General features: G+C 71.8%; 52 protein-coding genes and 1 pseudogene (1 of these 53 cut by a window edge). 27 read left to right on the top strand and 26 right to left on the bottom strand.

Annotation, left to right across the window (positions count from 1 at the left end; translation table 11 throughout):
• Positions 1-67, bottom strand: the 5' portion of a protein-coding gene (locus P3T35_RS31695) for an FAD-dependent monooxygenase (RefSeq protein WP_101384689.1). Its footprint begins 1,145 nt before the window's first position; the window shows 67 of its 1,212 coding nt (coding positions 1-67); it begins with the start codon at positions 65-67; its stop codon lies beyond the left edge, outside the window.
• A 312-nt stretch (positions 68-379) separates the two neighbouring features.
• Here P3T35_RS31695 and P3T35_RS31690 point away from each other — a divergent pair, with 312 nt between their 5' ends.
• Positions 380-1,738 carry a cytochrome P450 gene (locus P3T35_RS31690; protein ID WP_101384688.1) on the top strand — a complete coding sequence of 453 codons (1,359 nt, stop codon included), beginning with the start codon at positions 380-382 and terminating at the stop codon, positions 1,736-1,738.
• Positions 1,739-1,787: 49 nt separating this feature from the next.
• Here the strand turns inward: P3T35_RS31690 and P3T35_RS31685 are convergent, their stop codons facing one another.
• The 3 genes from P3T35_RS31685 to P3T35_RS31675 form a co-directional block, all read right to left on the bottom strand.
• Positions 1,788-3,482 carry an APC family permease gene (locus P3T35_RS31685; protein ID WP_101384687.1) on the bottom strand — a complete coding sequence of 565 codons (1,695 nt, stop codon included), beginning with the start codon at positions 3,480-3,482 and terminating at the stop codon, positions 1,788-1,790.
• A gap of 535 nt (positions 3,483-4,017) precedes the next feature.
• Positions 4,018-4,983 carry a molybdopterin-dependent oxidoreductase gene (locus P3T35_RS31680; protein ID WP_101384686.1) on the bottom strand — a complete coding sequence of 322 codons (966 nt, stop codon included), beginning with the start codon at positions 4,981-4,983 and terminating at the stop codon, positions 4,018-4,020.
• A gap of 364 nt (positions 4,984-5,347) precedes the next feature.
• Entirely contained in the window at positions 5,348-6,265 is a 918-nt protein-coding gene (locus P3T35_RS31675) for an alpha/beta hydrolase (RefSeq protein ID WP_101384685.1), read from the bottom strand.
• A 188-nt stretch (positions 6,266-6,453) separates the two neighbouring features.
• Between P3T35_RS31675 and P3T35_RS31670 the strand changes: the two genes are divergently transcribed.
• From P3T35_RS31670 to P3T35_RS31650, 5 genes are all read left to right on the top strand, one after another.
• Entirely contained in the window at positions 6,454-7,650 is a 1,197-nt protein-coding gene (locus tag P3T35_RS31670; protein WP_101384684.1) for an MFS transporter, read from the top strand.
• Between the two features lie 135 nt (positions 7,651-7,785).
• Positions 7,786-8,415 (top strand): DsbA family protein, encoded by a 630-nt coding sequence (locus P3T35_RS31665; protein ID WP_101384683.1) that lies wholly within the window; start codon positions 7,786-7,788, stop codon positions 8,413-8,415.
• 199 nt (positions 8,416-8,614) lie between these two features.
• Positions 8,615-9,880 (top strand): geranylgeranyl reductase family protein, encoded by a 1,266-nt coding sequence (locus tag P3T35_RS31660; RefSeq protein WP_101384682.1) that lies wholly within the window; start codon positions 8,615-8,617, stop codon positions 9,878-9,880.
• 301 nt (positions 9,881-10,181) lie between these two features.
• Entirely contained in the window at positions 10,182-10,334 is a 153-nt protein-coding gene (locus tag P3T35_RS31655; RefSeq protein ID WP_180356837.1) for a hypothetical protein, read from the top strand.
• A gap of 323 nt (positions 10,335-10,657) precedes the next feature.
• The gene (locus P3T35_RS31650) at positions 10,658-11,461 is read left to right on the top strand and encodes a methyltransferase domain-containing protein (protein WP_101384681.1); all 804 of its coding nucleotides are present in this window, start codon (positions 10,658-10,660) and stop codon (positions 11,459-11,461) included.
• A 31-nt stretch (positions 11,462-11,492) separates the two neighbouring features.
• Here the strand turns inward: P3T35_RS31650 and P3T35_RS31645 are convergent, their stop codons facing one another.
• From P3T35_RS31645 to P3T35_RS31635, 3 genes are all read right to left on the bottom strand, one after another.
• Positions 11,493-11,663, bottom strand: a complete 171-nt coding sequence (locus P3T35_RS31645; protein ID WP_180356836.1) for a hypothetical protein — start codon at positions 11,661-11,663, stop codon at positions 11,493-11,495.
• A gap of 246 nt (positions 11,664-11,909) precedes the next feature.
• Entirely contained in the window at positions 11,910-12,398 is a 489-nt protein-coding gene (locus P3T35_RS31640; RefSeq protein WP_101384680.1) for an Lrp/AsnC family transcriptional regulator, read from the bottom strand.
• Between the two features lie 77 nt (positions 12,399-12,475).
• Positions 12,476-12,706 (bottom strand): hypothetical protein, encoded by a 231-nt coding sequence (locus P3T35_RS31635; protein WP_228717897.1) that lies wholly within the window; start codon positions 12,704-12,706, stop codon positions 12,476-12,478.
• 112 nt (positions 12,707-12,818) lie between these two features.
• Here P3T35_RS31635 and P3T35_RS31630 point away from each other — a divergent pair, with 112 nt between their 5' ends.
• Complete coding sequence (locus P3T35_RS31630; RefSeq protein ID WP_101384679.1) at positions 12,819-13,580, top strand: pirin-like bicupin family protein; 762 nt, start codon at positions 12,819-12,821, stop codon at positions 13,578-13,580.
• An 87-nt stretch (positions 13,581-13,667) separates the two neighbouring features.
• On the opposite strand, the gene P3T35_RS31625 is transcribed toward P3T35_RS31630, so the two are convergent.
• A complete protein-coding gene (locus P3T35_RS31625; protein WP_143677041.1) occupies positions 13,668-13,862 on the bottom strand; it encodes a hypothetical protein in 195 nt (64 codons plus the stop codon).
• Between the two features lie 340 nt (positions 13,863-14,202).
• Complete coding sequence (locus P3T35_RS31620) at positions 14,203-14,853, bottom strand: pyridoxamine 5'-phosphate oxidase family protein (protein ID WP_180356835.1); 651 nt, start codon at positions 14,851-14,853, stop codon at positions 14,203-14,205.
• A gap of 231 nt (positions 14,854-15,084) precedes the next feature.
• Here P3T35_RS31620 and P3T35_RS31615 point away from each other — a divergent pair, with 231 nt between their 5' ends.
• On the top strand, positions 15,085-16,803 hold the full coding sequence (locus P3T35_RS31615) for a GAF domain-containing protein (protein ID WP_101384676.1): 1,719 nt from the start codon (positions 15,085-15,087) through the stop codon (positions 16,801-16,803).
• Here the strand turns inward: P3T35_RS31615 and P3T35_RS31610 are convergent.
• The 3 genes from P3T35_RS31610 to P3T35_RS31600 form a co-directional block, all read right to left on the bottom strand.
• On the bottom strand, positions 16,792-17,784 hold the full coding sequence (locus tag P3T35_RS31610; RefSeq protein ID WP_101384675.1) for a hypothetical protein: 993 nt from the start codon (positions 17,782-17,784) through the stop codon (positions 16,792-16,794). The genes P3T35_RS31615 and P3T35_RS31610 overlap by 12 nt on opposite strands.
• Positions 17,785-17,809: 25 nt before the next feature.
• Positions 17,810-18,079, bottom strand: a complete 270-nt coding sequence (locus P3T35_RS31605) for a hypothetical protein (RefSeq protein WP_101384674.1) — start codon at positions 18,077-18,079, stop codon at positions 17,810-17,812.
• Between the two features lie 116 nt (positions 18,080-18,195).
• The gene (locus P3T35_RS31600) at positions 18,196-18,891 is read right to left on the bottom strand and encodes a response regulator transcription factor (RefSeq protein ID WP_101384673.1); all 696 of its coding nucleotides are present in this window, start codon (positions 18,889-18,891) and stop codon (positions 18,196-18,198) included.
• 94 nt (positions 18,892-18,985) lie between these two features.
• On the opposite strand from P3T35_RS31600, the gene P3T35_RS31595 reads away from it, so the two are divergent.
• The gene (locus P3T35_RS31595; protein WP_280708731.1) at positions 18,986-19,750 is read left to right on the top strand and encodes an aquaporin; all 765 of its coding nucleotides are present in this window, start codon (positions 18,986-18,988) and stop codon (positions 19,748-19,750) included.
• 787 nt (positions 19,751-20,537) lie between these two features.
• Here the strand turns inward: P3T35_RS31595 and P3T35_RS31590 are convergent.
• The gene (locus tag P3T35_RS31590) at positions 20,538-21,074 is read right to left on the bottom strand and encodes a flavodoxin (RefSeq protein WP_101384671.1); all 537 of its coding nucleotides are present in this window, start codon (positions 21,072-21,074) and stop codon (positions 20,538-20,540) included.
• Between the two features lie 284 nt (positions 21,075-21,358).
• On the opposite strand from P3T35_RS31590, the gene P3T35_RS31585 reads away from it, so the two are divergent.
• Complete coding sequence (locus P3T35_RS31585; protein ID WP_101384670.1) at positions 21,359-22,033, top strand: pyridoxamine 5'-phosphate oxidase family protein; 675 nt, start codon at positions 21,359-21,361, stop codon at positions 22,031-22,033.
• A 567-nt stretch (positions 22,034-22,600) separates the two neighbouring features.
• Here P3T35_RS31585 and P3T35_RS31580 read toward each other — a convergent pair.
• The gene (locus P3T35_RS31580) at positions 22,601-23,020 is read right to left on the bottom strand and encodes an Hsp20/alpha crystallin family protein (protein WP_101384669.1); all 420 of its coding nucleotides are present in this window, start codon (positions 23,018-23,020) and stop codon (positions 22,601-22,603) included.
• Between the two features lie 136 nt (positions 23,021-23,156).
• Here P3T35_RS31580 and P3T35_RS31575 point away from each other — a divergent pair, with 136 nt between their 5' ends.
• The 6 genes from P3T35_RS31575 to P3T35_RS31550 all read left to right on the top strand — a co-directional run bounded on the left by P3T35_RS31575 (position 23,157) and on the right by P3T35_RS31550 (position 30,164).
• On the top strand, positions 23,157-24,119 hold the full coding sequence (locus P3T35_RS31575; protein WP_101384668.1) for an ATP-binding cassette domain-containing protein: 963 nt from the start codon (positions 23,157-23,159) through the stop codon (positions 24,117-24,119).
• Positions 24,116-24,931, top strand: a complete 816-nt coding sequence (locus tag P3T35_RS31570; RefSeq protein WP_101384667.1) for an ABC transporter permease — start codon at positions 24,116-24,118, stop codon at positions 24,929-24,931. The genes P3T35_RS31575 and P3T35_RS31570 overlap by 4 nt, the downstream gene beginning before the upstream one ends.
• Before the next feature lie 233 nt (positions 24,932-25,164).
• Positions 25,165-26,796 (top strand): sulfatase-like hydrolase/transferase, encoded by a 1,632-nt coding sequence (locus P3T35_RS31565; RefSeq protein WP_180356833.1) that lies wholly within the window; start codon positions 25,165-25,167, stop codon positions 26,794-26,796.
• Between the two features lie 95 nt (positions 26,797-26,891).
• A complete protein-coding gene (locus P3T35_RS31560) occupies positions 26,892-27,818 on the top strand; it encodes a cation:proton antiporter (protein WP_101384665.1) in 927 nt (308 codons plus the stop codon).
• 182 nt (positions 27,819-28,000) lie between these two features.
• Positions 28,001-28,849 (top strand): universal stress protein, encoded by an 849-nt coding sequence (locus P3T35_RS31555; RefSeq protein WP_101384664.1) that lies wholly within the window; start codon positions 28,001-28,003, stop codon positions 28,847-28,849.
• 76 nt (positions 28,850-28,925) lie between these two features.
• Positions 28,926-30,164 carry an APC family permease gene (locus P3T35_RS31550; RefSeq protein WP_280708723.1) on the top strand — a complete coding sequence of 413 codons (1,239 nt, stop codon included), beginning with the start codon at positions 28,926-28,928 and terminating at the stop codon, positions 30,162-30,164.
• 206 nt (positions 30,165-30,370) lie between these two features.
• Here the strand turns inward: P3T35_RS31550 and P3T35_RS31545 are convergent, their stop codons facing one another.
• A complete protein-coding gene (locus tag P3T35_RS31545; RefSeq protein ID WP_101384663.1) occupies positions 30,371-31,060 on the bottom strand; it encodes a CBS domain-containing protein in 690 nt (229 codons plus the stop codon).
• A gap of 5 nt (positions 31,061-31,065) precedes the next feature.
• Positions 31,066-33,801, bottom strand: coding sequence for a GNAT family N-acetyltransferase (locus P3T35_RS31540; protein ID WP_101384662.1), 2,736 nt, complete (start codon positions 33,799-33,801; stop codon positions 31,066-31,068).
• A 192-nt stretch (positions 33,802-33,993) separates the two neighbouring features.
• Between P3T35_RS31540 and P3T35_RS31535 the strand changes: the two genes are divergently transcribed.
• Together P3T35_RS31535 and P3T35_RS31530 are read left to right on the top strand one after the other, a co-directional pair.
• Positions 33,994-34,683: a pyridoxamine 5'-phosphate oxidase family protein gene (locus P3T35_RS31535; protein WP_180356832.1), complete on the top strand. Its 690-nt coding sequence runs from the start codon at positions 33,994-33,996 to the stop codon at positions 34,681-34,683.
• A gap of 157 nt (positions 34,684-34,840) precedes the next feature.
• Positions 34,841-35,299, top strand: a complete 459-nt coding sequence (locus tag P3T35_RS31530) for a hypothetical protein (RefSeq protein WP_280708718.1) — start codon at positions 34,841-34,843, stop codon at positions 35,297-35,299.
• Between the two features lie 50 nt (positions 35,300-35,349).
• On the opposite strand, the gene P3T35_RS31525 is transcribed toward P3T35_RS31530, so the two are convergent.
• Together P3T35_RS31525 and P3T35_RS31520 are read right to left on the bottom strand one after the other, a co-directional pair.
• On the bottom strand, positions 35,350-35,859 hold the full coding sequence (locus P3T35_RS31525; RefSeq protein ID WP_101384660.1) for a flavodoxin domain-containing protein: 510 nt from the start codon (positions 35,857-35,859) through the stop codon (positions 35,350-35,352).
• 218 nt (positions 35,860-36,077) lie between these two features.
• Entirely contained in the window at positions 36,078-39,665 is a 3,588-nt protein-coding gene (locus P3T35_RS31520; RefSeq protein ID WP_101384659.1) for a hydantoinase B/oxoprolinase family protein, read from the bottom strand.
• Between the two features lie 159 nt (positions 39,666-39,824).
• Between P3T35_RS31520 and P3T35_RS31515 the strand changes: the two genes are divergently transcribed.
• Positions 39,825-41,000 (top strand): NAD(P) transhydrogenase subunit alpha, encoded by a 1,176-nt coding sequence (locus P3T35_RS31515; protein ID WP_280708715.1) that lies wholly within the window; start codon positions 39,825-39,827, stop codon positions 40,998-41,000.
• Between the two features lie 69 nt (positions 41,001-41,069).
• Here P3T35_RS31515 and P3T35_RS31510 read toward each other — a convergent pair whose 3' ends face one another.
• Positions 41,070-41,765 carry a hypothetical protein gene (locus P3T35_RS31510; RefSeq protein ID WP_101384657.1) on the bottom strand — a complete coding sequence of 232 codons (696 nt, stop codon included), beginning with the start codon at positions 41,763-41,765 and terminating at the stop codon, positions 41,070-41,072.
• Between the two features lie 244 nt (positions 41,766-42,009).
• Between P3T35_RS31510 and P3T35_RS31505 the strand changes: the two genes are divergently transcribed.
• From P3T35_RS31505 to P3T35_RS31495, 3 genes are read left to right on the top strand one after another with little or no spacing between them, the layout of a single operon-like run.
• Positions 42,010-42,183, top strand: a complete 174-nt coding sequence (locus tag P3T35_RS31505; RefSeq protein WP_180356831.1) for a hypothetical protein — start codon at positions 42,010-42,012, stop codon at positions 42,181-42,183.
• Complete coding sequence (locus tag P3T35_RS31500; RefSeq protein WP_101384656.1) at positions 42,180-42,791, top strand: cytochrome b N-terminal domain-containing protein; 612 nt, start codon at positions 42,180-42,182, stop codon at positions 42,789-42,791. Before P3T35_RS31505 ends, P3T35_RS31500 begins: the two co-directional genes overlap by 4 nt.
• Complete coding sequence (locus P3T35_RS31495; protein ID WP_101384655.1) at positions 42,788-43,726, top strand: hypothetical protein; 939 nt, start codon at positions 42,788-42,790, stop codon at positions 43,724-43,726. The genes P3T35_RS31500 and P3T35_RS31495 overlap by 4 nt, the downstream gene beginning before the upstream one ends.
• Positions 43,727-43,843: 117 nt before the next feature.
• On the opposite strand, the gene P3T35_RS31490 is transcribed toward P3T35_RS31495, so the two are convergent.
• Genes P3T35_RS31490 through P3T35_RS31470 form a run of 5 tightly spaced genes read right to left on the bottom strand, consistent with a single transcriptional unit; the run spans position 43,844 to position 48,365 of the window.
• Positions 43,844-45,223: a nickel-dependent hydrogenase large subunit gene (locus P3T35_RS31490; protein WP_101384654.1), complete on the bottom strand. Its 1,380-nt coding sequence runs from the start codon at positions 45,221-45,223 to the stop codon at positions 43,844-43,846.
• The gene (locus P3T35_RS31485) at positions 45,220-46,002 is read right to left on the bottom strand and encodes an oxidoreductase (RefSeq protein ID WP_101384653.1); all 783 of its coding nucleotides are present in this window, start codon (positions 46,000-46,002) and stop codon (positions 45,220-45,222) included. Before P3T35_RS31485 ends, P3T35_RS31490 begins: the two co-directional genes overlap by 4 nt.
• 1 nt (position 46,003) lies before the next feature.
• A complete protein-coding gene (locus P3T35_RS31480) occupies positions 46,004-46,798 on the bottom strand; it encodes an FAD/NAD(P)-binding protein (protein WP_101384652.1) in 795 nt (264 codons plus the stop codon).
• Positions 46,795-47,241 carry a cyclic nucleotide-binding domain-containing protein gene (locus P3T35_RS31475; RefSeq protein ID WP_101384651.1) on the bottom strand — a complete coding sequence of 149 codons (447 nt, stop codon included), beginning with the start codon at positions 47,239-47,241 and terminating at the stop codon, positions 46,795-46,797. Before P3T35_RS31475 ends, P3T35_RS31480 begins: the two co-directional genes overlap by 4 nt.
• Positions 47,238-48,365 (bottom strand): 4Fe-4S dicluster domain-containing protein, encoded by a 1,128-nt coding sequence (locus P3T35_RS31470; RefSeq protein ID WP_101384650.1) that lies wholly within the window; start codon positions 48,363-48,365, stop codon positions 47,238-47,240. Before P3T35_RS31470 ends, P3T35_RS31475 begins: the two co-directional genes overlap by 4 nt.
• A 172-nt stretch (positions 48,366-48,537) precedes the next feature.
• Here P3T35_RS31470 and P3T35_RS31465 point away from each other — a divergent pair, with 172 nt between their 5' ends.
• Together P3T35_RS31465 and P3T35_RS31460 are read left to right on the top strand one after the other, a co-directional pair.
• Positions 48,538-49,065: a hydrogenase maturation protease gene (locus P3T35_RS31465; protein WP_101384649.1), complete on the top strand. Its 528-nt coding sequence runs from the start codon at positions 48,538-48,540 to the stop codon at positions 49,063-49,065.
• Between the two features lie 135 nt (positions 49,066-49,200).
• A complete protein-coding gene (locus tag P3T35_RS31460) occupies positions 49,201-50,073 on the top strand; it encodes a universal stress protein (protein WP_101384648.1) in 873 nt (290 codons plus the stop codon).
• A 13-nt stretch (positions 50,074-50,086) separates the two neighbouring features.
• On the opposite strand, the gene P3T35_RS31455 is transcribed toward P3T35_RS31460, so the two are convergent.
• On the bottom strand, positions 50,087-50,314 hold the full coding sequence (locus P3T35_RS31455) for a universal stress protein (RefSeq protein ID WP_280708713.1): 228 nt from the start codon (positions 50,312-50,314) through the stop codon (positions 50,087-50,089).
• Between the two features lie 464 nt (positions 50,315-50,778).
• On the opposite strand from P3T35_RS31455, the gene P3T35_RS31450 reads away from it, so the two are divergent.
• Positions 50,779-51,798, top strand: a complete 1,020-nt coding sequence (locus tag P3T35_RS31450) for a hypothetical protein (RefSeq protein ID WP_101384647.1) — start codon at positions 50,779-50,781, stop codon at positions 51,796-51,798.
• Between the two features lie 91 nt (positions 51,799-51,889).
• Here P3T35_RS31450 and P3T35_RS31445 read toward each other — a convergent pair.
• Positions 51,890-52,123, bottom strand: a pseudogene (locus tag P3T35_RS31445) (hypothetical protein); the annotation flags it as partial.
• 688 nt (positions 52,124-52,811) lie between these two features.
• Here P3T35_RS31445 and lanKC point away from each other — a divergent pair.
• Together lanKC and P3T35_RS31435 are read left to right on the top strand one after the other, a co-directional pair.
• Positions 52,812-55,376: a class III lanthionine synthetase LanKC gene (gene lanKC / locus P3T35_RS31440; protein WP_101384646.1), complete on the top strand. Its 2,565-nt coding sequence runs from the start codon at positions 52,812-52,814 to the stop codon at positions 55,374-55,376.
• 86 nt (positions 55,377-55,462) lie between these two features.
• Entirely contained in the window at positions 55,463-55,588 is a 126-nt protein-coding gene (locus P3T35_RS31435) for a SapB/AmfS family lanthipeptide (RefSeq protein WP_101384645.1), read from the top strand.
• The last annotated feature ends 117 nt before the right edge of the window (positions 55,589-55,705 follow it).

Raw genomic sequence — 55,705 nt, 5'->3', positions numbered from 1 at the left:
CCTGACGCTTGATCAACATCGAGAAGTAGAGACTGGCGGGGCCACCACCGATACATGCGATCCTCATGTGTCTCTCACGGTTGCTCGCAGTTGCTCACGGTTTCTTTACAGCGACACAGAGTAGCAACTGTCACAGTCTCCACAGGGGGCGCTGATCACCGTGTCGTGCACCACCTCGCACACGTTCCAGCGCCCGGCCTACCAGCCGAACCGCCCCGCTACCGAGTACCGTGGCAGGGCAGGCGCAGACCCCCAGGCAGCATCCGACACCCCGACTGACCATCCGTCACCACAGCCATGACCCGATCACGGGGCCAACGGCACCGCGGACCAGCCGACCCGGCCCCAACCACCGGCCCGCCCGCCGAGAGGGACCACGATGACCACCGCCAGCCGCCCCACCCCACCGGTCGCTCCGGGACGGATGCCCGTGATCGGCCACGCCTACCCCATGTGGCGCCGTCCGCTGGAGTTCCTCGACACCCTGACCGCCTACGACCGGCTCGTGGCCGTCCACCTCGGCCCCAAGCCGACGTACGTCCTGGCCGCCCCGGACCTGGTCAACCGCGTGATGGTCGCCGATGCGGCGAACTACGCCAAGGGCCGCTCCTTCGAAAAACTCCAGGACTACCTCGGACAGGGCCTGGCCACCTCCGAGGGCTCCTTCCACCTGCGCCAGCGACGCTTGATGCAGCCGGCGTTCCATCACCGTCAGATCGCCCTGTACGCCGACACGATGACGCGGATCGCCGCCGAGCGCGCGGCCTCCTGGCGGGTGGGCCAGCTCATCGACGTCACCCGCGAGATGCACGACCTCTCCCTCGCGCTCGTCACCGCGACCCTCTTCTCCACCGCACTGGACGACGGCCTCACCGCCGACATCCACCAAGCCATGCCCATCGTGCTGCGCGGCATGTACACCCGTGTCCTCGACCCCACCGGCCTGTGGCACCGCCTCCCCACCCCCGGCAACCGGCGTCTCGCCACCGCGCAGCGCCGCCTGCGGGGCGCCATCGACCACCTCATCCGCACCCGCCGTGACAACCCGCAGAGCGACCACCGCGACCTGCTGTCGATGCTCCTCGATGCCCAGGACAGCGACAGCGGCGAGGCGATGACCGACCAACAGGTCCACGACGAGCTCATCACCCTGCTGGTCGCCGGGACGGAGACCGCCGCGGGCGGCCTGGCCTGGCTCTTCCACGAGCTCGGGGAGAACCCGTCCGTCGACCGGCAGCTCCACGCGGAGCTGCGGAGTGCGGCCGCCGAGCCGCCGGCGCCCCAGGACCCGGGCCGCCTGCCCTACCTGCGCCGGGTGCTCGACGAAGCCCTGCGGATGCGCAACCCCGGCGGCATGACGATCCGGCGGGCGACCACCGATGTCGAACTGGGCGGCTACCACTTCGCCCCGGGAACCGAATTCATCTTCAGCGCGCTGGTCCTGCACCGGAACCCGCACTACTTCCCCGACCCCACCCGGTTCGACCCCGACCGCTGGCTACCCGACCGGACGCCCGTCCCCCGCGGCGCGTACATCCCCTTCGGCGCCGGAAACCACCTGTGCATCGGGGAGTCCTACGCACGCATGGAGATGACCGCGGTGGTCGCCGCCATCGCGAGCCGATGGCGCCTGGAACCCGTACCCGGAGTACAGGTACGCGGCGTCATGACCTCGACCAACAACCCCGCCAACCTCCTGATGCGAGTCCGGGCGCGCGAGAACACCCCGGCGGCCTGACGCACCGCGCCCGGGCGGCCCGGATGCCACGGGCATCCGGGCCGGCCGCTCAGGTGGTGACGGAGACGGGCGGGTCCAGCGTGTCGGCCGGCGCGGTCTCGTCCTTGGCGACCAGCGCGTGGACCTCCTGGGTGGGAAGGGGAAGGGTGATCGCCCAGAAGTAGATGGCGAGGTTCACGGCAGCCACCACCAGGAGATCGACCAGGTTCGGCAGTACGGCCAACTCGCCACCCCCGGCGCGGAAGCCGCCACTGTCGTAGTTGCCGAGGTAGCCCAGGACCACGGCGGCCGCCAGCCACACCGGCACCCAGGCGAATCCCCTCCAGTCGCCCTTGCTGATCGGCAGCGACTCCTTGCGCAGCACCTGGGTCAGGGCGAAGAGCACCAAGCCGGCGCCGATCCCGACCTCGAGCTTCCAGGTGGTGTCGAAGCCGCCCCAGTAGATGACCAGATTGGCGGCGACGAAACCGATGGGCGCGACCAGGTGACCGTGCCGGACGCGGTAGGGGCGGGGGCGCTGCGGGTCCCGCCTGCGCAGTGCGGTCAGGGAGACCGGGGCGAAGGCGTACATGATGGCGGTCGCCGAGGTGATCAGACCGACCAGGCTCTGCCAACTCGGGAAGGGCAGGAAGGCGATCTCACCGACGACGAAGGCCAGGATCACCGCCCAGACCGGGATGCCGCGGCGGGTGAGCCGGCTGAGCCCCTTCGGCAGGTCCCCGGCATGACCCTGGGCGTAGCTGAGGCGCGAGGCGGTGCCCATGTAGACCAGGCCGGTCCCCGCGGGTGAGATGAGTGCGTCCGCGTACAGGATCGAGACCAGCCAACCGGCGCCCGCGGCGCCGGCCAGGGTCGCGTACGGACCGAAGGAGCCCTTGGCCATCGGCTTGTCCCAACCGTGCACCAGGTCGGCGGGGTTGAGCGACCCGATGAAGGCGACCTCCAGCAGGATGTAGACCACGGCGCTGATGGCCATCGCCGTCAGGATCGCGCGGGAGATGTCCTTCTGCGGGTTGCGGGCCTCGCCGCCGAACTGCATGCACTGCTCGAAGCCCTGGGCGGCGAAGACCACGCCGGCGGGCAGTGCGGCGAAGACTCCCTGCGGCCCCTTGGCGAAGAACCCGCCGCCGGCACCGAAGTTGCCCGGGTGGAAGGAGAGCGCGAGCAGCACCACGATCGTCAGCAGCGGTATCGCCACCTTCCACACCACGGCGACGGAGTTGCTCTCCGCCAGGAACTTCACGCCGACCAGGTTGATCACGGTGAACAGGGCCATGAGCGCGGTGCCCAGCAGGAGCCCGTGGGTGGTCAGTGTCGCGTCATGCTGGTTCAGCAGGTGCAGGTGGCGGTGGGCCCAGCCGATGTTGTCCAGGTAGGTCAGGCTCGCTTCGACCTCGATCGGCGCCAGCGTCACCGCCTGCAACCAGGCCGCCCATCCCGCGGTGAAGCCGGCCAGCCGGCCGAAGGCGAACGCGGGGAACCGCGCCGTCCCGCCGGCGACGGGGTAGGCGGCGCCGAGCTCGGCGTGGATGAGCGCGAGGACGCCGAGGATGACCGTGGCCAGGAGCCAGGAGAGCAACGAGGCGGGCCCGGCGTGGGTGGCGGCCTTGTAGGCGCCGAGCAGCCAGCCCGATCCGATGATCGAGCCGAGGGAGATCATCGTCAGTCCGAACACGCCGACGGACCGGCGCAGCTGGCCCTGCCCGACCACGGCCGCGCCGTGGTCCTTCACCGTATGTCTCATGAGCTTCCTCAGTGCTGGGGCCGCGTTCTGGGGCGATCGCGGCGATCAGGTGCGGTCCCCCCGGACGGCGGCTCGGGCGCGTAACCCGAACCGCGCTCGTGAAGGTGTACCATGTCATAGATCACATGGTCTAGGGATTGAGCGACCGCTTCAGCGACTGTTCTGTCGAATCAGGTTCGAGCTCCGGAGAGCCATGGCGAGCCGCTCCTCGCCGTTGTGCGGTCGGCTGGGGTGCTGGGCCGCGCGGTGCCGCGGCACCTGCGACTGTCTGGGCCCAGCGCGATGACCGGCTGGATCGCCGACAAGGAACGGCAGTTCACTGGCATTCGGGTAGCAGGGTCCCCGGCCGCTCGGTTTCCGAACTGACGATCCCTCCAGATGCTCACGCTCGGTGTTGACGAGACATCGAGCTGGGCCGACCGGAGGGATCGTCAAGTGGTGGAGGCGACCGGGCGGGGCCGGGTAACGAGTCGGTATGGCTGCGCTGCCGCGGAGCCGGCATCCAGCCGGTCCTGGAGGGCCCGCCGCCCGGCGATCACCGCTCAGCCGGTCGCGTGCTTGCCTCGGCGACGACGTGTATCTCGTGGACGGCGTTTCGGTCGCCGGTGAGCGGCTGGACGCGCCCGGCGGAGTCGGTGGCCCGGCAGCGGATGCGGTGCGGGCCCGGGGCCAGGTCGTACCGGAGACGGAAGCGCTGCCAGGCGGGATCCGGGCCACGCCGGTCCAGCACGGCTGGCTGCCAGTCGGCGTCGTCCACGGCGATCCCGACGGACGTCACCTCGGTGGAACTCCAGGCGTAGCCCGCCAGTTCGCAGCTTCCGGCCGGGACGGGGCGCCCGTCGTCCGGGGTGAGCAGCTTGCTGCTGACGTCCTTCTCGCGGACCGGCCGGGCCTCGCGCTCGCCGGGCAGGATGCGGGTGTAGAGACGGGTGGTGAAGAGGTGATCGGGACGGTCGGCGGCCAGCACGATCCGGCTCAGCCACTTGACGGAGTTGGTCCCGAACATCCGGGGCGCCACCGCGCGCAGCGGGTAGCCGTGGTCGGGGCGCAGCGGCTCGCCGTTCATGGTGTGCGCGAGAATGACCTCGGCGCTCGCCTGGTCGAGGGGCAGGTCCTTGAGGTAGTTCAAGCCGCTCTCTCCGGCGAAGTCGCCCAAGTCGGCTCCCTCCAGCCAGACGTGCCGGGCCTGCGGGCGCGGGCCGGCGAGCTCCAGTACCGCGGCGAGCGGGACACCGGCCCACTCGAGGTTGGTGACGGCGCGGGTTGGCACGTCGGGGCGCAGTGGGTTGCCGAAGCACTCGTGGACGGCGGTGAAGCGGATCTGCGGCAGGCCCTGGATGGTCGGGAAGTCCAGCCGCAGGGGCCGCTCCACCAGGCCCTCGACGGTGAGCGACCAGGTCTCGGGGTCCAGCCGCGGGTGCGGTCCAAGATGGTTACGGATGAAGACGTCGTCGGCCGGGGTGATGAAGAGGTCGGGCGTCTCCGGATCGGTCCTGATCATGTGTCATGTCCCCCGTGTCGTACTCGCCGTTACGTGCTGTCGACAGTACAAGGAGCAACTGACATCGCTCAGGGCAGGTTCCTGGGCTCCGCAGGAGTGGAACGCCCGCGCCGCTGCGTTGAGTTCGAGTTCTGGCTCAGCTTCTGGGCCAGTACGAAAATCCCCATTCGTATACCGCTTGGGCAGGTCAGGCCGCCTCCCCAGGCTGCAGCGTCACTTGGTAGCCGAGGTGGGTCAGCTGACCGACGAGTTCGTACTAGCCCGGAAAGTGATCCAGGAGCCTTCTTCGCCCTACCTGGCGTCAAGGCACCGAACGACACCTTCGGCTCGGCACGGCTCCCCTGACCCACCGTCCGCGCATCGGCTAGCGGGGCAGCTCCAGGATCGCCGCGGCGAACGCCGCCGGGGCCTCCTGCGGCACGTTGTGGCCCACCCCGGGCAGGGTGCGCACCTCGCACGAGCCGGTGAAGCGCTCGGTACCGGTCTGGTCGGCGGCCGGGATCACGCCGTTCTCCTCACCCGCCAGCACCACGGTGGGAACGGTCACCGGCGGCAGCCCGGCCAGCTGGTCCTCCAGGCTCTGGTAGCGCGGATCGCCCGCCGCCAGGCCGTAGCGGTGCCGGTAGGAGTGGATCGCCACGTCCACGAAGTCCGGGTTGTGCAGGCTGGGCGCGGAGGCGGCGAAGGCCTGCTCGGCCTCCGGCCAGGTCGGCGACCACAGCCGCCAGAGGAGCTTGCACAGCTCCTCGCGGTTCTGTTCCAGACCTCTGCGGCCGCGCTCCGAGTGGAAGTAGTACTGGTACCAATATCTGTGCTCCACCTCCGGTGCGGCGGGCTCCATCGCGCGGGCGATGTCCTGGACGGTGTAGCCGCCCGCCGTGACCAGGCCTTGGATCCGCTCCGGCCACAGCGCCGCCGCCGCGCAGGCCGCGCGCCCGCCCCAGTCGTAGCCGGCGACCACGGCCCGCCGGATCCCCAGCGCATCCATGAACTCGACCAGGTCCTGCGCGAGCGCGGCCTGCTGGCCGCTGCGCGGGGTGTCCTCGGCCAGGAACCCGGTCGGCCCGTAACCACGCAGGTAAGGCGTCAGCACCTGCCGACCGGCCTCAGCGAGCAGCCGCGCCACCTCGTCGTAGGCCCGGACGTCGTAGGGAAAGCCGTGCAGCAGGATCACCGGAGCGTCAGCCTTCCGGCGGCTCTCGCCGGTCCGGTGGTAGGCGATCTCCAGAACCGGTGTCGTCACCCGGTGCAGTTCGTGCAGCTCATGGGAACTTGCAGTCATCCGGTCATGCTCGCACGTCCGGTTCGGGCATGACTGACCCATGGTCAGCCGCGCCCCGCCCGGCGCCGACCGGGACACCGCCTCCAAGACCAAGACGCAATGCCCGCGCTTGCACATATACAGCGTCTGCAATTATTGTCGAAGCCTGTAATACGCACTAGTAATCGCATCGCATGGAGGACTGCCTCATGCCTCTCGCACTCCTCGCCCTGGCCATCGGGGCCTTCGGGATCGGCACCACCGAGTTCGTGATCATGGGCCTACTGCCCCAGATCGCCGGCGACTACGGCGTCTCCATCCCCAGCGCCGGCCTGCTCGTCACCGGCTACGCGCTCGGCGTCGTCGTCGGCGCGCCGTTGATGACCGCGCTCGGCACCAAGACCAGCCGCAGGACGATGCTGATGGTGCTGATGGGCCTGTTCACCGTCGGCAACCTGCTCTCCGCAGTCGCGCCGAGCTTCACCGTGATGCTCGCCGGCCGCATCGTGGCCTCCCTCGCCCACGGCGCGTTCTTCGGCATCGGCGCAGTCGTCGCCGCCGACCTGGTCGCCCCCGACAAGAAGGCCGGCGCCATCGCCACCATGTTCACCGGACTCACCGTCGCCAACATCGTCGGCGTACCACTGGGCACCTTCATCGGCCAGGCCGTCGGCTGGCGCGCCACCTTCGCCGCCGTCGCCGCACTCGGCATCGTCGGCCTGCTGGGCATCGTCAAGCTCGTGCCCGCCCTGCCTCGCCCCCAAGACGCCCACCTGCGGCGGGAACTGGCCGCCTTCCGCAACACCCAGGTCGTGCTCGCCATGGCGATGACCGTGCTCGGCTTCGGCGGCGTCTTCGCGGCGATCACCTACATCGCCCCGATGATGACCCACGTCGCCCACTACTCCGACGGCGCCGTCACCTGGCTCCTGGTGCTGTTCGGCATCGGCATGTTCCTCGGCAACCTCCTCGGCGGCAGGTTCGCCGACCGCAAGCTGATGCCCATGCTGTACGGCGCACTCGGCGGACTCGCCGTCGTACTGGCACTGTTCACCTTCACCGCCCACAGCAAGATCCTCGCCGCCGCGACCATCCTGCTCATCGGGGCGCTCGGCTTCGCCACCGTCCCCCCGTTGCAGAAGCGCGTCCTCGACCAGGCACACGGCGCCCCCACCCTGGCCTCCGCCGTCAACATCGGCGCGTTCAACCTCGGCAACGCACTCTCCGCCTGGCTCGGCGGCATGGTCATCTCCGCCGGGCTCGGGTACACCGCCCCCGATTGGGTCGGCGCCGCCCTCGCCACCGCCGCCCTCGCTCTCGCCCTCTGGTCGGCCGCCCTGGAGCGCCGCGCACGCCGCCCCGAGCCGGCCGGCGCCGAGGCCACCCGAGTCCCCGTCTGCCGCTGACCACTCGTCGGACCCGTTGCCCACGACTCGGTCGTCACGCAGGTCGGCAGAGTGGGCCAATCCGATCGACCTGAAGTGGGGCTCGGTTCAGGCCCACTGGGCCCCATACGGTCTATCTCGGAAGACGGAAGACCGATGATCAGGAGTACGGACGTGACAACTGTCGACATGTGGTTCGACCCGGTGTGTCCGTGGGCGTGGATCGCCTCGCGCTGGCTGCTGGAGGTGGAGCAGGTTCGTCAAGTCCGCACCCGGTTCCAGGTGTTCAGCCTCGCCGTGCACAACGAGGGCCGAGAGGTGGACGCTTGGTACCGCGAGTGGCTCGACGAGCGGTGGGGGCCGGCCAGGGTGATGCTCGCCGCCGAACGCGCCCACGGCAACGAGGTGCTGCGCGACCTCTACACGGCGTTCGGCAACCGCATCCACCTGGACAAGGCCCCGATCGACCGCGCGTTGAGCCTGGCGGCGCTCGCCGAGTGCGGTCTGCCCGCCGAGCTGGCCGACGCCGCCGAGAGCACCGACCTCGACCAGGCCCTGCTGGCCGGCAACCGCGCGGCCCTCGACCCGATCGGTGAGGACCTGGGTGTGCCCGCCATCCACATCCCGCGCCCGGACGGAGGCGTCAACGCGTTCTTCGGCCCGGTGGTCAGCCCTGTCCCCCGGGGTGAGGCGGCCGGCAAGCTGTGGGACGGTGTCCTCCTCCTCGCCGGGACCGACGGGTTCTTCGAGATCAAGCGCGGCCGCAGCCGCCCGATCGTCGACTGAGCCGGGCACGGACCGGGTGATGCGGCGCCGTGGGCCGGGCCGTCGAGGGTCGGGCACCGGCCGGGCGCCGAGCCAGAACCCACGGCTTGGCGCTCGGTCAAGCGCCCGATCGAGTGAGACTCGTCCGGCTCCAACCCGGGTAGAGGCTGGGGAGAGCACTGCCCAGGCGGACGAGGGTCATCGATCCGAAGGAGCCGAGATGGCCGAACGCAGGAACGCACAGGTCATCGTGGTCGGCGCCGGCCCCGCCGGCTCGGCCGCCGCCGCACATCTCGCACGGGCCGGCATCGACGTCCTCCTGCTGGAGAAGAGCACCTTCCCCCGGGACAAGGTCTGCGGCGACGGCCTGACGCCGCGCGGCGTGCACCAGCTGTTACGGCTGGGCATCGACCTGAACGACCCCGGCTGGCGGCGCAGCCGCGGCGTGCGGGTGCACTGCGCGGGCCGGCAAGCCGACGTCGACTGGCCCGCGCACGGCGGCTTCCCCGACTTCGGCCTCACCCGCACCCGCCACGACTTCGACCACCTGCTCGCCCGACACGCCCAGACCGCCGGCGCCCGGCTGCACACCGGCACCAAAGTCACCGCCCCACTCACCGATGCCGCCGGCCGACTCACCGGCGTCACCGCGGTCACCGCCGACGGCGCCCCCACCGAGTTCCGGGCGCCGCTGGTCATCGCCGCCGACGGCGCCAGCGCCCGGACCGCCCTGGCCACCGGCTGGCAGCGCGCCCCGGGCCGCCCGCTCGGGACCGCGATCCGCCGCTACTACCGCACCGACGCCTTCACCGACGACTACCTGCACTTCTGGGCCGACGTGCGCTGCGCCGGGAGCGGAGCCGACCTACCCGGCTACGGCTGGATCTTCCCGCTCGCCGACAACCGGGTGAACGTCGGCCTCGGCGGCCTGCCGCACCGCCGCCACGGCGCCACCGACCTGCGGGGCACCCTGCGCCAGTGGGTCGATCGGCTGCCGGCCGGCTGGGACCTCGACGAGCAGCACGCCGACGGTCCATCACGCAGTGCCGCGCTGCCGATGGGCCTCACCCGCCGCCCCGAATACCGCGCCGGCCTGCTCGTGATCGGTGACAGCGCCGGCATGATCAGCCCGTGGAACGGCGAGGGCATCGCCCAGGCCCTGGAAGCCGCCGAGATCGCGGCCGACACCATCGCGCTCGCCCTCACCCGGCCGCCCGGACCACGCCGTGAGCAGGCGCTCCACCGGTACTCGGCCGAGCTCGACCACCGTTGGGGCCGCTACTACCGGCTGGGCAACACCGTTGCCGCGCAGCTCTTCAGCCGGGTCGGCTACCGGCCGCTGGTCAGTCGGCGCATCATGACCAGCCCGACCGCGATCAGCGTGGTCCTGCGGCTGCTCAGCCAGGCCACCGCCGATCCCGCGCAGGACGGCATCGACTCGGTCCTCAACACCGTGCTGCGCCTGGTCCCACCGCTGCGCCGCTGACCGCCGCCGGCGCGCGCGGTACTGACGGCACGCCAGTGCCCGGCGGCACCCGGCCGCGCCGGAACCCCTGCCCACCCCGTGTCGGCGGAGCCAACTCCGACAAACCCACCCGCAACGGAACTTGAACACACCCTCAACCGGCGCCAAATCCTTCGATCAGCAGGCAATTCCCCGGGATGGGGCGAAAAATGCAAGGAGCTCAGCCCAGTTGGGTGTAGAATCTTTAGTGACAGGGCGACCTGCAGAAGAGGCACCACGACGATGCCGACGGGCCGCCCATACCCAAGAGGGGGAGACTGCCATGACCTACCAACTCGACGCAGCACGGGCCACGATCGACGAGCGCCTGCGCGAGGCAGCCGAATACCGCGTCATCCGCGCCCTGCGACTCAAGAGCCGCGCCGAGCGCACCACCCAGCGTGCGCGCCGCGCCCTGACCAACCTGAGCGCATGACCACCCCAAGCACAGCGGGCCGCCACCGAAGCCACCGGTGACGGCCCGTTCCGTTTTTCCGGCAGGCCGCAGCACACGCACACGTGCCGCCCGCAGCCACCTGACGCTCCGACGGGCGCCCGGCTGATCTCCGGCAGGTGGCGGCAGTCGTCAACTGCCCGACGGCCGCACCGCATTGCCAGTCCGGTAGCTCTGCTCGGCAGGCAGACCGGCACAGCAGCACCACCGGGGTCTCCCAGCCCGCCCCGCGCCCATCGCCTAAGATCATCGCCAGTGACCGCAACACCCGTTGGCAGGCGAAGCGACCCGAGAGGTGGGAGAGTATGGCCGACGAGCGTGCCTACCTGCTGGACAACCGGCAGCCCGAAGCAGGCCGGCGATTCGACGCCATCGCCGAGTTGTTCGACGCATGGACCCTGCAGCACGTGGACCGCTTGGGGGTGACCGCCGGGTACCACTGCTGGGAGGTCGGCGCGGGCGGACCGGGTATCGCGCGGGCGCTGGCGCAGCGGGTCGGCCCGACCGGTCGGGTGCTGGCCAGCGATCTCGACATCAACTGGCTGACCACTCTGCTCACCGACACGGTCGAGGTCCGCCGGCACGACATCACCCAGGACCCGCTGCCCGACGAGCAGTTCGACCTCGTCCACGCCCGTCTTGTGCTGGTCCACCTGCCGGACCGGGCCGAGGTCCTGCGCAAGCTGGTGTCGAGCGTGCGGCCCGGCGGCTGGCTCGTCATCGAAGACGCCGACCCCGCCCTGCAGCCCCTGGCCTGCCCCGACGAATTCGGGCCGAACGAGGAGTTGGCCAACCGGGTCCGTCGGTCGTTCCGCGCCCGCCTCGCCGAACGCGGCGTGGACCTCGCGTTCGGCCGCACCCTGCCGCGGCTGCTCCGCGCCGCCGGCCTCACCGACGTTGCCGCCGAGGCCTACTCCCCCATCACCTCACGCGCCTGCCGCGAGCTCGAAGCCGCGACGGTCCGCCAACTGCGCGGCCAACTGGTCGGCCCCGACCTCTCGGACGCCGATCTGGACCAGCACCTGGCGAACCTCCGCGACACCGAACTCGACGTCACCACCGCCCCGTTGATCAGCTGCTGGGGCCAACGACCCGCGCAATCCCGGTAGTCGGGCCGACGGCCTGACCGGTCCGGGCCGGTCAGGGCCGCAGCCGCACCCGCACCAACAGATGCGGGTGCGGGCTTCCGGTGGAAGATTTCCTGAATTTCCTGAGGAAGCCCGGCGCAAGGGCCGGACCCGCACTCCCGTCCGGCTGCATCAGGTGCACGGTGGCGCCCACGGTGGCCTGCGAGGCCGAGCGGTCGTTCATGGCGGGGTTCCCAACTGGTGAGCGCGACCGCGGCGAGCAGCGACCGGATTGCCGGGCTCCCAGTCGTAGCGCGCCCGTTCGCCGGTCGCCTTTGGGGGCGACCGTGCGAGTGAGCGGCCGGAACCCGGACCGGAAGCGTGCCGTTCGTATACGTGGCACTCCTTCACGATGACCCGCCCGAGGTCCCGGGCGCATGGGCCACCGGCCCAGGGACCGAAGTGCGACGCAGGTGTGCGTGAAGCTGCGTCAGGCGCGCAGGCCTCCCCCGCCCGCAGGCCTGGGCCGGCCCACCGGGACGCCGCGCGGTTCCTTGATCCGCTTCATGATGATCTGCGAGTTGACCTCGGTCACCCCGGCGAGCGAGGTGAGCCGTTCGATCCAGAGCCGCTCATAGGCCTGCAGGTCGGCCACCGCGATCCGGAGCAGGCAGCCCGGGCTGCCGAACAGGCGGTAGGCCTCGATCACGTCCGGGATCTCCTCGAGCGCGGCCTCGAACGCCTCCACGGCGGCACGCTCGCGGCGGACCTCGACCGAGACCAGCACCTCGAAGCCCCGGCCCACCGCGTCCGGGTCGACCACGGCACGGTAGCCCTGGATCACCCCGTCGCGTTCCAGCTGCCGCACCCGCCGCATGCAGGGCGACGCGGTCAGGCCCACCCGGTCGGCGAGCTCCTGGTTGCTCAGTCGCCCGTCGGCCTGCAATTCGCGCAAGATCTGCAGATCGATGTCGTCCACGGCGCAAGAATCCGCCACCGCTGCTCAGAGGTCAAACAGCGGATTGCGTGGCGGCCCGCCGGAGCGGCCGTTCTGCGTTATGCCTCGCCCGCATGCCAGCTGGGCCACTCCCACGGGTGGTCCTGCCAGGCGACTCGGCCGGGCTCGGTCGGATCGGTCGCGGGGAACAGGCGGGCGGCTTCGGCGCGGAACTCCTGCTCGTCCACGGGTTCCCAGTTGTGACCGCGGAAGCGCACCAGGCGGTAGCGGGCGTCGGCGTCGATGCCGGCCACCTCGGCGATCGCATCCTTGCGCATGTCGGTGTCCATGTCTCAAGGCTGCTCCTTCCGGACGGCAGCCGCATGCACGCACCCGCCGGCGGTGGGAATACCCCGCGAGGAGTATTGTTGAACTGTCAACAACACCGAGGGAGGACTACCGATGGCATCCGTACTCGACGTCCGCCGCGCCGAAGAGCGCTTCCACACCCGCACCGACTGGCTCGACTCCCGGCACTCCTTCTCGTTCTCCCGGCACTGGGACCCGGCCAACACCCACTTCGGGCTGCTGCTGGTCTCCAACGACGACGTGGTGGCGCCCGGGACCGGCTTCGACACCCACCCGCACCGCGACATGGAGATCGTCACCTGGGTGCTGGAAGGCTCCCTGGTCCACCAGGACTCCGAGGGGCACAACGGCGTGATCTACCCGGGCCTGGCCCAGCGGATGAGCGCCGGCACCGGGATCCTGCACAGCGAGAAGAACGACTCCTGGACGCTCACCGGCCGGCCCGAGCACCAGACACCCGTCCGCTTCCTGCAGATGTGGACCATCCCCGACGCCGCCGGCATCCAGCCCGGCTACGAGCAGCTCGACATCAACGACGAGCTCGCCCGCGGCGGTTGGGTCACCCTGGCCTCCGGCATGCCCGAGCACACCAACCAGCGCGCCATCGCCATCCGGCAGCAGCACGCCGCGCTGCACGTCGCCCGGATCCGGCCCGGGGAGACCCTGGAGCTGCCCACCTCGCCGTTCGCCCACCTGTTCATCGCGCGGGGCAGCGCCGAGCTCGAAGGAGCCGGCCCACTGGGCACCGGCGACGCCGCCCGGATCACCGGTTCCGACGGCCGGCGGATCACCGGCGGCCCCGACGGCGCCGAGGCCCTGGTCTGGGAGATGACGGCGGCCGTGACGGTCGGCTGACCCCCGGCCCACGCCGCGTTCGACACACCGATGGCGCCGCCCTGATCCGGGCGGCGCCGACGGGACCGGGAAAGGACCGGAGACGACTCAGCGCTTGGCGAACGAGGAGACGAAGGCGGCGGTGACCCCGCCCAGACCGGTCACGTCGTCATAACCGGGAGCCGTGTGCAGCGTGCTGTCCTGGTCCAAGGTGTCCAGGTAGGTGTTGTACGCCCCCGGTGTGCTCCAGGACGGCCTGTAGGTCAGCGCCAGCGGTGCCTGACCGGCCGGGGCTGGCACCACGTCGTGGATGGCCGGGGTGCCGCGCAGCGAGTAGAACAGCGGGTTGGCGAAGCCGAGCGCATGCCCGGCGGCCTGCGCGGCGTCGGCTTCCAGGCCCGCGACCAGCGGGGCGGAACCACTGGTGCCGGCCTCCGTGACCTCCTGGTCTGACGACTCGTCAGGTCACTGGTCTAGTCCTCCATGCCGGCCGCAAGTGCCGACCCGAGTGATCGGAGCAGAGCGCCAGCCGGGATTCGGGCGGCTCATGGTGTCGGCTCGACGGGCACGGCCGCCAACAGTGCTCCGCTTTGCCGGAGCCGCAGCGAACCCGGCGCAGTGGTGCGACCGCACCGCGGCTGGCTCAGCCGGGGCCGACGCGGCGGCCGGTGATCTGGTCTGGCGCGACACTCACCCAGAGCGGACGATCGCCGCCGGCCCATGGCTCGGTGCCGGGCAGTTGGTCCAGCTGGCGCACGGTGTCGGGATCGTTGACGTGATGGGCGGTGCCGGTGATCAGGACACTCCAACCGCGTCTGAGGTGGTCGTCGATGTGGTCGACTTGGAAGGACACGGCCGCACCTGACTCGGCGGCAGCGGCGCCGTGTGGGGTGGTGCGGTAGACCACCGTCTCGGCGTCCACCGTGTAGTTGACGGGGAAGGCCAGCGGAGCAGGCAGGGCGAGCAGCACGACGCGGCCCACTCCGTGGGTACCGAGCTTGTCCCAGCACTCCGACGTGGTGAGGCGGACCAGGACCGGGCGGGAGGGCGCTCCGCCCTGGCCGGAGGGCGGGTCGCGCCGTCCTTCGAGCAGCTCCTGGTAGGTGAGGTGCAGTGCGGCCGCGACCCGCAGAAGGCCACTGGGGTCGAAACCAGTATCGGCTTCGACCAGCTGCCTCAGGTAGCGCGGAGCCATTCCCGCCTGATTGGCGAGCTGCCCCTCGGTCAGACCGAGTTGGGCGGACCGCTCCGCGATCCGGCGCGCCACGTCGGCTGGGGCTGGACGCGGGTTCACAGTGACTCCTCGGCAGAGGTGCGTGCCATCAGGTGCGGAAGAGGGTGACGGTCTAACGGCGCCTGCCTGGCCCGCACTCCTCTGGCTGTCCCCTCCAGCGTCCGCCGAGATGGCCGCCTCCTCCATGGGCCGAACGGTCCTGGCACATGGCCGAAGGGGCCTCGGCACGCCACTTCGGAAGCCGATGTCTAGGCTGGACGAAGGGCAGTAGGCAAGCCGTGGAGGAAGCCGGTGAACGGCGCGTCGGAAGATGGTTCGACACCACTGCCCCAGCTTCGCCTGGACGAGCTGCTGGACGAGCTGCAGACGCGGCTGGACGCCGCCCGGGGCACCCGGGACCGCGTGCACAGCTTGCTGGAGGCGGTACTGGCCGTTGGCCGGGACCTGGAGCTGTCCCAGGCTCTGCGGCACATCGTCGAAGCCGCAGTGACCCTGGTGGACGCCGGGTACGGCGCGCTCGGCGTGATCGGTGAGGACCAGCGACTCTCGCAGTTCATCCCCGTCGGCGTGACCCACGAGCAGGTTGAGAAGATCGGCCACCTGCCGACCGGCTACGGTCTGCTGGGCGAGCTGATCCGCCACCCGCGGCCGCTGCGGTTGCCGGAGATCTCCGACCACCCGTCGTCATACGGCTTTCCCGCCGCCCACCCGACGATGCACAGTTTCCTGGGTGTACCGATCCGGGTTCGGGAAAGGGTCTTCGGCAACCTCTACCTGACCGAGAAGCGTGGTGGGCGCGAGTTCGATGCCGAGGACGAGGCCGTGCTCACCACCCTCGCCGTGGCGGCGGGCGTGGCGATCGACAACGCGCGGCTCTACGCGCAGGCGCGGCTGCGGGAACGTTGGCTGGCGGCCAACGCGGAGGTGACCAACAGCCTGCTGCTGGGACGCAGCGAGTCCGAGGTGCTGGACACGCTGGTGGCCAGGGCCGACGAGATCGCCGGAGCGGATCTCACTGTCGTCGCCATGCCGGTGGCTGAGGCCGAAGATCTGGAGGTGCGGATCGCAGTCGGGCTGGATGCCGAGGAGCACGCCGGGCTGGTACTGCCGTTGTCCGGATCGTTGATGGGCGCTGCGGCCCTGACCGGCGGCCTGGTGGTCAGCGGCGACGTGCAGCGGGACCCGCGGATCACCGCAGGGCCGCCACGCTGGGCAGGCCTTGGCCCGGCCGTCGCGGTGCCGATCGGCACGCCGGAGGGTGGCGTGCGCGGGGTGCTGATGCTGGCCCGGGCGGCCGGCAAACCGCTCTTCGACGAGGACGAGTCGGCGCCGCTGGCGGGCTTCGCCGGACAGGCGGCGGTCGCGATGGAGCTGGCCGAGCGACGCCGCGACGCCGAACAGATCACGCTGCTCCAGGAGCGCGACCGCATCGCCCGGGACTTGCACGACCTGGCCATCCAGCGCCTCTTCGCCACTGGGATGACGTTGCAGAGCGCGATCCGGTTCATCGACCACCCCGAGGCGCGGGACCGGGTGCTGCGCGCCATCGACGACCTTGACGAGACCGCCAAGACCATCCGCGCCACCATCTTCGGCCTGCGAGCCCGCGAGACCGGCCCTCAGACCACCGGTCTGCGGGCCCGCGCGGCTGAAGCTGTCGAGCGTGCGGCGGCCTCGCTGGGCTTCGCCCCGGCGTTGCGGATGACCGGCCTGCTGGACGTAGCGGTGCCGAGGGCGGTGGCCGAGGACGCCGTCGCGGTGCTCCAAGAAGCACTGTCCAACGCCGCGCGGCACGCACGGGCCACCGCCGTGGAGGTCACTCTGGCTGCCGGGGCGGAACTCGTGCTGACCATCACGGACAACGGCGTCGGGCTGCCTGAGGGCGGCCGCCGCAGCGGCCTGGCCAACCTCGCCGAGCGGGCCGCCTCCCACGGCGGCACCTTCGAAGCGGCAGCGCTGCCGCAGGGCGGCACGAAGCTGTGCTGGCGCGCTCCCGTATCAACCGGATGACGGCTCAGCGTCAAGTACGTCCGCGACCGCCAGGCGCGGGGTTGGCGCACCCTCGCCACCGTATCCGAGTCGCAGCACCATCTGCACGAAGCCCGGCCGGAGCTCGGGGTCACGCACCTCCCAGCGCAGGCCCGGCCACTCCAGGGCCTGGTGCAGTAGCGAGGCCCGCACCTCGTGGACGGTCGCCAGCAGCAGCACGTGCTCCAGCGCCATCCCGGCGCGCAGCCAGTCCGCCGGCTGGTCGTGCTCGGTGGCAAGGACGGCAAGGCACGGCTCGGCCTCGAATTCGGCCGGTGGTAGGTGCTCGGCGGGGCGGATGGCCGAGAAGTCCCGCATCGGCACGTGTCCAGCGGCGTCCTGCGGGCCGAGAGCGCCGGCCGGGATGCCGTAGGGCGGGCCGCCCGGACTCTGGATCCAGGCGCGGCTCTCGGCACTCCGCTCGGAGTCGGTGGTGCTGCGGCGTTCGGCCTCGGCGGTCAGCCGCAGCAGCCGCTCGCGTTCCGCGTGGTCGGGGAAGGCCAGGAGGGCCTCCTCGATCCGGGCGGCCTCGGCCAGCTGATCGAGGACGGTGGCTGATATCGGGTCCCCGCTGAACGGGGTGCGGATCGTGTGCCGGTGCCAGATCGCCTCGTAGAGCGCACTGGTGGGAGCGAGCCGCGCTGACGAGGGCTGGTCGAGTTCGACGGTTGCCATCAGATCCGGTTCACCGGGGTCGGGCAGCAGCCGCACCTCGGGCGCCCAGCCCAGGTGCCGGGCGGCGGTCCGCAGGTTGAGGACGGCGGCGCCCACCGAGATGTGCAGGGCCCGGCCCTGCGGATCGGTGGCGGGCACCGCGCGCTCGCGAGCCGCGCGGACCTCCAGGGTGGAGGTCTCGGGCCGCAACCGGAAGTGCCAAGGCTGGCTGTTGTGCAGCGACGGCGCCGCGACCGCGGCCGAGACCAGCTTCTCCAGTGCGGCGGCGTCGAGAGTGATGGTGGGCATGATGGACTCCCTGCCTGACGTGGCGTCATCCGTCACCCGGCCCAGGGCCGGAACGCAAGGTCTCCGGCCGGCGCCGGTACTCGTCGGTGTCAATCTCGCCACGAGCGAAGCGCTCCGCGAGCAGCCGCTCTGGTGGGCGGTGCTCGGCTCCGGCGCCGCCGTGGTGCGGTGCACGGCCCAGCTGCCGGAACAGCATGACGGCACCGAGAATGATCAGCACCCAGAAGATCAGCATGGCGGTGGTCATCAGGCCGAAGCCCCAGCCGGACATGCCGTGGTCGTCCCAGAACATCATCGTGGTGCTCCCTACCGATGTGCCGAGGGCAGCGGGTCTGATCCCTCACTGCCCACAGTGCGCCGCCGGTGACTGCCCCCGCTTGGGCCGATCGGGCCACGGTGTGGGCCGGACGGTCAGTTGGAGCGGGCGGAGCGCCGCTGCTCGGTCTCGGCGTGCGCGGCGAGCACGGCTGCCTGGAGCCGGCGCTCCACGCCCAGCTTGGCGAGCAGGCGCGAGACGTGGTTCTTGACCGTCTTCTCCGCCAGGTACAGCTCCTGACCGATCTGCCGGTTGGTCTTGCCCTCACCAACCAGGACGAGGATCTCCCGCTCGCGCGGGGTCAGTTGCCCCAGGGCCACCTCGGTGTCGCTCTCCTCGTGGTGGCGCAGGCTCTCCAGCAACTTCCGGGTGGTTGCGGGATCCAGCATCGACTGCCCCGAGGCGACCGTACGCACCGCGGCGACCAAGTCCTCGCCCTTGACCTGCTTCAGCACGTACCCGGCCGCTCCGGCCATGATCGCGTCCAACAGGGCGTCGTCGTCATCGAACGAGGTGAGCATCAGGCAGGCCAGCTCGGGCATCCGGTCCCGCAGCTCGCGGCAGACGGTGACCCCGTCACCGTCTGGCAGCCGCATATCGAGGACCGCCACCCGCGGCCGCAGCGCGGGAACCCGGGCCAGCGCCTGGGCACAGGTGCCGGCCTCGCCGACCACCTCGATGTCCGACTCGGCCGATAGCAGGTCGCGCACCCCGCGCCGGACCACCTCGTGGTCGTCGAGGAGGAAGACGCGCACAGGCTGCTGCTCGAACTCAAGCGATTCGGTGTCCATCGCTACTCTCCCGGACCGGACGGCTGATCTCTGCCTCGATTCTGCGCGCCTTCGGGCGGCGGTGCGCGCATGGTTGAGGGCGGAGGTGGACGAGATGGCCGTGGACCGGCAGGTCCGCTGGCGGCGGCTGGTCACCGAGGGAGTGGGCACGTTCTTCCTGGTCCTGGTCGCCGCCGGCGCAGGTGTCGTCAGTGCCGTCACCGGCGGCATGGTCACACCAGCGGCCCAGGCCATCGCGCCCGGCGTGATGGTCCTCGCCCTGATCTACACCCTCGGCGTGACTTCGGGGGCTCACCTCAACCCGGCGGTGACCCTGGCCTTCGCGGCGCGCGGACACTTCCCGTGGCGGCGTGTGCCGCCCTATCTCGGTGCGCAGGTGACAGGAGCCGTAGCGGCCGCCGGTGTACTGCGGGCCCTGTTCGGAACCGTCGGCGGTCTGGGGGCCAGCCGGCCGGGGCCCGGTGTCGGTGCGGGCGCGGCGTTCGCCCTGGAGGTGCTGCTGTCGCTCGGATTGATGACCGTCATCTTCGGCACCTCCACCGGGGCGCGGAACATCGGCCACAACTCGGCCATCGCCATCGGCGGCTACATCGCACTGGCGGGGCTGTGGGCCGGACCCGCCTGCGGTGCGTCGATGAACCCGGCGCGGAGCGTGGCACCGGTGCTGCTCGGTGGACACGGCGGCCCGCTGTGGATCTACCTGCTCGGGCCGCTGGTCGGCGCCGGCCTCGCGGTACCGCTGGCGTGGCTGCTGCGCGGCCCACCCAGCCCGGCGGCCACCCAGGCCGCGCAGGGCGCGGACCAGAACGGCGGCCAGGGCACGGGCAGCCCGCAGACCCCTGGCGGCGAGAGCCCATGACCGTCACACCGTGGTGACCGGCCTGACGCCGACGTAACCACTTCCGGGACGGCCCACGAGCCGCTCCAGCACTGGCCCGAGCGACGGGTCCGGCAGGGTGCCGGTCAGGCTGATCCGGCGCTCCTCTCCCGCACATCGACCTGCGGGCTCTGCCGGGAGCGGAGGGCAGCGAGCGGTGCGAACCTGACCTGGTTGGCGATCTCCTCATCGGCCCGCAGGTTGGATCTTGAGCAGGTCCCTGCGGCTGACGATCCCGAGCGGCATGCCCTCGGCGTCCACAACGGGCAGGCGTTTGAGGTGCTCGCAGGCCAACGCTCGGGCGGCCCCGGCAGTCGGGCTCTCGGGGTGCACGCAGACAGCGTGAGGGCGCTCAGGTCCGGTAGCAAGCCGGACGTGCCCGGCGGGCCTCGGCCAGGGTCAGCGAGGCCCAGCCGTCCCCGGGGTGGCGGACTCGGTCTCCAGAAGGATCCCGGAACGGTCCCGTGCCACGGCGATGGCCCGCCCGGCGGCAGTGTGCAGCAGGCTCTGCTGACGGGGAATCGTGTCGGTCGGCATGGTGTCCTCCAATCCCGTGTGCCTGTCACATCCAGCAGACCGCGCCGCCCGGTGTGCCCGACAGGCCCTGCCGGCTCCGACCCGGGAGCCGCTCGGCCCTCTGGGGCGGGTAAGTCGCGGCGAGTTGGTCGCCCGGCCGGTGCGGTCGGGCACGCCGCGCAGTCGCCCTACGGCTCCACCGTGCCCCGCCGGGGCCCGGTCGGCGAACCGGGCCGGGCTGCCTGGCGGTGCGTCAGACCAGCGCCGCTCCCCAGCTCCGCGCACGTCGGCGCTCGCCGGGGTGCAGCGGACCATCGATGCCGTCCACCACGAAGCCCTCGGGCTCGGCCATCACGTCGTAGTGGTGGTGCGACAGGCGGCGGGCGATGCCGCCGGCCGCGCCCTTGCCGTGCTCAGTCGGCCCCCGGGTGTCGAAGGCCGCCGCGTGGGTGCCGTTCTCGGCGTCCGGCAGGGAGTGGAACCAGGCCCGCAGGCCCGGGCCCTCGGTGTCGGCGTGGTGGGCCTCCAGGGTGCCCTCGTCCTTCGCGCCCACCGCCATCCCGGGCATCCCAGCCAGCTTCCGGCTCAGCCCGCTGGACATCCCGCGCATGTGGGTCGGACCGCCCACCACCAGCAGATCGGCAGGGCGGGTCACCTCGGTGTCGGCGTCGGCCACCGGGACGCAGCGCACCACGGCGTCCGACCGGACGTCGTGGATTCCGGCGGCAATCTCCTCGGCCACCTCCCTGGTATTACCGAAGACGCTCTCGTAGACGATCACTGCGCGCATGGCCGGTCACTTCATCTCTACCGCTCGGGAACGCGGGACCTCGGCCCCATACCCCCACGCTAGGCCGGGCGGGCGCGCCCGCAGGAGGGCCGTTCGACCTAGCGCGCCGGGGCCCCGGGACCGTGCCGACCAGGGCCGGCCGACGGCGCCGCGGGGCCCTGCTGCCCTCGCGCCGGGGCGGTCGCCGACGGAGGGTGGAGGTGTTCGCGGGTGCGGTGGGCGCGGTGTTCACATCGAGTCCACCGCTCCGTCCGAGCAGGTAGACCCGGGAGGGTGAGGACCGCATGGACACGGAGTTCGGGAGCGGCCACGACCCGGCGGTGATCGCCGAGCGGGTCGCCGACCGCCGAAAGCAGCTCGGCGTCAGCCGGGCGGATCTGGCCCGCGACGCGGGCATGTCGGAGCATTACTTGGAGATCCTGCTGCACCTCGGCCCGGGTTTCGATCCGGCCGGTTTCCTGCACATCGCGGCGGCGCTGGGGCTGTCGTACGGCGAGCTACTCGAAGGGCGGGCCGGGGTGCCGCCCGGGCAGAACCCGCCAGCCCCGCGTCCGGCCCTGCTGCGGCTCACCGAGGAGGAGTGCTGGGACCGGCTGGGCACGCACGGCGTCGGCCGGATCGCGCTGCCCACCCGGCCGGCCCCGGGAGTCTTCCCGGTCAACTACGCGGTCGATGCGAGGACGGTCGTCTACCGCACTGCTCCCGACGGCGCCGCCGCGCCGCACGACGGCGCGCCGGTCGCCTTCCAGGCTGACCACATCGACGAGCGGCACAGCCGCGGCTGGAGCGTGCTGATCACCGGCACCGCCGATCGGGTCATCCTGCCGGAGACGGTGCACCGCCTGCTGGAGGAGACGGCCGCGCGACCGTGGGCAGGCGGGCACCGGCCGCTCTGGATCAGGGTGCGGCCCGAAACGGTCACCGGGCGGCGGATCACCGGCTTGCCGGAGGCGGCCTGACCACCGCCGCGCACCTACTGGAGCCCCCGTCCGCGGGGGCTCAGTCCATGCGCGGTGGCGCTCGTGTACATCGGGCCGGGATGCCCCGGTCACCGGTGGGTTCGAGGGCGGGGCGTGACCACGGCCACCGGGCAGAAACGACCGGCACAGCCCCTCCAGCACCGGGATCAGGCTCCGGTACTGGAGGGTGCCGGGCAGGGTGACCACGCCGTCCTCGACCGCTACATCGACATCGTGCGGCGGAACGCCCATGGCCCGGCCGAGGACCTCCTCGGAGATCTCCCGCCGGCTCTCGGCATCCGCCCGCAGAAACGGCTCCAGCAGGTCGCACCGGCTGACGATGCCCACCAGGCCGCCCTCCACATCGACCACGGGCAGCCGCTTGAGCCCTTGTGGTGCATCACCCGGGCCGCCTCGACGCCTGAGTTCCTCCTGGCCCCTCCGCTCGGCAGCGATCCAATCCAGCTCGACCCGCATGTGGTCGGACTCGGGGACGGCGCCCGCCGGTGTGCTCGACCAAGAGCCGGCTGCTGGAGCCGCACCGGAGGCCATCGGCTCGGGGCATGCTCAGGTGCCGGTGCTGATCTCCACCTTGCGCGGCTGCTTCGCGACCTCGCCGAGCGGTGCCTTCACCGTCAGAACGCCGTTCTCGTAACTGGCGGTGACGTCCTCCTCCTTGGCCCCGGCGGGCAGCCGGACGCTGCGCTGGAACGAGCCGTAGCGGAACTCGGACCGGTGCTTGTCCTTCTTCTCCTCGGTGCGCTCGGCCTTGACGGTCAGCGTGCCGTCCTCGACGGTGATCTCCACGTCCTTGGCGGGGTCGATGCCGGGTAGTTCGGCCCGGACCACGTACGCCCCCTCTTCCGTGCTCTCCTCCACCCGGATCATGTGCCCGCTGGACGACCTCAGGTCGAACGGGAAGTCCTCGAAGAACTCGGGGAGCGAAGGCCACCAGTGCGGACGCCGCGGCGTGCTCTCGCCGGCCATCACGGTCCTCCTCTCGTGTGCCGTGTACCTCCTTCCAGCCTGCACCGGACTCCGGCGGGTGAGATGGGGCGAACAGCCCGGTCCGGCGCGCGGATCGGCCCGGGCGGATGATGGGTGGCGGGGCAGGTGAGTCCATGTGGCCGAGTCCGCGATCAGTGTCCGGGACCTGAGCAAGCGCTTCGGGTCGGTGACCGCGCTGGCCGGGGTCGACCTGGAGGTGCCGACCGGCACGGTCTTCGGCCTGCTCGGCCCGAACGGCGCAGGAAAGACCACCGCGATCCGGATCCTCACCACGATCCTGCGGCCCACCGGTGGCCGTGCCGAGGTGCTCGGGCACGACGTCGCGCGCGAGCCCGCCGTGGTGCGCGGGCTGATCGGACTGGCCGGGCAGTACGCTGCGGTCGACCCCAACCTGACCGGGCGGGAGAACCTGCGGCTGATCGGCCGGCTCACCCGGGTGCCCCGGGCCGCCCGGCGTACCCGCGCCGACGAGCTGTTGGAGCGCTTCGGCCTCACCGGTGCCGGCGACCGCACGGTCCGCACCTACTCCGGTGGCATGCGCCGTCGCCTGGACGTGGCCGCCTCGCTGGTGCCGCAGCCGCCGGTGCTCTTCCTGGACGAGCCGACCAGCGGTCTCGACCCGGCCAGCCGGCTCGGTCTGTGGGAGCTGATCCGCGAACTGGTGGGCGCCGGCACCACGGTGCTGCTGACCACCCAGTACCTGGAGGAGGCGGACCGTCTGGCGAGCCGGGTCGCGGTGCTCAGTGCGGGCCGGGTGATCGCGGACGACGAACCGGCGGCGCTCAAGGAGCGACTCGGGACCACCGTGATCGAGCTGCGGATGGCGGACGGCGAGCAGGCGATGCGGGCCATCGGGTTGCTCGCCGACCGGCTCGCCCGTGCCGCCGAGCGGCAGGACGCGACCGTGCGGATCCCCTCGCGGGACGAGCCCCGGCTGCTGCTCGATGTGCTGCACCTGCTCGACCGGGAGGCGCTGGTGCCGCGCGGGGTGGCGGTGCGCGAGTCCAGTCTCGACGACGTCTTCCTGGCGCTGACCGGGCAGCACGCGAGCAACAGCGTGGAAGGAAACGGGGCATGATGGCGGCTCAGCTCGCTGTTCCCAGCACCGGTGGCATCCGGGAGCGTCTGACCGACCCGGTGCGGGACGGATTGGCGGTGGCCGGGCGCAACCTGATCGCCCTGGTCCGGGTCCCCCGGCTGCTGGTCTTCTCCACCATCCAGCCGCTGGTCTTCGTGCTGATGTTCCGCTACGTGTTCGGCGGCGTGATCGGCCGGGCCATCGTCGGCGTCCCGTACGTGGACTACCTGATGCCCGGGATCTTCGTCCAGACCGCCGTGTTCGGCGCGATGAACAGCGCGATCGGCCTGGCCACCGACATGCAGACCGGACTGATGGAGCGCTTCCGCTCGCTCCCGATGGCCCGCTCGGCGGTGCTCTCCGGCCGGACCCTCGCTGACCTGGCCCGCAACGTCTTCGTGGTGGCACTGATGACCGGGGTGGGCTTCGCGGTCGGGTTCCGGCTGCACGCCGGAACGCCGGCCTTCCTCGCTGCCGTGTTGCTGGTGCTGGCCTTCGGCTTCGCGATGTCGTGGATCTTCGCCGTGGTCGGGCTCGCCGTCGGGGACCCCGAGACCGCGCAGGCCGCCGCCTTCCCGCTGCTGGTGCCGCTGGTCTTCGCCTCGTCCGCGTTCATCCCGGTGCACACCATGCCCGGCTGGCTCCAAGCCTTCGCCAACCACCAACCGGTCTCCAAGAGCGCCCAGGCGGTCCGCGACCTCGTCCTGGGCACCCCCGCCGCGACCGACATCTGGCAGGCCCTGGCCTGGGACGCGGGCATCGTGGCCGCCTTCGCCCCGCTGGGTGTGTGGCTGTACCGCAGGGCGGTGTGAGACCGGGGCCGGCGGCATCGCGGCCTCGACGCCGCTTCGAACGGGAGGCGGCAGGCCGGTCCCGCCGCCCCCGCACGGATGGGCGCAGTCCACCGTGTCACCACCAGCGGAGCACACACCCGCGCCTACGGTGGATCCGCCGGACAGCACATCGGGCAGACAGGCGCCCGCACGGCTCATCCCCGGTTCCTGGGCGCGCCTTCAGCATTCACCGGACCGAAGGACGTGGTGATGTGTCGCGCAGTCCCAACATCCTGTTGATCGTCACCGACGAGGAACGCTTCACCGTGCCCCGGCCCGAGGGCTTCTCCCTGCCGGCGCGTGAGAGGCTCGCCGCCAGGGGAACGACCTTCGAGCGCTACTACGCTGCCTCGGCCATGTGCAGTTCCTCCCGGTCGGTGATCTACACGGGGCAGCACCTGCCCGTCACCGAGATCTACGACAACGACAACATGCCCTACATCCGGCCTCTGGACCCGAAGCTGGGCACCCTGGGGACGATGCTCCGCTCGGCGGGGTACTACTGCACCTACCAGGGCAAGTGGCACCTGTCGAACGCCTACGTCACCCCTGAGCGCCCCGAGCCGACGACCAACGCCCTGGAGCCTTACGGGTTCTCCGAGTTCAACGACTGGGGCGACATCGACGGCGGTGCCTGGGCCGGCCTGAAGGTGGACCCCGTCATCGCCGGACAAGCCGTCAAGTGGCTGCGCAACCGGGCCCCGGTGGTCTCGCAGGACCAGCCCTGGTTCATGGCGGTCAACTTCGTCAACCCGCACGACATCATGAGCTTCGACTACGGCGGCAGCTCACCCGTCCAGCTCCCACCGGGACTCGCCCACGCCGTGATCACCAAGGCCGCCGCGCAGATCCCGGTGTACCAGCGCACGTGGGACTTCGACCTCCCCACCGGCCTCCACGACGACCTGTCAGGCGCGGCACCCGCCGTCGTCGAGTACGCCCGCATGCTCGACACCGTGTTCGGCCCCGTGGCCGACGACAGCCGCTGGTACGAGGGCCTGAACTTCTACCTGAACTGCCTGCGGGACGTCGATCGCAGTGTCGGCGTCGTACTCGACGCGCTGGAGGCATCCGGGCAGGCCGACCGGACGGTCGTCCTGTTCACCTCCGACCACGGCGAGATGGCCGGATCCCACGGACTGCGCCAGAAGGGCAACCTCGCCTATGACGAGAACTTCCATGTCCCGCTCACCATCTGCCATCCCGACTTCGGTGGGGGCGCCCGCACCGGCGCGATGGCCTCGGCGGTCGACCTCGCCCCGACCATCCTCGACTTCGCCGGGGTCGGAGCGAGTGCGGTGGCCTCGCGATACCCCGCGCTCCGCGGACGGTCCCTCGTGCCGGTGCTCGACGGCGGCACGGTCCGCGACGCAGCGCTGAGCGCGGTCGAGTCGATCGTGACGCTGGACGCGTCGTTCTGGGCCGAGTTCGGCGACCCGGACGTCCGGCAACGCATCGAGTCCGGTGCGCTGCGCCCCGACTGGACCAAGCGCGGCTTCCTGCGCGGCTACACCGACGAGCGGTACACCTTTGCCCGCTACTTCTCCCCCGTCCACCCGAACCGGCCGACCAGTGCGGAAGAGCTCTTCGCCGACAACGACGTCGTCCTCTACGACCGCCACGAGGACCCCGCGGAGCTGCGCAATCTCGCGGCGGACCCGTCCCAGCGCCAACTCGTCACCCGCTACAGCGCCCTCCTCGAAGCCCTCATCGACTCCGAGATCGGCACGGACGATCGCGCCTGGGTCACCGAACGCCCCCGCCTGCTCGGTTGGCCGACCTGGCGCGGCGACACCGCCGTACCGGCTGGACGCAGGCCCACCAGTACGGCCGTGAAGCAGTAGCCGTCCCACGTCGGAAGAGATGAGCGGGGGCACTGGGTGTGTTGCCCGGATTCGGACGCCCGGGCGATGACCCGTGCCTCGCGTAGGGAGTACCGATGAGCCACTGGGGCCTGGCGGTGGCCAGCGGCGTCGTTGCCGGCTACGGGGCGGTATCGCGGCGACTGGCGACGACGGTGATCTCCAGGCCGTTGGTGTTCATGCTGTTCGGTCTGGTGATCGGTCCGCTGGGCCTGGACCTGATGAGCCGGGCCAGGGATCCGGAGGTCACCCGGACGCTGCTGGAGAGCGCGCTGGTCCTCCTGCTGTTCGCGGACGCGACCGCGATCCGGGCCCGGGATCTGCGCCGGGAGGAGTTCCTGCCGGTGCGGCTGCTCGTGGTGGGTCTGCCGGCCACGATGGCGTTGGGGTGGCTGCTGGCCTGGCCGCTGTTGTCCGGCCTCAGCGTGTGGGAGCTGGCCCTGGCCGGCATCGTCCTGGCGCCGACGGATGCCGCGCTCGGGCAGCAGGCCGTCGCCAACGACCGCGTCCCCGCGCTGATCCGCGGCGGCCTTTCGGTCGAATCGGGCTTGAACGACGGCCTGGCGCTACCGTTCTTCGTGCTGGCGCTGGCGGCCGCCGGTGAGGGCCACGGCCATCCAGGTGTCGGGGAGACGTTCTTGCGGGCACTGCTGCTGAGCGGCGCGATCGGACTCGCGGCCGGCTGGGTCGGGGCGAGCCTGCTGCGCTGGTCGACCGCCCGAGGGTGGAGCAGCTCCGACTGGCAGCAGTTCCTGGCCCTCGCCGTTCCGGTCATCGCGTACGCACTGTGTGCCGCGGCCGAGGGCAGCGGCTTCATTGGCGCCTGGACCTGCGGGCTGGCCTTCGGCATCCGGCTGCGCCGGGCTCCGGCCGGCCGAGGTGACGGTGCCCGGAGCCCGGATCCCGTACAGCCTGGTGCACGGCGAACCCGAGGGCTCCCAGGCGATGCGCGACCGGATCGACCGCGAACTCGGGTGGACAGCGGTCGTACCGCGCTCCGGTGATCGCTTACTGATCAGATGAAGACATGAGAGGACAGTCCGAGATGGTGCGACGTGCTGTCGGCGAGGCCACCGCGCCCGCCCGCTCTGCCGCGCCGCTGCCTGCGGCATAGCCTGAACCGACGTCCTCGACCAGGGAACCGGGCGAGGACGCGGCCGTCCTCCGGAACGGAAGGGAGCCGGTGATGGACAAGCCCGTCATCGTGGGAGTGGACTCGTCCCAGGCCAGCAGGGAAGCGCTCGACTGGGCAGCCGACGAGGCGTCACTACGTCACGAGCCGCTGAGCGTGCGGCACATCTGGATCGAGGAGACCGCGACGTCACCCGACGGCCAGGAGTCACCGCCCAGCAGGGAGACCGGCGAGGCACTGCTCGACGAGGCACTCGCGCGCACCCTTCGGCAGTACCCGGACATGGAGGTCGCGATCGAGCTGCTGGACGGCCGGCTGCGCGATGCGATGACCGAGGCGGCACGCGACGCGGACCTGCTGGTCCTGGGAGCGCGCGGGTCGGGCGGGTTCCCGGGGCTGCTGGTGGGCTCAACCAGCCTCTTCGTCGCCGCCCGCGCGGCCTGCCCGGTGGTGGTGGTCCGACCCACCGAGCCCGGCCGGGGCGGCGTGGTCGCGGGTGTCCACGGCGACCACGGGGATGCGGAAGTACTGGCGTTCGCCTTCGACTTCGCCCAGCGGCGGAGCCTGCCGCTGCTCGCCGTGCATGCCTGGTCCTACCCGATGGCCACCCTGCCCGGCCACGCCAACCCTCCGGCCTTCGAGGAGGGCCTCGTCACCGCGGAGCGGGACCGGTTGGTCGCCGGGGTGCTGGCCGGCTGGCGTGAGCGGTTCCCGCAGGTGGACGTCACCGAGAGGGCCGTGCGCGCCCACCCGGCCGGGGAGTTGGTCGCGCGCTCGCGCGAGAACCAGCTGGTCGTGGTGGGCCGTCACGGCAAGGCGCACCGCCCGCTCGGCCGCCTGGGCTCGACGAGCCAGGCAACCGTCCTGCACGCGAACTGTCCCGTCGCCGTCGTACCCACCTGACCTGCGGCACCCCGTCCAACCGCGCTCCTCTATCGTTCCCCTGGTCGCAGGCGGTCTGCGAGGCGAGGAGCGGGTTGTGCAGACGTTGCAGCGGCGCCTGGGCGTGTTCGACGCCGTGGTGATCGGGCTGGGATCGATGATCGGCGCGGGGATCTTCGCCGCGCTCGCCCCGGCCGCCCGCGCCGCGGGTTCGGGGCTGCTGGTCGGACTGGCGGTGGCCGCCGTGGTGGCCTTCTGCAACGCCACCTCCTCGGCGCGGCTGGCTGCCCGCTATCCGCAGTCCGGCGGCACGTACGTGTACGGGCGCGAGCGGCTCGGCCCGTTCTGGGGCTACCTGGCGGGCTGGGGGTTCGTGGTCGGCAAGACCGCCTCCTGTGCGGCGATGGCGCTGACCGTCGGCTCGTACGTCTGGCCCGGGCAGGAGCACGCCGTCGCGGTCGCCGCGGTGGTGGCGCTGACGGCCGTGAACTACGCCGGGGTGCAGAAGGCCGCCTGGCTCACCCGACTGATCGTGGCGGTCGTGCTCGCGGTACTCGCGGCCGTGGTCACCAGCTGCCTGACCGGTGGCACGGCCGTCGCGACCCATCTGGCCGTCAGTGCGGATGCGGGCATCAGCGGGGTGCTTCAGGCCGCCGGGCTGCTCTTCTTCGCCTTCGCCGGCTACGCGCGCATCGCGACGCTCGGTGAAGAGGTCCGCGACCCGGGCCGCACCATCCCCCGCGCGATCCCACTGGCGCTGGGCATCACGCTGGCCGTCTACGCCGCCGTCGCCGTCGCGGTGCTGGCCGTGCTCGGCCCGGACCGCCTCGCGCACAGCACCGCGCCGCTCGCCGTTGCGGTGCGCGCCGCCGCAACCCCGGCCCTGGTCCCGGTGGTCCGGGTCGGGGCTGCCGTTGCCGCCCTGGGCTCACTGCTCGCGTTGATCCTCGGCGTCTCGCGCACCACGCTGGCGATGGCCCGGGACCGCCACCTGCCGTCCGCGCTGGCCGCCGTGCACCCGCGCTTCCAGGTCCCGCACCGCGCCGAACTCGCGGTGGGCGCGGTGGTGGCCGTCCTCGCCGCGACGGTGGACGTGCGCGGCGCGATCGGCTTCTCCTCCTTCGGGGTGCTGGCCTACTACGCCGTCGCCAACGCCGCCGCCTGGACCCTCACCCCCGCCGAGGGCCGGCCACCCCGCATCATCCCCGTCCTCGGCGCGGCCGGCTGCCTCACTCTGGCGATCGCGCTGCCGGCCGCCTCGGTGATCTGGGGAGCCCTCGTGCTCGCCCTCGGCGCCGCCGCCTACGGCCTGCGCCGGGGGGTCGGCCGCAGCTGACCTGACCAGGCCCGGCCACGCGTCAGCTGAGGGAGCCGAGCACCCAGCACCCGCATGGCCGCCGCTCCGCCGGCCCGCTGCGGCCGGCGACGCGCAGCTCGGGTGGGGCGCGCATCTGGGGCCGGTGGCGCTGCGGTGATCCACCATATGCAGTACCCGGTCGCGGTCGTCCGATCCACTGACCCGCGCTCGGTCAGTCAAGTGCCTTACGGCGGTGGCTGATCACCAGTGTCGTCGGTGTCCCAGCGGAGCAGGTCGGTCAGGCCCGAGAGGCCCTCCATCCGACCCACCTGCAGGCAGAGCGCGGCAGCGTCGCTGCGGGTGCGGGTCCGACCGGCGAGGATGACGTGGCCGCGCTCGCAGCTGACGTGCAGGGAGTCGGCGACGGTGCCCGAGCCCGGGGTGAGGGCCAGGGTCAGCGCTTCGTCGCGGATGGCTTCGTCGTCGCGGAGCAGCGCGTCCAGCAGGTCGTGCGGGGAGAGGATGCCGACCAGTCGGCCGTCGGCGTCCACGACCGGCAGGTGGTGCAGAGTGTGGCGGTCGAGCACGGACAGCGCCTGCGAGACGGTCTGATCCTGTGTCACGGTGACCGGCGGGGCGGTCATCAGCTCGCCGGCGAGGATCTGCGCGGGACCCTGGTCCGCTGCGGCATAGGCGGCGAGCAAGTCCGAGACGGCGACCACACCGACCACCGTACTGTCAGGCGCCACCACTGGCAGCACGCCCCGGCGGGAGGCGGTGATCGCGGTCACCATGGTGGGGAAGTCCGTCTCCGGGGTGACTGCGACGGCGGGTCGGCTCATGCACGTCCCGACGTTGTCGCGGCCGGGGGGAGCGCCGTGACCGGGATCGGCGAAGGGCTCGGTGGAAGTGCCGTCGAGGACGCTGTGGTTCATGGCACTCACTCCTGAGCGGCGGCAGCCGGGCTACGCAGTCGTCGCAGGTAGGGGTCGAAGGCGGGCCGGGGTTCCAGGCGGACCCGGGCGTCCACACAGAGCAGGCCGCCCGGCCGGGCGATCAGGGGGTTGAGGTCGGCCTCGGCGAGTTGCGGCAGATCGGTGGCCATCCGGGAGAGGCCGGCGAGCACCCGGAGCAGGGCGGCCAGGTCGACCTGGGGCGTGCCGGGGCGGCCCAGCAGTAGCGGGGCGGACCGCAGTTCGGTGACCATGGTGGTCAGGTCGCGCTCGGTGAGCGGGGCGAGCCTGGCCGTGCGGTCGTCCAGCAGGTCGGTGGCGGTACCGCCGAGGCCGAGCATGACCAGCGGGCCGAAGACCTGGTCCTGGACGACGCCCGCGAGCAGTTCAAGGCCGGGGGCAGCCATCGGCTGCACGACGACGCCGGCCATCGACTCGCCGAAGTGCGCCTCGAACTCGCGGTACGCGGCGCGAACCTCGTCGACGCCGCTGAGCCCAGTGCGAACCGCGCCGGCCGCGCTCTTGTGGAGCTGGTCGGGCCAGTACGCCTTGAGTACCGACTTGCCCTCGTGGCCGAGTTGGCCCAGGGTCCGGGCGGCGAGCAGAACGTCGTGCTCGTCGCGCGCCCAGATCGAAGTGGTGAGCGGCAGGTCGTAGCAGTCGAGTAGGTCCACCGTCTGCTTCGGATCGAGCCAGCCGCCCTGCGGATGGTCCGCGAGGAACGCCTGTGCCAGGTGCTGGGCCACCGCGCTGTCGGCGGTGTCGGGCACTGCGGCGGCGGTGGGCGGCTCGGCCAGCCATCGCGCGCGGTCGCGGGCGTGGGCCAGGGCGCGGGCGGCCGCGGCCGGGTCGGCGTAGGCGGGGAGGCGTCCGCCGTCCGCACAGGTCAGATACCGCACGGGTGCCTCCTGATCGGGCAGCACGGCCACGACCGGTATGCGTCGCCTGGCCGGGCCGTCCAGCAGAGCACTCAGGGGGTCGTGCTCTCCTCCCGTGCCCAGGGCAGTCGGAACGATCGACACCAACAGTGCGTCGATCGCCCGAGTGCCCGTCATGAGATCGATACAGCAGGCGAGTTCAGCCGGACCGACGGCAGCGGTAGTGTCCACCGGGTTGCTCGCCCCGGCTCCCTCCGGGAGCAGCTCCAGCAGCTCGGCGGTCGTCGAGGCCGGGAGTACGGGCAGGTCCAGTCCGGCCTCGGCGCACGCGTCGGCGGCCAGGATGCCGATCCCGCCCGCGTTGGAGATCACAGCGACCACTCCCCTGGCAGTGGGCAGCGGCTGGGAGTGCAACAGCGCGGCCGTCCCGACGAGTTCGGCGATGCTGCGGGTGGCGGTGATGCCGGCCTGGCGGAAGAGCGCCTCGCGGGTCACCGTCGGCGTGGCCGCGGCAGCGGTGTGGGAGGCCGCGCCCCGGCGTCCGGCCGCCGAGCGTCCGGCGTCGACGGTGAGGACGGGCATGCCGCGGGTGACCCGCCGGGCGGTGCGGGAGAAGGCGCGCGGGTTGCCGAAGGACTCCAGGTGCAGCAGCGCCAGGTCGGTCCGGCCGTCCTCCTCCCACCACTGCAGCAGGTCGTTGCCGCTGACGTCGTACTTGTCGCCGAGCGAGACGAAGCTGGAGACGCCGATACCGAGGCGGGCCAACTGCCCCAGCAGCGCGATGCCGACGCCGCCGGACTGCACCGCGACCCCGGCCGTCCCGGGTAGCGCGGCGGCTCCGCCGAACTCGGCGTCCAGCCGCACAGCGGGATCCAACTGTGCGATGCCCAGGCTGTTCGGGCCGACCAGCCGCATGCTGTGTCGGCGGCACGCATGCATCAATTGGCGGGCCTCATCGGCGTCCAGGCCGGCGGCCAGCACCACGAGCGCGCGGACCCCGGCCAGCCCGCACTCCTCGGCCGCACCCGGCACCGCCTCGGCGGGCACCGCAAGCACGGCGAGATCGGGCGTGCCGGGCAGGGTGGCGATCGACTGGTAGGCGGGCTCTCCGGCCACCTGCTGCGCGTAGGGGTTGACCGCCCACAGGTCTCCGGTGAACCCGTTGCCGCGGACCTTCAGCAGCACCGCCTGCCCGACGGAGCCGACTCGCCGGGAGGCGCCGACCACCGCGACCGCCCGCGGGAACAGAAGCGCCGCGAGGCTGGCCACGTCGGCGGTTCGCCCGCGCTGCTCGACGGCCTCCCGGTAGTGCTCCGCCCCCTCCTCCAGCGGTACCACCACCCGGACTTCGCCCCGCTCGAAGCGGCGGTGGACAGGGAGTCCGAGGTCGGCGAAGAGCCGGCGCACCGCAAGATTGTCGGCGAGCATGTCTGCCTCGAACCGCCGGACCCCCCGTTCACGGGCCGCGTGCACCAGGTGCTCGATCAGCAGGGTTCCGACCCCCCGGTGCTGCCAGGCGTCCGCAACCGCCAGCGCGAGCTCGGCAGCCTCAGGACGGTCCTCGGCCGGCTCGCAGTCCGCCTCGCCGACCAGTTCACCGTCCACCCACGCCCCGAGCGCCAGCGGCTCGGGCCGCTGTGGACCGCACAGGCGATCGGCGGTCATCTGCGGTGCTCGGCGGCTGGTGCCGAAGAAGCGCAGCCGGCGGCTGTCCTCGGACATCCGCTCGGCGTGCAGGTCGAGCACTGCGGCGTGGTCGGCCGGACCGATCGCGCGGATCGCGGCGGTGGTCCCGTCGGCGAGCAGCGCTTCGACGGCATGCGACGGGTACTGGACGGTAGGCATGTCGACTCCCTGATCCGCCGTGGGCAGCGGCTCTCAGCTCCACATTGCTCCCGGGCCGCCCGACTGGCCAGGGCCGGGAATACCTGCGGAAGGGCCCGAACGGCCCTCGCCGCAGCCACCGCTTCGACCGACGATGGAAGGGATCGTCGCGGTGGTCCGACAGCACCACGGCCGGCACGCAGGAGGATGTTCATGAGCACCGAAGGCACGCACAAGGCCCAGGCCCGGCCCGGGCATCCGGGGGACGTCGGCCGCAGGGTCTCCCACCGCCGTCGGCAGCTGGGCCTCAGCCGCGAGGAGGTGGCGGCACGGGCCGGGATCGCTGTCACCTACCTGGAGCACCTGGAGTCGCAGCCCGATGTGGTCGAGCTGGAGACCATCACCAAGCTGGCCGACGCGCTCGGCACCTCGATGTGGTACCTGCTGGGCGCCGGTGCGCCCCGGCCGCCCGGCCAGGCGGCTCCGACCAGCACCCCTGTCCTGGAGGACCTGGAGCCGTCGCAGTGCTGGGCGAAAGTCACGCCGGGTGGTGTGGGCCGGATCGCCGTGTCGACCCCCGACGGACCGCGCGTGGTGCCCGTCAACTACCACGTGCTGGACGAGACGATCCTCTACCGCACAGCCGCCCACGGCCTGCCTGCCAGTGCGATCGGCCAGCAGGTCGCCTTCGAGGTGGACCAACTGGACGAGGCGCTCAGCAGCGGCTGGAGCGTGGTGGTCGCCGGCATCGCCGAGCACCTCACCGATCCCGAGGCGCTCGAGTGGCTGGCCGAGCACGCGGATCCCGGTCCCTGGGCCGGCGGCACCCGCCAGACCTGGGTGCGGATCAGCCCGCAGAGAGTCACCGGTCGCCTGATCCGCACCGCAGACCTGCTGCCGTGACCGAACCGGATCCCTCCGGCGCCTGGAACCCGCGCTTCGACGCCCGGCGACCTCGACTTCCTCGCCACCACCGGCGCCGGGGTGCTGCTGGCGATCGCCGCTTCTGTCCGCCCTGGCCGCCCACGACCCGGGGCGCGAGCGGTACTCGATCCGCGGTGTGCTCGGCCCCGACAAGTACGACGCCTACCCCTGGGCCGAGCACCCGGGCCTGGACGACAACGCCTACACCAACGTCCTCGCCTCCCGGGTCCTGGCCCGCGCGCTGGACACCGTCGAGCTGCTGCCCGACTACCGCCGCGACGAGTTGCTGGAGCGCCTGGCGATCGACCACGCCGAACTGGATCGCTGGCATGAGGTCGGCCGGCACCTGCACGTGCCGTTCCACGACGGCGTGATCGGCCAGTTCGCCGGATACGAGCGCCTCGACGAGCTGGACTGGTCGGCCTACCGGCAGCGCTGCCCCGGCCTGCAGCGCCTTGGGCAGCGATCTCCTCGATCTCCAGCACGGCACCACCGCCGAGGGCATCCACCTGGGCGCGGTGGCCGCAGGAAGCCGAACACCTCGCCCGCACCGACGGTGATGTCCAGCTGCTCGACACCGACCGTACGCCCGTAGCGCTTGGTCAACGCAGCGAGCTCGATGACGGGAGCCTGCGCTGCCACGGGCTAGGCTTTCTCGCCCGCGCGCAGTTCCGCACCAAGCCGGTGGGCCCAGCGCTGGATCTGCTCCGGGTTTCGGAAGTCGCCGCCCTTGTTGTGCTTGACCAAGGTCCGGGCCACGAACCCGGGCGTCTCGGCGGTGATGCTGCCGCCGAAAGTGGCGTGCCCCTTCGCGTGCAGACGGCGCAGCTCCTTGGCCGCCGACGGCACCGGCGGGATCTCGTGCTGCTCGGCCGAACTGTCCACCGGACCGCTGCTGAACAACCACACCGGCCGGTGTGTCAGCGCCGCCTCGTTGCGGTGGGCGCAGCGCACGGCGTCGCGGTGCCAGTGGCCCGCGTAGAGCGAGCCGCCCAGGACCACCGCGTCGAACCGCTCGACGTCATGCACCTCCCGAGCGGGGACGACCTCCGTTTCGAAGCCATCACCGTCCAGGGTGTGGGCGATCTCCTCGGCGATACCGGCCGTGGCACCGTGCTTGCTGCCGTAGGCCACCAGGATCCGCTGCGTCTTCACAGCACACCTCCTGCGATTGCCGTTCCGGCCGGCCTGCGCGGCCGACCGCTACCTCCAGCCTGGCCGCACCCGTCGCCGCGCGAAAGGGCCGCTCGCCCCACGCCGCGGGGCCGGATCGCCCCTGTCCCGCTCGGCGGGCCGACACTGCTGGACAAGTACCACCGGACGCTTCGCGCGGAGGCGGCCATGCGAATACTCGTCGGATGCGCGAGCATGCGTCAGGCCGGTCCGTAGCCTCCGCCGCCGGGCGTCTCGATCTCCAGGACGTCCCCGGCGGCGAGTTCGGCGCGGTCGCAGCCGGCCAGCTCGTCGGTGCTGCCGTCGGCCCGCCGCACCCGGTTGACGCCGAGGGCGCCCGGTGAGCCGCCGGCCATGCCGTAGGGCGGCACCCGCCGGTGCCCGGACAGGATGCTCACCGTCATGGGCTCGCGGAAGCGGATCCGGCGCAGTGCCCCGTCGCCGCCGTGCCAGTGCCCGGTGCCGCCGCTGCCGCGCCGCACCCTGAAGTCCTCCAGCAGGACGGGCAGGCGCCATTCGAGGATCTCGGGGTCGGTCAGGCGGGAGTTGGTCATGTGCGTCTGCACCACGCTCGCGCCGTCGAAGCCCTCACCGGCGCCGGAGCCCGAGGCGATCGTCTCGTAGTACTGGTGGCGCTCGTTGCCGAAGCTGACGTTGTTCATCGTCCCCGAGCCCTCGGCCTGGACGCGCAGCGCGGCGTAGAGCGCGCCGGTGATCGCCTGCGAGGTCTCGACGTTCCCGGCGACCACGGCGGCCGGGTAGCGCGGCGCGAGCATCGAGCCGGGCGGGACGAGGATGCGCAGCGGGCGCAGGCAGCCGTCGTTGAGCGGGATGTCGTCGGCGACCAGGGTGCGGAAGACGTAGAGCACGGCGGCGGTGACCACGGCGGAGGGTGCGTTGAGGTTGGAGTCCAGCTGGGCCGAGGTACCGGTGAAGTCGACTGTGGCGCTTCGTCGTTCGCGATCGACCACGACCCGCACCGCGATCACCGCGCCGGAGTCTGTCTCATAGCTGAACTCACCGTCCTGGAGGGAGTCGATGACCCGGCGCACGGCCTCCTCGGCGTTGTCCTGGACGTGCCGCATGTAGGCCTGCACCACGTCCAGTCCGAAGTGGTCGATCATCGCGGCCACTTCGGCCACGCCCTTCTGGTTGGCCGCGATCTGCGCGCGCAGGTCGGCGAGGTTGGTGTCGGGGTTGCGGGAGGGGTGGGGCGCCTCGGTGAGCAGCTTGCGCGTTTCGGCCTCGCGGAGGCGGCCGTCCGCCACCAGCAGCCAGTTGTCGAAGAGCACGCCCTCCTCGTGGATCTCCCGGCTGTTGGCAGGCATCGAGCCGGGCGTGAGTCCACCGATCTCCGCGTGGTGCCCACGGGACGCGACGTAGAAGAGGATCTCGGCGCCCTTAGAGTCGAAGACCGGTGTCACCACCGTGATGTCCGGCAGGTGAGTGCCGCCGTGGTAAGGGTCGTTGACCGCATAGGCGTCACCCGGCTTCATGGCGCCGGCCCGGCGGCGGATCACCTCCTTCACCGTGGTGCCCATCGAGCCGAGGTGCACGGGGATGTGTGGAGCGTTGGCGACCAGGTTGCCCGCTGGGTCGAAGAGCGCGCAGGAGAAGTCGAGCCGTTCCTTGATGTTGACCGACTGCGCGGTCGACTCCAGCCGTGCGCCCATCTGCTGGGCGATGGCCATGAAGAGGTTGTTGAAGATCTCCAGCAGCACCGGATCGGCCTCGGTGCCGACGCCCGGCTCGGCACGGGCCGCAACCCGCTCCACCAGCAGGTGCCCGGTCGGCGTCGGCGCCGCGCGCCAGCCCTCGTCGACCACGGTGGTGGCGTTGGCCTCGGCGATGACGGCCGGGCCGGTCACGGTCTCCCCCGGGCGCATCCGCTCGCGTTCCAGCAGTGGCGCCTCGCGCCAGGCGCCGCCGCTGTAGAGCCGTACCGTCCCTGCCGGGGCAGGAGCGCCCGATGGTGCGCCCAGGGCGCCGAGGTCGGGCTGCTCGGTGAGACCGGTGGCCTCCACCTCCAGGGCCTCGATGACGATCGGACGGTCCATCAGGAACGAGTAGGTGGCCCGGTGCGCGGCCTCGAAGTCGGTAGCCATTTCGGCGGGCTCGGTGAACGCGACCGAGAGCACGGTGTCGGTGCCGTCGTAGCGCAGCCGCGCCCGGTGCGTCACCCGGATTCGCTCCGGCGCGGTCCCTTGGTCGAGCAGCTCGGTGCGGGCCGCCGCCTCCAGCTCGTCAGCGACCTCGCCGACCGCCGCCATCCACTCGGCCGCGAGCGGACGCTCCACGGCGCGTTCGCGCAGCACCGTGGTGTCGGCGAGCCCGATGCCCAGCGCGGAGAGCACCCCGGCCATGGGCGGTACCAGCACGGTACGGATACCGAGCGCGTCGGCCACCGCGCAGGCGTGCTGTCCGCCCGCGCCGCCGAAGGTGGTCAGCGCGTACCGGGTGACGTCGCGCCCCTGCTGTACGGAGATCCGCTTGACGGCGTTGGCGATGTTGCCCACCGCGATCTGCAGGAACCCCTCGGCCACCTGCTCGGGCGAGCGACGGTCCCCAGTGCCGGCACTGATCTCGTCGGCCAGCCCGGCGAACTGACGCCGCACCAGGGCGAGGTCGAGCGGCTGGTCGCCTGCCGGCCCGAAGACCTGCGGGAAGTGCTCGGCTTGGATCCGTCCGAGCATCAGGTTGGCGTCGGTGACGGTCAGCGGGCCGCCGGCTCGGTAGCAGGCCGGGCCCGGCCGGGCGCCCGCCGAATCCGGGCCGACCCGCAGCCGGCTGCCATCGAAGCGCAGCACCGAGCCGCCGCCGGCCGCGACGGTGTGGATCGCCAGCATCGGTGCCCGCAGCCGCACACCGGCCACCTGGGTGTCGAGGACCCGCTCGTATTCGCCCGCGTAGTGCGACACGTCGGTGGAGGTGCCCCCCATGTCGAAGCCGATCACCCGATCGAAGCCCGCCAGCTGGGACATCCGTACCATGCCGACGATCCCGCCCGCCGGGCCGGAGAGGATCGCGTCCTTGCCCCGGAAGTGGCCGGCTTCGGCGAGGCCACCGTTGGACTGCATGAACATCAGCCGCACGCCCCGCAGTTCCTCGGCCACCTGACGCACGTAGCGGCGGAGCCCCGGCGAGAGGTAGGCGTCGACCACAGCGGTGTCGCCGCGCGGCACCAGCTTCATCAGCGGGCTGGCCTCGCTGGAGAGCGAGACCTGCGGGAAGCCGATCTCCTCGGCGAGTCGGCCGATCGCCCGTTCGTGGGCGGGGTGCAGATAGCTGTGCAGGCAGACCACCGCGACCGCGCGGATACCGTCCTGGTAGCAGCGGCGCAGGTCGCGCGCGAGCCTGTCGAGGTCGGGGGCGCGCAGCACCGTGCCCTCGGCCGTGATCCGCTCGTCCACCTCGATCACCCGCTCGTAGAGCGGTTCGGGCAGCTTGATCTCGCGGTCGAAGATGTGCGGCCGGTTCTGGTACCCGATCCGCAGCGCGTCGGCGAAGCCCCGGGTGATCACCAGGGCGGTCGGCTCGCCGGTGCGCTCCAGCAGAGCGTTGGTCGCCACCGTGGTACCCATCCGCACGCTCTCGATCAGGGCACCCCGCCCCCGGGTGTCCTGCGATCCCAGCAGGGCGCGGATTCCGGCGACGGCGGGGTCGTGGTACCTGGCCGGGTCGTGCGAGAGCAGCTTGTGGGTCAGCACCCGCCCGTCCGGACTAAGCGCGACCACGTCGGTGAACGTGCCGCCCCGGTCCACCCAGAACTGCCAGCCCCTGCCCGCCACCTCAGGCTCCCTCCGGTGTTCCGCTCAGCGCTGTCCGCCCGCGCGCGGCCGAGCAGGCGTGGCCCTGTGGCCGAGTATCCGGCCGGGCGATCAGGCGTCGCAACGCGACATACTGGGCATGTCGGTCTGCTCCGAAGGCGGTGACGGGCGATGACGGCCATGACAGTCGGGGTCCTGCGGGAGACGGCACTCGGTGAGCGGCGGGTGGCACTCGTCCCCGAGCTGGTCCGCGCGGTTGGCGCGCTGGGCCTGACCGTACTGGTGGAGCCCGGCGCCGGCACGCGGGCCTGGTTTCCCGACGAGGCCTACGCCGCAGCCGGGGCGGGTCTCGTGCCGCACGCCGAGCTGTTGCACCGTGCCGATGTCCTGCTCGGTGTGCAGGCTCCCCATCTGGGCCTCGCCCACCGCTTCCGTCCCGGCCAGCTGCTGGTCGGGCTGCTGCAGCCGACCCTGATCCCCTTCCTGGTCTGCCAGTGGGCCGACCAGGGCCTCACCGCGATCGGGCTCGACCTGGTCCCGCCGGAGCTGAGCGCCGACAGCGCCTCGGCTGGTTGGCCGATGGACGCCCGAGCCTCCCAAGCCCGGGTCGCCGGCTACCGGGCGGTCCTGGCCGGGGCCGGCTGCCTGAGCCGCTGCCTGCAGCCCTGGGGCTCGGCGGACTCGGTGTTCGAGCCCGTCCGGGTCCTCGTCGTCGGCGCCGGACCCGCCGGCCTGCAGGCGATCGACGCCGCCCGCCGCCTCGGCGCGACCGTCCACGCCCACGAACTGCGGCGCCAGCAGAGAGCGGAGGTCGTCGCACTGGGCGCAGCCCTGCTCGACCTGCCGTACCTCCCTCCGGTGATCGACGACGCGGGGCTGGCCCGGGCACTGGACACCGAGCAGGACGAGCTGCGTCGAGGCCTGGGCGAGGTACTCCCGCGCTTCGACCTGGTCCTCACAACCGTCGAGGCAGCCGACCGGCGGCCACCGATGCTGCTCGCCACCGAGGCGGTCGGGGCCATGCGGCCGGGCTCGGTCGTGGTCGACCTGACTGCCGGACCGCTGGGCTGCAACGTCGAGTGCGCCGAAGCGGACACGACGACGCTGGTCGGCGACGGAGTGACGGTGATCGGCGCAGGCAACCTTTCCGCGCAGGTTCCGACCACCGCCTCGATCGCCTACGCCCACAACGTCACAGCACTGCTGCGCCACCTGACCCGCGGTGGCGGGTCGCTGACGATAGATCCGACCGACCCGCTGCTGGCCGCCCTGCTGGTGACCCACCGCGGCAGCGTCCTGCACCGGGCCACCTGGCAGCTGGTCCTCGACGCCACCGCCGCTGCAGGAACCCCCTGACCTGGGACTCGAACAGGGAAGCAAGGGCGGCGTTGTGCTCTGGGGGCCTTTCGCCCAGGAGGAGAAGAGCTACTTCTCACCGACGCCCCGAGCGCGGTCTGACCCTCTCGCGGTCGCCGCGAAAAGGGCCGCGTGGCGCGCGATCGACACGGCGTGGCCAGCGCAGCGCTGGTAGTAGCAGGCCAGCAGGGTCGCGTCGGCGGTTTCGCCGGCCGCGGCCGGTTCGGCGCTGGACAGCAGCAGTTCGTACAGCAGCCGCTGGCGTTGGACGACCTCGTGAAACGTCGCGAGGAGGTCCGCGCCGGCTTCGGTGTCCTCGGACTCCAGCAGGTCAGCGGCCTCGGCGAGCATCGCCGGCACGACCGTGCCCATCCCGTGCAGCGGCACGCGCAACCGGTCCGGCCACGGGGCTGCCGACTGGCGTGACCAGGCCAGCCGCAGCAGCAGCTCGACGAGGTCCGCCAGACACTCCACCTCGGTGCCCACGTGGACACCCACGACGATCGCGTGCCGGTCCGACACCTGCAGCGAGCTGGTGCGCAACACGCCGGCCGCGTCCTCCTCGATCCGCTCGCGCAGCTCGGACAGTGCCTTCTCGGCGGCGGTTGCGCCCTCCTCCAAGGTGCCCGCGTGGGTCCCCCCGGCCGGAGGCTGGGGGACGGTCAGCCCATCAGCAACCTCGCTCAGCGCCGTACTCGCGAGCCGGACCAGATCGGCCAGCTCACCGATCAGCCGACCGTGCGCGTCGCGCTCGTTCCCAGTCATCCGTCGACTCCCATTCCCGGCACCTCGGCTCCGCCGGCTTGGTCACCGCCACGGCCAGATCCACCTCGGCGGGCGCCTACGTCGTACTTTCCAGTCTCACCGCATCCGTGAGCAGGTGCCGAGCTGTCCGGCACGCGCCCGTACCGCGGGTGGTGCGGCTGAGCGGCCGTTCGGCCCATCGCGCAATGCCCTCGACCGTACGCCGGGCGAAACTCGGGCCAGAGCCGTCCGGAAAGGGGCTGCCATGGCAGGGCCAGGCGTATTCGCGGCACCCGTCGATCTCAACCACCCGGGGCACTACGTCCACTGGGGCGTGGTGCAGATCTCGGTGGCGAACCTCGTGGTCATCGCAGTGATGGTGCTGCTGTTCCTGGCCGCGCTCCTGGTGCCGTTCCCGAAGGGGCAGCGGCGCAAGTGAGCAACTGGACCGCTACAGTGCGCCGGTTCGCCGTACGCACGCTGCCCCCGGAGAAGCTCCTACCCGACACCCAACCGGTGTACCTGGCCTCATGGATCTACGTCTTCGGCGTGCTCACCGTGTCGTCGCTGGTCGTAGCCCTGCTCTCCGGAGGCGTACTCGCGCTGGAGGGCCCCGGCTGGTGGCACGCCTCCAGCGTCGGAAAGTACGTCAACAGCGTCCACCTGTGGAGCGTGGAGCTGTTCATGGCCTTCATGGTGATCCACCTGTGGGGCAAGTTCTTCATGGCCGCGTGGCGCGGCCGGCGGGCGCTGACCTGGATGACCGGCGCGGTCTGCTTCCTCGCCTCGGTCGGCACGGCTTTCACGGGCTACCTGGTGCAGCAGAACTTCGACTCCCAGTGGATCTCCGGGCAGGCCAAGGACGGCCTCAACTCCGTCGGGGTCGGCGCCTGGTTCAACGTCCTCGACTTCGGCCAGATGCTGATGTGGCACATCGTGCTGCTGCCGTTCGTCCTGGTGCTGCTGACGGCCTGGCACGTCCTGCTGGTGCGTAGGCGCGGAATCGTGCCGCCGATCGACGCCGGCGAGCCGGAGGTGCAGCCGTGAGCCGGGCCGTCCGCCGGTCGGTGCCCGACCCCGCGGCCTTCCCCACCCGCCCGTACGACCTGATCAAGGAGTTCACCGTCGCCCTGGTCGCGGTCGCGGTACTGACCGCAGGCCTCGCCGCGCTCTTCTCCTCCCCGGACGAGAAGCCGGTCACCCTGGCCGCTTGGTCGGCCGCCGCCCCGAACGACTTCACCGCCACAGCCGTCGCCGAACTGGGCGGCACCAGCACCAGCGCCCAGTACGGCCCGCCCTACAACCACGCCCCGGGCGCGGGCCAGAAGATCGGCCCGGTCAGTCTGCAACGGGCCGCAGGGGTCCGGATCCCGGTCGACACCGCCGAGGACTTCGTGCTGCGCCCGCTGCGCCAGGCCCCCGAACCGGCGGAGGTCTCGGCCGCGCTCACCGCCTGGGCCACCGCACCCGCCGACCAGCAGCAGGCCTGGACCTCGGCCTACTCCGACGCGCTCGGCAAAGCCCCGGATGGCGACCCGGCCAAAGTCGCGCCCGGTGACTACGGCCCTGTCCCGGTGCTGACCGGCCGGCTGCTGGCGCTCTCCCAGGCGGGCGCCCTGGACGGCCAACTGCAGGCCCAGGGGCGCTTCTACGAGACCGACTACACCCTGCCGATGCTCTTCCTCACCGATGGCACCTACCTCGCGGACCTGGCTGATGCCCAGCATCTGTCCGGCGACCAGTGGGGCATGATGAACGAGACCGGGAACTACCCCGGGCAGCCGTGGCTGTGGCTGTACACCTTCTGGTACCAGATCGACCCGTTCAAGACCTCGACCAACGCGGACGCGGAGATCTGGGCGATCATGGCGGTCCTCAGCCTGGCCCTGGTGCTGGTCCCGTTCATCCCCGGGGTCCGCTCGATCCCCCGCTGGACCAGGGTCTACAGGCTGATCTGGCGTGACTACTACCGGGCCCGGTGAGGTTCTGGGGCCTTGGTGCTGCTCTGCCCCGGGGCCGGCACCACCCGGGCCAGGTCGCGACGCCACTCGAAAGCGGTAGCTGCGGCAACGGCGACTGCCGCTGTTGACACGAGGGCGTCAGGAGCCTCTTCCGGTCTGCTCGACGGTGAGGTTCAGGAAGTGGGCCGAACAGGAGATGCACGGGTCGTGGTTGCGGATCGCCCGTTCGCACAGGGCGGTCAGGTCGGCGTCGGTGGCGTCACCGTCCGTCAGTCGTTCCTGGACGAGGCGGCGCAGGTCCTCCTCGATCGCACCCTGGTTCTGCGCGGTCGGCGGGACCAGGCTGGCGTCGGTGATGATGCCGTCGGCGTCGAGGGTGTAGCGGTGGTACAGCAGACCGCGCGGCGCCTCAGTGGCGCCGTGACCGGTGCCGGCTCGCGCGGGCACGTCAAGGTGGGGACGCGGCGTGGGTTCGTAGGCCTCGATGATGCGCAGTGCCTCGTCGACCGCGTAGAGCACTTCGACCGCCCGGACGACGATGCTGCGGAAGGGGTTGCGGCACACGGTGCCCTGCCCAGGGTCGCCGAGTCCGGCGTCCTGGGCGGCCTGCAGGGCGATCGGGGAGAGCCAGCGGCCGCTGATGGCGTAGCGGGCGAGTGAGCCGGTCAGGTGGCGGCGCCCGTCCAGCTGGGACTGCAGGGCGGTGGAGTGGGGCACCTGCCTCTCGACGACGTGGCTGCTGAAGTCGCGCACCCCGAAAGTGCGGGTGGGCAGGGCACGGTCGGATCCGGCGGGAAGGCCGGCGGTGTGCGGCGCCGGCATGACGGTCGGGGTGCCGGACTCGATGGCGTAGGTGCCGGGTTCGGCCAGGGCGAGCAGGTCGTTGTCGCACCCGGCGTCGGGGAACTCGAAGCCGGCCACCCAGCGCACCGTCTCCTGTGCGTCGTCGCGGGCCCGGCGCAACTGCTCGGCCAGCGGGCGGAGTTCGGTCGTGGTGGGGACGCGGTGGAAGCCGCCGAGGCGGACGTTGACCGGATGGATCGCCCGGCCGCCGAGCAGCTCCATGATCGCGTTGCCGGCCTGCTTGAGCCTGAGGCCGCGTTCGACGTCGGCCCGCCGGGTACGGGCCAGATCGATCGCGCTGTCGCAGCCGAGGAAGTCCGGCGCGTGCAGGAGGTGGATGTGCAGCGTCTGGCTCTCGATCCACTCGCCGCAGTACAACAGCCTTCGCAGGGCCGCCAGTTGTCCGTCCACGACGACGCCGCAGGTGTCCTCGACGGCTCGGCAGGCACTCAGCTGGTACGCGACCGGGCAGATCCCGCAGACACGGGAGGTGATGTCGGGCGGCTCGGTGTGGGAGCGTCCGCGTAGGAACGCCTCGAAGAAGCGCGGAGGTTCGTAGATCGCCAGTCGCGCCTCGACGACCCGGTCGCCGTCCGTACGCAGGTGCAGCGCGGTCTCGCCCTCGACCCGGGCGAGCGATCCGACGTGCAGCACCCTGGAGCCGCGGTGGGTCACTGGTCCAGCTCCTTCCGGGAGGCCGCGTCGAACTCGGGGGCCGCGGTGTTGAAGGTGCGCAGCACCCGCACGATGGCGAGGGTGTCCATCCCGTCGCGGCGCAGCAGGGGGATGAAGGAGGGGAAGTTGGTCGAGTCGGACGGGCCGAAGCACCCGTAGCAGCCCCGCCCGTACGCGGGACAGAGCGCGCCGCACCCGGCATGGGTGACTGGGCCGAGGCAGGGCGTGCCGTGGGCCACCGTGACGCAAGTCGTGCCGCGCTGCTTGCACTCGAAGCAGACGCTGTGCCGTGGCACGTCGGGCTTGCGCCCGGCCAGGTAGGCGGTGATGACCTCGACCAACTGGCCCCGGTCGATCGGGCAGCCGCGCAGTTCGAGGTCGACGGGGACGTGGGCGCTGATCGGCGTGGAGGTGGCGAGCGTCTCGATGTAGTCCGGGCGGGCGTAGACGACGGCCTGGAACTCGGCGACGTCCGCGTAGTTGCGCAGCGCCTGGACGCCGCCGGCGGTCGCGCAGGCGCCGATGGTGACCAGTCGCCGGGAGACGGCGCGGACGTGCTGGATCCGGTCGACGTCCTGTGGTGTGGTCACCGATCCCTCCACCAGCGACAGGTCGAACGGGCCGGGACCGGTCGCGCTGGACGCCTCCAGGAAGTGCGAGATCTCCACCCTCTCGGCGATGCCGAGGAGTTCGTCCTCGCAGTCGAGCAGGGTGAGCTGGCAGCCGTCGCAGGAGGCGAACTTCCACACGGCGAGCTTCGGGCGGTCGCTGGCGGTCATGTCACAGCTCCCTGACCATGAGGAGGGGTCGGGCCCGGGTCCAGCTGACGACCGGGCCGTCGCGGCAGAGCAGCAGCGGGCCGAGCTGGCAGTGCCCGCAGTGGCCGGTCGCGCATTGCATGTTGCGTTCCAGCGAGACCCGGATCCGCTCCGGATCGAGACCGCGCTGCACCAACTCACCGGCGATGGCCCGGATCATCGGCTCAGGACCGCAGATGAACGCGGCCGCCGCCGACGGATCGAAAGCGGCCCGGTCCAGCAGGGTCGTCACGACGCCGACCTCACCCTGCCACCGCGCGTCGGGCCGGTCCACGGTGGTCAACGACCCCGGCCAGCCGCGGACTTCCTCGGCATACAGCAGATCGCGGGGCTCGCGTGCGCCGATCAGGACGCTCAACCGTCCGTACCGCTCGGCTGTGACGAGCGCCTCGCGTACGAGTGGGCGCAGCGGCGCCACACCGATGCCGCCGGCCACCACCAGCAGGTCGAGTCCGGCAGCGGCGGACAGCTCCCAGCCGGTGCCGAACGGGCCGCGCACCCCTACCGTCACTCCGGGCCGCAGTGCGCACAGCGCGCCGGAGATCGCACCGACCGCGCGAACGGTGTGGGTGAGCCGGTGCCCGTCGATCGCGCAGACGGACAGCGGGATGTCCCCCACACCGAAGGCGTACACCATCGCGAACTGCCCCGGCGCGAACGGTAGCAGGGCCGAACGGACCGGTTCGAGGACGATTGTGGCTGTCCCGGGCGTCTCGGCCGCGCGTTCCACCACCCGGTACGGCACGGGAACGGTCATTGCGGCGGCCCGTACAGGTCGAGCAGGCGCGTGCGCGTGGACTTCAGCCGCCGGGCGATCACCTGTGCGACGCAGTTGGTCACCGCCAGGCCGAACGCGGGATCCTCCTCGCACGCGGCTCGCACACGCTCCGCGTCGAACTCGGATGCCTGGACGGCCGCGCGGGTCTGTGCTCCGAGGTGCCAGCGGTACGGCTCGAACAGCCAGGACCAGCCCAGCAGTTCGCCCTCGCCAAGGGTCTCCACGACGGCCGCGCGCCGGCCCGGGACGTGGACGTCGAGCGCGACGAGCCCGGAACGGATGATCCAGAACCGGTCGGCGACGCCGTCCTCCTCGAAGATGCGAGTGCCGCTGGGGAAGGAGACCTGGTGTGCGAATACGAGCAGACGGTCACGGTGGTCGGGTGGCAGCGCGCCGAGGAAGCCGTGGCGGACGACGGTCATGGCGTCCCTTCCCGTTCCCGGTTCAGCGCGTGTGCCTCCTCGGTGATGTCGATCCCGACGGGGCACCAGACGATGCAGCGCCCGCAGCCGACGCACCCGGAGCTGCCGAACTGGTCGTACCAGGTGCCGAGTTTGTGGGTGGCCCACTGCCGGTAGCGGCTGCGCGGGGTGTCCCGGACCGGGCCAGCCTGAAGGTGTGAGAAGTCCCGGTCGAAGCAGGACTCCCAGCGCCGCCACCGCTCGGTGTGATCACCCGTCAGGTCGGTGACGTCCTCGGTGCTGGTGCAGAAGCAGGTCGGGCACACCATCGTGCAGTTGCCGCAGGTCAGGCAGCGTGCCGCGACATCGTCCCAGCGCTCGGCCGTGAGGGTCTCGCGCATCAGGACCTGCAGGTTCACCAGCGGCATGGTGCGGCCCATCCGGTCCGCCGCCTCGGCGACCCGCTCGCGCGCGGCGCTTCGGGTGGCGGTGTCGGCGGCGCGGCGCGGCAGCTCCGCCAGGACCGACTCGCCCTGCTCGCTCCCGGCCCGTACCAGGAAGCGGTGGCCTTCGGCGTCGAGCACCTCGGTCAGCGCCAGGTCGTAGCCGGGTCCCACGGCCGGCCCGGTCCCCATGGACACGCAGAAGCAGGTGGCGCCCGGTTCGGTGCACTCCACCGCCACCAGGAAGGCCCGCTCGCGCCGACCGCGGTAGGCCTGATCGGTGTACATCCCGCCGGTCAGCACCCGGTCCTGGATCGTGATGGCCCGCAGGTCGCAGGGGCGCACCCCGAGGAACGCGTACGACGGCTGCGGTGTCCGGTCCTCCGTCACCGTCAACTGTCCGTCGGCACCTCGGTCGGCCGTCCACTGCCGCTCGCGCGGCGGATACAGGAAGGTCTTCCAGGACTGCGGGCCCGCACTGTGCGCGAACGCGGCGCCGTCCTCGCGTGCCCGCAGCCGGTACCGCCCTGCATCCAGCTCGACGCCCCAGCCGTACGGGAGTTCGTCGCCGCCGGAGATCTCGGCGAGGACGATCGCACCGTCGCGGACCGTCGGTCCCACGACCGTGCGGCCTCGGCCGGCGAGAACCGCGATCAGCGCGTCCAGCCCGTCCTTGTCGATGACCGCCGAGCCGTCCGCCATCGTCCACCTCCCGCACCGGTGCTGCCGCCCCCGCCAGTATGGGCACCGGCCTGCCATCGCACGTGCGACGGTGGCCCCGATGTGCTCCGGATGGCCGCGCCGTTGCCCCGAACGGGCCGCACCGGACCCCGCCTGCGACTGACGGGCACCACGGCCGGGGAGGGCCAAGCGCATGAAGCTCACCGCACGGACGGTCGTCATCGGTGTCGGCAACGAGTACCGCCACGATGACGGGGTGGGCTGGGCCGTGGTGAACCGGCTGGCGGAACGCGACGGACAGCGACCGCTGCCCGTCGGGACCGTCCTACGGGTGTGCGACGGTGACCCCGCCCGACTGATCACCCTGTGGGAGGCCGCCGACCTCGCCATCGTGGTGGACGCCGCACACGCGCACCCAGGGCATCCCGGTCGGGTGCACCGCCTGGAACTGGATGGCAGGCAGCTGCCCGCCTCCAGCGGCTCGACGAGTTCCCACGGCCTCGGACTCGGCGAAGCCGTCGAACTCGCCCGCGCGCTGGACCGCCTCCCGAGGCGGCTCGTCGTCTACGCCGTCGAGGGAACCGACACCAGCCTCGGGACCGGACTGTCGGCACCCGTCGCAGCCGCCGTGGAGCCCCTCACCGATCGGATCGCAGCGGCCTTACGTCAGCCGCCACCACCGGCCGATTGGCGAACGTGCTCGGCCACCCGAACCCACTGAGACGGCGATCCCGACGCTCGCATCAGGCGGGTGGTCGCCGAAGGACGACGATCGGCGTGCGCGGCTCGCTGTCCCGTGAGCACGATGGACCGGGACCCACCGCTGTGAACGGCGACCCGACACTGGAGGCAGGCAGTGGGCAAGCTGGTGATCGCCGGATTCGACGGATCGGACGCGAGCCGGGCGGCCGTCGCGTGGGCCGCGCGAGAGGCACCCCGGCGCGAGCTTCCGTTGGAAATACTCCAGGCATGGCCGTGGGGACCGGGTAGGCCCCTGGGCACCGGGCAGGCCGAGCGCTGGGGACGTGAGCAACTGGCCGCGCAGGCGGACGCGATCCGATCCCGCTTCCCCGGCTTGGAGGTGCGCGCGACGCACGTGCCGGGCGACGCGGTCGGCGTGCTTGAGGCCGCCTCGGACCGGGCCGCGGTCCTGGTGCTCGGCGCGCGCGGGCTCGGCGCGCTGCGCGGCTTCCTGGTCGGTTCGGTGAGCCAGCAGGTCCTGGGCAGCGCCACGTGCCCTGTCGTCCTGGTGCGTGCGCCGTCCGACCTGACGGACGGGCCGAGGTCGGACGGCAATGCGGAACGGGGCCTGGTCGTGGGCCTGGACCTCGCGCACCCGTGCCAGGAGGTACTGGCTTTCGCCTTCGAGACAGCCGCCTTGCGCGGAACGCCGCTGACCGTGGTCCACGCCTGGGGACCGCCGGCCGGTACCGAGTACATGCACTTCGGCGCGATCGGCGGCCTCGAGGACGAACTGGCCGAGCCCGAACGACGGGCGCTGGAGGAGGCGGTGATGCCCTGGCTGGAGCGGTACCCCGACCTGGCGGCAGCGACCGCGCTGCTGCGCGGTCACGCCGGACTCACCCTGGTGGACGCCGCGGCAACAGCCGAACTGCTGGTGATCGGCGCGCGCCACCGTCGCAGCCCCGTGGGGGCGCACCTCGGACCAGTGGCGCACGCGGTGATCCACCATGTGCGCTGCCCGGTCGCCGTGGTGCCGTATCACTGAGCCGGACCGGGTATCAGCCGATAGACAGCGAGGACATGGCCAGTTCGGCCTCCTTGCCGGTGAGCCGCGCTTTGCCCCAGCTCACGGCGTCCTCGCTCCCCAGCACGTGTCTCGGGGGCCACGGCCATGCCTGGACGAGTGCCAGTGGTAGGCCGCGGCACACAGCCTCGCGGGCGGCCCAGTCCGCGGCGGCCGCGCTCTCGGGGGATCCGTCGAATCCGACGACGATCGGTCCTTCCACGGTGTCCTCCCGCTGTACTGGCGATGCCGAGCGCACGGGCTGCGGCAAGGCTGTGCCGAGCTGATTCCCAACTGTCTGCGCGCTCACTTCGACCGTCTCATGGGGAGCCGCGGCTCGCGCCTGCTGTTCGCAGAACCGCACCTCCGGTCCGACGCTCTACGCTCCTGACCAGCGAGGTCGGGCAGGGGAGGGATCACAAGGCCCCGGCCCACCAGGTCGCGGAGCCGGGCCACGACTTCCGCCGGCGGCAGGTCGACCGCGTGGTGGATCGCGGGAGCCTCCCGCCGACGGCCGGAGGTCCGCCCCACCTGCAAGACCCGGGACTGCCCGGCACGGGGGCGCGGCAAGGGCCCGACGCCCGCCCCGGACCATCGCACTGGACGGCGATGGGGAGCAGCATGGACATGAGACGCACGCGCCTGCCGAACCAAAGGGGCGTCCCGGCAGTGGAAGGATGATCGATCATGGTTGAGCCGGCCCTCACCCTCGATCAGCTGCGGCTGCTGGCCACGGCCGCGGGCGCGGCACCGTCGGTGCACAACAGTCAGCCTTGGCGCCTGCGGCCCAGCCCGGACGCACGGGGGATGCTCGTCTTCGGTGATCCTCATCGGGCCGTCGCGATCGCCGACCCACTGGGCCGGGCCCTGCATGTGTCCGTCGGGGCCGCCGTGTTCAACCTGCGGGTCGCCGCCGCACGGCTCGGCCGGGCGGCAGCGGTACGACTCCTCCCCGACCCGTCCGACAAGCACCTGCTCGCCGAGATCGACCTCGGCGAGCCCGCCGCCCGGCACTCCTTCGGACACCGCCTCTACCCCGCGATCCAGGATCGTCATTCCAGCCGCCAGCCGTTCGCCAACCGCGACATCCCCGAGGCTGTCCTCGGCGAGCTGATCGAAGCCGCCCGCGAGGAGGGCGTGCTGTTCTCCCCGTTGGAGGAGGATGGTGTGCTGCGCGTCCTCACGGTAACCGCCGAGGCCGAGCGGCGGACCGCCGTCGACCTGGCCCGCCAAGCGGAGACCCGCAGCTGGCTGCACCTGGAGGCCCCGGCCTCCGACGGTATCCCGGCCGCCGCGCTGGGCCCGCAGGACCGTGACGCCCGGGTCCCGATGCGCGACTTCACAGCCGGCCGCCCCGACGCCCCCAGCCCCGTCCCGCGGCACTTCGAGCCGCTGCCGCAGCTGTGCCTGCTGAGCACCCGCACCGACCAGCCCGAGGACTGGCTGCGCACCGGACAGGCACTGGAGCACGTCTGGCTGCTCGCCACCGTCCACGGCCTGCGCGCCTCCGTGCTGCACCAGGCCGTGGAATGGCCCGAGACCCGCTGGCGCCTGCGCGACCCCGAAAGCCCGCCCGACCACGTCCAACTAGCGCTGCGGCTCGGTTACGGCCCACCCGGACCGGCCACCCCGCGCCGCCCGGTCGAGGAGATCCTCGACCTGACCGACCATCACGACACCGTGGGGTTCGGCGAGTCGTCGGCCTGACCGGGCCTGCGCCGGGCCCGCCCCCGATCAGGTAGCGGCGCGTTTGTCGACACCCCAGATGATGAACGGGTACGGCAGCGGCAGGAGTTGCGGAGGAGGTAGCCGTGATGCCGCTGCCGCGCTCCGCCATCCTTCCTGCCGTCCGGCGTCCGCCATCAGCCATCCGCCCGGCCATGTTGCCGACGATGGTGACTTCCAGCCCGTCGAGGATCCAGACCGTGTCGAGGCCGATGACGATCCGCCAGTGCCAGCGCGACCAGGGCAGCCGGTCCAGGCGGGCCGGGATGTCGGTGCGGATGACGCTCGGTTGCTGTTGCTGACCCATGGTCACATCGTGCCCGGGGCAGTGGCGGTGGGCGGGCAGACACGGCGACGTACTCGCCCGAGCGCGGGCGAGTACGCGGGCGCGTGGCAGGGTGGCCGGGCCAGACATGGGGGCGCTCAGGATTTTTGAGCGCCCCCATCGCGCGTTGCGCGCTGGTGGCCGCGCATGCTGCTCACATGCCGGGGCGGCCGGTTGCGGAGGACACGGTGCCGCCACATGACCGCAACGGGAGGATAGAAATCCGGTCAGTGCGACCCAGTCGCCGGATGAGAAACTCCTGGCACGCCTGTGTCTCGACAGTATTCGTGTGGCGATCCTTCAAGCTGACCACTGTTCCCGGCACGGCTGCCGAGGCCGGCCTACGGCGACGGTCCTGACCTAGCGGAACCGGTCGATCAAGCCCACCCGAGCGCACACGGAGCGATGGTGGACGGGCACTCCTGGTAACCGATGCGCGCGGCTCGCTTCTCCGTCCGCGAACCGAAAGCAGATTCGGCCATTGCTCGGGATCCGGTGGCCGAGGCCCGTCGCGGCAGAGCATGCTCTCCCATGACGCCAGCCGGTCCCGGTGGAGGAGTTCGGCTCAAGCGGTTTCTGACGTTGCGTCACTTGCCTTTAGCCAGACCCTGCTTGGGACGCCCATGGGCACCAGCAAGCGGGGCCGCCGTCTCGATATGTGGGGGCTGGGATGGACACCCGGTACGAGGTGCACTCGTTCGCCGACCCGCTCTTCTACGACTCCCCGGTGCGCTGGGGGGCCGCGGAGGAGTTCACCGCGAGCGTCGAACCGGCGCCGAGCGGCTGGGTGCGCGGCGAACGGGGCATCTGGGTCATGCTCCATCCGGTCGGCCGGCGCCTTCCCGAGCAGGGCTGGAAGGTCCACGTCTCGGCCACCCTGGAGAACGCCGGGCAGGTGCTGGACACGGTGCGCGAGTACTGCCTGGGCGAGCGGCTGCCGTTCAAGTTCCTGCGCGGCCTCCCGGTCGTCCAGTTGCAGAACGCCAAGTACGCGGCGCGCTCCGCCAGCGGCAAGTTCTGCACCCTCTATCCCGTCGACGACGAGCAGTTGGCGCGCTGCCTGGCCGAGCTCGGCGCGGCCCTGGACGGCGAGCCCGGCCCGTACATCCTCAGCGACCTGCGCTGGCGCCGGGGCCCGTTGTACCTGCGGTACGGCGCCTTCACCGAGCGCTGGCTGCGCGACGCCGACGGCATCCCCCAACTCGCCTTCACCGACCCCGAAGGCACTCTGGTCCCGGACGTCCGGGCACCAGTCTTCGAGGTGCCCGACTGGGCGCCGGTCCCCGAGGTGCTGCGCGACGCACTGGCCGAGCGGAAGGCTGCCCGCGGCGGCGGCACGGACAAGCTGCCCTACCAGGTGGAACGGGCCCTGCACTTCTCCAACGCGGGCGGTATCTACCTGGCCCGCGATCCGGAGTCCGGCCGGCAGGTGGTGCTCAAGGAGGGCCGCCCGCACGCGGGCCTGGACCAGCGCGGCGCCGATGCACCGACCCGGCTGCGGCACGAAGCCCGGATGCTCGAACTGCTCAGCGGGGTAGCGCAGGTGCCGACGCTGCTGGGCCGATTCACCGCCTGGGAGCACGAGTTCCTGGCCCAGGAGTACGTCGAGGGCGAGACCCTCAACGCCTGGCTGACCCGCCACTACCCGCTGATCCATCCGGACCCGAGCGAGGCCGAGGTGGCCGAGTACGCCGCCGACGCCCTCGCGCTGCTGGACCGGATCGAGGCCGGAGTCGCCGCCCTGCACCAGCGCGGTGTGGTCTTCGGCGATCTGCACCCGCACAACATCATGGTCCGCCCGAACGGCGACATCGTCTTCATCGACTTCGAACTCGCCAGCCCGATAAACGAGTTCATACAGCCGGCACTTGGCGCGGCAGGCTTCGCGGTGCCCGGCCTGACCGGCTTCGAGGTCGACCTGCGGGCGCTGGCCGCGCTGCGGCTCTGGTTCTTCCTGCCGCTTCAGCAGCTGCTGGCCCTCGATCCGGGCAAGGCGGGCGAGCTGGCCGATGCCGCCGCGAAGCGGTTCGCCCTCCCGGCCGGGTTCGCCGAGCGGGCGCGCCGGGAGCTGGCGCCTCCTTCCAACGCCCGGACCACCCCGGCCGGCTCGGAGGCCGAACGGGCCAGGCTCACCGCCCTGTTGTCGGCACCGGCCGCCGACTGGCCGGCCCTGCGCGACTCGCTGGCCCGGGGCATCATGGCTGCCGCCACCCCGGAGCGGGAGGACCGGCTGTTCCCCGGTGACATCGCCCAGTTCTCGGTGGACGCCCTCGGGCTGGCGTACGGCGCGGCCGGCGTGCTGTACGCACTGCACAGCACCGGTGCGCCGGTCGACCCGGACCACGTGCGCTGGCTGGTGGAGGCCGAACGGCGCCGCAGCCCGCGCCCGGGGCTGTGGACCGGCAGCCACGGTGTGGCCGTGGTTCTGGACCTGCTGGGCGAACGGCACACCGCCCGGCAGCTCATCGACCAGCTGGCCGAACTGCCGCTCGACGACCAGGGCGAGGACCTGGTGGCCGGGCTGGCGGGTACCGTGCTGACCCTGCTGCACTTCGCCGCCGATCGCCCAGAACTGCTCGACCTCGCCAGGTCCGCCGGCAGCCTGCTGGCCGAGCGGCAGGAGAAGGGCGAGCCGAGTCCGACCGCCCCGATCGGGCTGCTGCGCGGCGGCAGCGGGCAGGCCCTGGCCCTGCTGCGACTGTTCGAACGCACCGGCGACGAGCACCTGTTGGACTGCGCGGAGCGCGCCCTCGACCACGACCTCGCGCGCTGTGCGACCGTCTCGGACGGCACCCTCCAGGTGCGCGACAAGGCCCGGGTACTGCCTTATCTGGAGAAGGGCGGCACCGGAATCGGCCTGGCGTTGGAGGAGTTGCTGACTCACCGGCCCGGCTCACCCCTGGCGGCCTCCGCCGGGCCGATCCGGCGTTCCGCCGAGCCGGAGTTCATCATCCAGCCCAGCCTGTTCAACGGCCGGGCCGGGCTGATCCTCTACCTCGCGGACCAGCGCCGCCGCCACCCCGAGCTCGCCCTGGACGGGCTGATCGACAGCCACCGTCGGTCGCTGGCCTGGCACTTGATTCCTTATCGGTCCGAACTGGCCTTTCCTGGCGAGCAGTTGTTGAGGCTCTCGACGGATCTGGCCACCGGCTCGGCGGGCGTGCTGCTCGCCCTGGGTGCCGCTCTCGCCGGCACTGGTGGCCTGCCGCTCACCGGCCCGCTGCGACCGCACTGACTTCCCTCCTCCGGGCACGCCCGACGTGCCCCCACCGACCCCCGGCCGCCGTGGCCGGGACCACCACCCCCGAAAGGAACACCATCATGGAGATCCTGGAGCTGCAGGCCCTGGAGACCCCGGCCGAGGAGACCGACGCCAACGACATGAGCAGCACCCTGAGCGTCATCAACTGCGGCGCCAGCACCGTGAGCACCCTGCTCTGCCTCTGACGCACCCCCGGTGGCCCCGCCGCGCCCCCCCCCCGGGCCGGCCCCCCGCGTTGGCGCCCCCGGGGCGGTCGCGGGGGGCCGGCGCCAGGCTGTGGAGAACCGGCATGAAACCGGCGG

This window comes from Kitasatospora sp. GP30 (assembly GCF_029892145.1).
In the GTDB taxonomy this organism is placed as follows: Bacteria; Actinomycetota; Actinomycetes; order Streptomycetales; family Streptomycetaceae; genus Kitasatospora; species Kitasatospora acidiphila.
The sequence above is the reverse complement of the archived record's forward strand: the minus strand, read 5'-3'. Positions and strand labels throughout refer to the sequence as shown.

What these genes read in the sequence shown, in the direction of transcription:
- P3T35_RS31690 (WP_101384688.1), top strand. Translation starts at nt 380, where the DNA reads ATGACCACCGCCAGCCGCCCCACCCCACCGGTCGCTCCGGGACGGATG.
- P3T35_RS31685 (WP_101384687.1), bottom strand. Translation starts at nt 3,482, where the DNA reads ATGAGACATACGGTGAAGGACCACGGCGCGGCCGTGGTCGGGCAGGGC.
- P3T35_RS31680 (WP_101384686.1), bottom strand. Translation starts at nt 4,983, where the DNA reads ATGATCAGGACCGATCCGGAGACGCCCGACCTCTTCATCACCCCGGCC.
- P3T35_RS31675 (WP_101384685.1), bottom strand. Translation starts at nt 6,265, where the DNA reads ATGACTGCAAGTTCCCATGAGCTGCACGAACTGCACCGGGTGACGACA.
- P3T35_RS31670 (WP_101384684.1), top strand. Translation starts at nt 6,454, where the DNA reads ATGCCTCTCGCACTCCTCGCCCTGGCCATCGGGGCCTTCGGGATCGGC.
- P3T35_RS31665 (WP_101384683.1), top strand. Translation starts at nt 7,786, where the DNA reads ATGATCAGGAGTACGGACGTGACAACTGTCGACATGTGGTTCGACCCG.
- P3T35_RS31660 (WP_101384682.1), top strand. Translation starts at nt 8,615, where the DNA reads ATGGCCGAACGCAGGAACGCACAGGTCATCGTGGTCGGCGCCGGCCCC.
- P3T35_RS31655 (WP_180356837.1), top strand. Translation starts at nt 10,182, where the DNA reads ATGACCTACCAACTCGACGCAGCACGGGCCACGATCGACGAGCGCCTG.
- P3T35_RS31650 (WP_101384681.1), top strand. Translation starts at nt 10,658, where the DNA reads ATGGCCGACGAGCGTGCCTACCTGCTGGACAACCGGCAGCCCGAAGCA.
- P3T35_RS31645 (WP_180356836.1), bottom strand. Translation starts at nt 11,663, where the DNA reads ATGAACGACCGCTCGGCCTCGCAGGCCACCGTGGGCGCCACCGTGCAC.
- P3T35_RS31635 (WP_228717897.1), bottom strand. Translation starts at nt 12,706, where the DNA reads ATGGACACCGACATGCGCAAGGATGCGATCGCCGAGGTGGCCGGCATC.
- P3T35_RS31630 (WP_101384679.1), top strand. Translation starts at nt 12,819, where the DNA reads ATGGCATCCGTACTCGACGTCCGCCGCGCCGAAGAGCGCTTCCACACC.
- P3T35_RS31610 (WP_101384675.1), bottom strand. Translation starts at nt 17,784, where the DNA reads ATGCCCACCATCACTCTCGACGCCGCCGCACTGGAGAAGCTGGTCTCG.
- P3T35_RS31605 (WP_101384674.1), bottom strand. Translation starts at nt 18,079, where the DNA reads ATGATGTTCTGGGACGACCACGGCATGTCCGGCTGGGGCTTCGGCCTG.
- P3T35_RS31600 (WP_101384673.1), bottom strand. Translation starts at nt 18,891, where the DNA reads ATGGACACCGAATCGCTTGAGTTCGAGCAGCAGCCTGTGCGCGTCTTC.
- P3T35_RS31595 (WP_280708731.1), top strand. Translation starts at nt 18,986, where the DNA reads ATGGCCGTGGACCGGCAGGTCCGCTGGCGGCGGCTGGTCACCGAGGGA.
- P3T35_RS31590 (WP_101384671.1), bottom strand. Translation starts at nt 21,074, where the DNA reads ATGCGCGCAGTGATCGTCTACGAGAGCGTCTTCGGTAATACCAGGGAG.
- P3T35_RS31585 (WP_101384670.1), top strand. Translation starts at nt 21,359, where the DNA reads ATGGACACGGAGTTCGGGAGCGGCCACGACCCGGCGGTGATCGCCGAG.
- P3T35_RS31580 (WP_101384669.1), bottom strand. Translation starts at nt 23,020, where the DNA reads ATGGCCGGCGAGAGCACGCCGCGGCGTCCGCACTGGTGGCCTTCGCTC.
- P3T35_RS31570 (WP_101384667.1), top strand. Translation starts at nt 24,116, where the DNA reads ATGATGGCGGCTCAGCTCGCTGTTCCCAGCACCGGTGGCATCCGGGAG.
- P3T35_RS31560 (WP_101384665.1), top strand. Translation starts at nt 26,892, where the DNA reads ATGAGCCACTGGGGCCTGGCGGTGGCCAGCGGCGTCGTTGCCGGCTAC.
- P3T35_RS31555 (WP_101384664.1), top strand. Translation starts at nt 28,001, where the DNA reads ATGGACAAGCCCGTCATCGTGGGAGTGGACTCGTCCCAGGCCAGCAGG.
- P3T35_RS31545 (WP_101384663.1), bottom strand. Translation starts at nt 31,060, where the DNA reads ATGAACCACAGCGTCCTCGACGGCACTTCCACCGAGCCCTTCGCCGAT.
- P3T35_RS31540 (WP_101384662.1), bottom strand. Translation starts at nt 33,801, where the DNA reads ATGCCTACCGTCCAGTACCCGTCGCATGCCGTCGAAGCGCTGCTCGCC.
- P3T35_RS31535 (WP_180356832.1), top strand. Translation starts at nt 33,994, where the DNA reads ATGAGCACCGAAGGCACGCACAAGGCCCAGGCCCGGCCCGGGCATCCG.
- P3T35_RS31515 (WP_280708715.1), top strand. Translation starts at nt 39,825, where the DNA reads ATGACAGTCGGGGTCCTGCGGGAGACGGCACTCGGTGAGCGGCGGGTG.
- P3T35_RS31510 (WP_101384657.1), bottom strand. Translation starts at nt 41,765, where the DNA reads ATGACTGGGAACGAGCGCGACGCGCACGGTCGGCTGATCGGTGAGCTG.
- P3T35_RS31505 (WP_180356831.1), top strand. Translation starts at nt 42,010, where the DNA reads ATGGCAGGGCCAGGCGTATTCGCGGCACCCGTCGATCTCAACCACCCG.
- P3T35_RS31485 (WP_101384653.1), bottom strand. Translation starts at nt 46,002, where the DNA reads ATGACCGCCAGCGACCGCCCGAAGCTCGCCGTGTGGAAGTTCGCCTCC.
- P3T35_RS31480 (WP_101384652.1), bottom strand. Translation starts at nt 46,798, where the DNA reads ATGACCGTTCCCGTGCCGTACCGGGTGGTGGAACGCGCGGCCGAGACG.
- P3T35_RS31475 (WP_101384651.1), bottom strand. Translation starts at nt 47,241, where the DNA reads ATGACCGTCGTCCGCCACGGCTTCCTCGGCGCGCTGCCACCCGACCAC.
- P3T35_RS31470 (WP_101384650.1), bottom strand. Translation starts at nt 48,365, where the DNA reads ATGGCGGACGGCTCGGCGGTCATCGACAAGGACGGGCTGGACGCGCTG.
- P3T35_RS31465 (WP_101384649.1), top strand. Translation starts at nt 48,538, where the DNA reads ATGAAGCTCACCGCACGGACGGTCGTCATCGGTGTCGGCAACGAGTAC.
- P3T35_RS31450 (WP_101384647.1), top strand. Translation starts at nt 50,779, where the DNA reads ATGGTTGAGCCGGCCCTCACCCTCGATCAGCTGCGGCTGCTGGCCACG.
- lanKC (WP_101384646.1), top strand. Translation starts at nt 52,812, where the DNA reads ATGGACACCCGGTACGAGGTGCACTCGTTCGCCGACCCGCTCTTCTAC.
- P3T35_RS31435 (WP_101384645.1), top strand. Translation starts at nt 55,463, where the DNA reads ATGGAGATCCTGGAGCTGCAGGCCCTGGAGACCCCGGCCGAGGAGACC.